52 protein-coding genes, 9 tRNA genes, 3 rRNA genes, 2 pseudogenes and 3 riboswitches (2 of these 69 cut by a window edge) are annotated in these 57,671 nt (G+C 37.3%); of the genes and pseudogenes, 20 read left to right on the top strand and 46 right to left on the bottom strand.

Going from position 1 to position 57,671, the window contains the following annotated elements:
- The 3 genes from MKX37_RS01185 to MKX37_RS01175 all read right to left on the bottom strand — a co-directional run.
- Positions 1-522, bottom strand: partial view of a YitT family protein gene (locus tag MKX37_RS01185; RefSeq protein ID WP_002009911.1) — the 5' portion only. Its footprint begins 315 nt before the window's first position; the window shows 522 of its 837 coding nt (coding positions 1-522); it begins with the start codon at positions 520-522; its stop codon lies beyond the left edge, outside the window.
- A 117-nt stretch (positions 523-639) separates the two neighbouring features.
- Complete coding sequence (locus MKX37_RS01180) at positions 640-969, bottom strand: PH domain-containing protein (protein ID WP_002091410.1); 330 nt, start codon at positions 967-969, stop codon at positions 640-642.
- A 160-nt stretch (positions 970-1,129) separates the two neighbouring features.
- Entirely contained in the window at positions 1,130-2,107 is a 978-nt protein-coding gene (locus MKX37_RS01175) for a LacI family DNA-binding transcriptional regulator (RefSeq protein WP_002124775.1), read from the bottom strand.
- A gap of 305 nt (positions 2,108-2,412) precedes the next feature.
- Between MKX37_RS01175 and MKX37_RS01170 the strand changes: the two genes are divergently transcribed.
- Positions 2,413-2,505: a DUF3948 family protein gene (locus tag MKX37_RS01170; protein ID WP_012260201.1), complete on the top strand. Its 93-nt coding sequence runs from the start codon at positions 2,413-2,415 to the stop codon at positions 2,503-2,505.
- 71 nt (positions 2,506-2,576) lie between these two features.
- Here MKX37_RS01170 and MKX37_RS01165 read toward each other — a convergent pair whose 3' ends face one another.
- The gene (locus MKX37_RS01165; protein ID WP_002124771.1) at positions 2,577-3,182 is read right to left on the bottom strand and encodes a lysophospholipid acyltransferase family protein; all 606 of its coding nucleotides are present in this window, start codon (positions 3,180-3,182) and stop codon (positions 2,577-2,579) included.
- A 336-nt stretch (positions 3,183-3,518) separates the two neighbouring features.
- On the opposite strand from MKX37_RS01165, the gene MKX37_RS01160 reads away from it, so the two are divergent.
- Entirely contained in the window at positions 3,519-3,614 is a 96-nt protein-coding gene (locus MKX37_RS01160) for a DUF3948 family protein (RefSeq protein ID WP_002124767.1), read from the top strand.
- A 68-nt stretch (positions 3,615-3,682) separates the two neighbouring features.
- On the opposite strand, the gene MKX37_RS01155 is transcribed toward MKX37_RS01160, so the two are convergent.
- Both MKX37_RS01155 and MKX37_RS01150 read right to left on the bottom strand, forming a co-directional pair.
- Positions 3,683-3,823, bottom strand: a complete 141-nt coding sequence (locus tag MKX37_RS01155) for a YrzO family protein (protein WP_002063481.1) — start codon at positions 3,821-3,823, stop codon at positions 3,683-3,685.
- A 21-nt stretch (positions 3,824-3,844) separates the two neighbouring features.
- Positions 3,845-4,813, bottom strand: a complete 969-nt coding sequence (locus MKX37_RS01150) for a DMT family transporter (protein ID WP_078422263.1) — start codon at positions 4,811-4,813, stop codon at positions 3,845-3,847.
- Between the two features lie 127 nt (positions 4,814-4,940).
- On the opposite strand from MKX37_RS01150, the gene MKX37_RS01145 reads away from it, so the two are divergent.
- Positions 4,941-5,807 carry a LysR family transcriptional regulator gene (locus MKX37_RS01145; RefSeq protein WP_033730964.1) on the top strand — a complete coding sequence of 289 codons (867 nt, stop codon included), beginning with the start codon at positions 4,941-4,943 and terminating at the stop codon, positions 5,805-5,807.
- A 255-nt stretch (positions 5,808-6,062) separates the two neighbouring features.
- Entirely contained in the window at positions 6,063-6,164 is a 102-nt protein-coding gene (locus MKX37_RS01140; RefSeq protein ID WP_002124760.1) for a DUF3948 family protein, read from the top strand.
- Positions 6,165-6,229: 65 nt separating this feature from the next.
- On the opposite strand, the gene MKX37_RS01135 is transcribed toward MKX37_RS01140, so the two are convergent.
- On the bottom strand, positions 6,230-7,177 hold the full coding sequence (locus tag MKX37_RS01135) for a helix-turn-helix transcriptional regulator (protein WP_033708172.1): 948 nt from the start codon (positions 7,175-7,177) through the stop codon (positions 6,230-6,232).
- Positions 7,178-7,308: 131 nt separating this feature from the next.
- Between MKX37_RS01135 and modA the strand changes: the two genes are divergently transcribed.
- From modA to MKX37_RS01120, 3 genes are all read left to right on the top strand, one after another.
- Positions 7,309-8,106, top strand: coding sequence for a molybdate ABC transporter substrate-binding protein (modA, locus tag MKX37_RS01130; RefSeq protein WP_002169309.1), 798 nt, complete (start codon positions 7,309-7,311; stop codon positions 8,104-8,106).
- 5 nt (positions 8,107-8,111) lie between these two features.
- A complete protein-coding gene (gene modB / locus MKX37_RS01125) occupies positions 8,112-8,786 on the top strand; it encodes a molybdate ABC transporter permease subunit (protein WP_078422262.1) in 675 nt (224 codons plus the stop codon).
- A gap of 299 nt (positions 8,787-9,085) precedes the next feature.
- Entirely contained in the window at positions 9,086-9,937 is an 852-nt protein-coding gene (locus MKX37_RS01120) for a GRP family sugar transporter (RefSeq protein ID WP_078422261.1), read from the top strand.
- 67 nt (positions 9,938-10,004) lie between these two features.
- On the opposite strand, the gene pnuC is transcribed toward MKX37_RS01120, so the two are convergent.
- Entirely contained in the window at positions 10,005-10,655 is a 651-nt protein-coding gene (gene pnuC, locus MKX37_RS01115; protein ID WP_002091429.1) for a nicotinamide riboside transporter PnuC, read from the bottom strand.
- 196 nt (positions 10,656-10,851) lie between these two features.
- On the opposite strand from pnuC, the gene proC reads away from it, so the two are divergent.
- The 4 genes from proC to MKX37_RS01095 all read left to right on the top strand — a co-directional run bounded on the left by proC (position 10,852) and on the right by MKX37_RS01095 (position 16,670).
- Positions 10,852-11,655 (top strand): pyrroline-5-carboxylate reductase, encoded by an 804-nt coding sequence (gene proC, locus MKX37_RS01110; RefSeq protein WP_002124750.1) that lies wholly within the window; start codon positions 10,852-10,854, stop codon positions 11,653-11,655.
- Position 11,656: 1 nt separating this feature from the next.
- A complete protein-coding gene (locus MKX37_RS01105) occupies positions 11,657-12,490 on the top strand; it encodes an aldo/keto reductase (protein WP_002063472.1) in 834 nt (277 codons plus the stop codon).
- A gap of 153 nt (positions 12,491-12,643) precedes the next feature.
- A riboswitch (SAM riboswitch) is annotated at positions 12,644-12,748 on the top strand.
- A gap of 135 nt (positions 12,749-12,883) precedes the next feature.
- Positions 12,884-14,524 carry a peptide ABC transporter substrate-binding protein gene (locus tag MKX37_RS01100; RefSeq protein ID WP_002187524.1) on the top strand — a complete coding sequence of 547 codons (1,641 nt, stop codon included), beginning with the start codon at positions 12,884-12,886 and terminating at the stop codon, positions 14,522-14,524.
- A gap of 505 nt (positions 14,525-15,029) precedes the next feature.
- The gene (locus MKX37_RS01095) at positions 15,030-16,670 is read left to right on the top strand and encodes a peptide ABC transporter substrate-binding protein (RefSeq protein WP_002124743.1); all 1,641 of its coding nucleotides are present in this window, start codon (positions 15,030-15,032) and stop codon (positions 16,668-16,670) included.
- A 46-nt stretch (positions 16,671-16,716) separates the two neighbouring features.
- Here MKX37_RS01095 and MKX37_RS01090 read toward each other — a convergent pair.
- The 3 genes and pseudogenes from MKX37_RS01090 to MKX37_RS01080 form a co-directional block, all read right to left on the bottom strand.
- Positions 16,717-16,988, bottom strand: a pseudogene (locus tag MKX37_RS01090) (hypothetical protein).
- Positions 16,975-17,166, bottom strand: a complete 192-nt coding sequence (locus MKX37_RS01085) for a hypothetical protein (RefSeq protein ID WP_002124741.1) — start codon at positions 17,164-17,166, stop codon at positions 16,975-16,977. Before MKX37_RS01085 ends, MKX37_RS01090 begins: the two are co-directional and overlap by 14 nt.
- A gap of 18 nt (positions 17,167-17,184) precedes the next feature.
- Positions 17,185-18,084 carry a helix-turn-helix domain-containing protein gene (locus MKX37_RS01080; protein WP_050001241.1) on the bottom strand — a complete coding sequence of 300 codons (900 nt, stop codon included), beginning with the start codon at positions 18,082-18,084 and terminating at the stop codon, positions 17,185-17,187.
- A gap of 172 nt (positions 18,085-18,256) precedes the next feature.
- Between MKX37_RS01080 and MKX37_RS01075 the strand changes: the two genes are divergently transcribed.
- Entirely contained in the window at positions 18,257-18,724 is a 468-nt protein-coding gene (locus MKX37_RS01075; protein WP_002187526.1) for a YusW family protein, read from the top strand.
- A 24-nt stretch (positions 18,725-18,748) separates the two neighbouring features.
- Here MKX37_RS01075 and MKX37_RS01070 read toward each other — a convergent pair whose 3' ends face one another.
- Genes MKX37_RS01070 through MKX37_RS01050 form a run of 5 tightly spaced genes read right to left on the bottom strand, consistent with a single transcriptional unit; the run spans position 18,749 to position 24,048 of the window.
- A complete protein-coding gene (locus MKX37_RS01070) occupies positions 18,749-20,359 on the bottom strand; it encodes a peptide ABC transporter substrate-binding protein (protein ID WP_078422260.1) in 1,611 nt (536 codons plus the stop codon).
- 13 nt (positions 20,360-20,372) lie between these two features.
- Entirely contained in the window at positions 20,373-21,146 is a 774-nt protein-coding gene (locus MKX37_RS01065) for an ABC transporter ATP-binding protein (protein WP_078422259.1), read from the bottom strand.
- Positions 21,143-22,153, bottom strand: coding sequence for an ABC transporter ATP-binding protein (locus MKX37_RS01060; protein ID WP_002124734.1), 1,011 nt, complete (start codon positions 22,151-22,153; stop codon positions 21,143-21,145). Before MKX37_RS01060 ends, MKX37_RS01065 begins: the two co-directional genes overlap by 4 nt.
- Positions 22,110-23,114, bottom strand: coding sequence for an ABC transporter permease (locus tag MKX37_RS01055; RefSeq protein WP_002124733.1), 1,005 nt, complete (start codon positions 23,112-23,114; stop codon positions 22,110-22,112). The genes MKX37_RS01060 and MKX37_RS01055 overlap by 44 nt, the downstream gene beginning before the upstream one ends.
- Before the next feature lie 16 nt (positions 23,115-23,130).
- The gene (locus MKX37_RS01050) at positions 23,131-24,048 is read right to left on the bottom strand and encodes an ABC transporter permease (protein WP_002124730.1); all 918 of its coding nucleotides are present in this window, start codon (positions 24,046-24,048) and stop codon (positions 23,131-23,133) included.
- Positions 24,049-24,185: 137 nt separating this feature from the next.
- Positions 24,186-24,291: riboswitch (SAM riboswitch) on the bottom strand.
- 173 nt (positions 24,292-24,464) lie between these two features.
- Here MKX37_RS01050 and MKX37_RS01045 point away from each other — a divergent pair.
- Positions 24,465-24,680, top strand: a complete 216-nt coding sequence (locus MKX37_RS01045) for a DUF3951 domain-containing protein (protein ID WP_000371388.1) — start codon at positions 24,465-24,467, stop codon at positions 24,678-24,680.
- A gap of 18 nt (positions 24,681-24,698) precedes the next feature.
- Here MKX37_RS01045 and MKX37_RS01040 read toward each other — a convergent pair whose 3' ends face one another.
- The 6 genes from MKX37_RS01040 to MKX37_RS01015 form a co-directional block, all read right to left on the bottom strand.
- A complete protein-coding gene (locus tag MKX37_RS01040; RefSeq protein WP_002124728.1) occupies positions 24,699-25,202 on the bottom strand; it encodes a hypothetical protein in 504 nt (167 codons plus the stop codon).
- A 250-nt stretch (positions 25,203-25,452) separates the two neighbouring features.
- Positions 25,453-26,712 (bottom strand): multidrug effflux MFS transporter, encoded by a 1,260-nt coding sequence (locus MKX37_RS01035; RefSeq protein ID WP_003186924.1) that lies wholly within the window; start codon positions 26,710-26,712, stop codon positions 25,453-25,455.
- Positions 26,713-26,829: 117 nt separating this feature from the next.
- On the bottom strand, positions 26,830-28,548 hold the full coding sequence (locus tag MKX37_RS01030) for a DUF3981 domain-containing protein (RefSeq protein WP_002124726.1): 1,719 nt from the start codon (positions 28,546-28,548) through the stop codon (positions 26,830-26,832).
- Between the two features lie 90 nt (positions 28,549-28,638).
- A complete protein-coding gene (locus tag MKX37_RS01025; RefSeq protein ID WP_002091456.1) occupies positions 28,639-29,172 on the bottom strand; it encodes an MFS transporter in 534 nt (177 codons plus the stop codon).
- Positions 29,169-30,605, bottom strand: a complete 1,437-nt coding sequence (locus tag MKX37_RS01020; protein WP_078422258.1) for an FAD-binding oxidoreductase — start codon at positions 30,603-30,605, stop codon at positions 29,169-29,171. Before MKX37_RS01020 ends, MKX37_RS01025 begins: the two co-directional genes overlap by 4 nt.
- A gap of 112 nt (positions 30,606-30,717) precedes the next feature.
- Positions 30,718-31,482, bottom strand: coding sequence for a DUF6612 family protein (locus tag MKX37_RS01015; protein ID WP_002009840.1), 765 nt, complete (start codon positions 31,480-31,482; stop codon positions 30,718-30,720).
- 145 nt (positions 31,483-31,627) lie between these two features.
- Here MKX37_RS01015 and MKX37_RS01010 point away from each other — a divergent pair, with 145 nt between their 5' ends.
- The 4 genes from MKX37_RS01010 to MKX37_RS00995 all read left to right on the top strand — a co-directional run bounded on the left by MKX37_RS01010 (position 31,628) and on the right by MKX37_RS00995 (position 35,324).
- Positions 31,628-32,536, top strand: a complete 909-nt coding sequence (locus MKX37_RS01010) for an NAD(P)-dependent alcohol dehydrogenase (RefSeq protein ID WP_033733702.1) — start codon at positions 31,628-31,630, stop codon at positions 32,534-32,536.
- A gap of 80 nt (positions 32,537-32,616) precedes the next feature.
- Positions 32,617-32,730: riboswitch (SAM riboswitch) on the top strand.
- Between the two features lie 85 nt (positions 32,731-32,815).
- A complete protein-coding gene (locus tag MKX37_RS01005) occupies positions 32,816-33,628 on the top strand; it encodes a MetQ/NlpA family ABC transporter substrate-binding protein (protein ID WP_078422257.1) in 813 nt (270 codons plus the stop codon).
- A gap of 12 nt (positions 33,629-33,640) precedes the next feature.
- Entirely contained in the window at positions 33,641-34,681 is a 1,041-nt protein-coding gene (locus MKX37_RS01000) for a methionine ABC transporter ATP-binding protein (protein WP_003186912.1), read from the top strand.
- Positions 34,656-35,324, top strand: coding sequence for a methionine ABC transporter permease (locus tag MKX37_RS00995; protein WP_002124718.1), 669 nt, complete (start codon positions 34,656-34,658; stop codon positions 35,322-35,324). The genes MKX37_RS01000 and MKX37_RS00995 overlap by 26 nt, the downstream gene beginning before the upstream one ends.
- A 48-nt stretch (positions 35,325-35,372) precedes the next feature.
- Here the strand turns inward: MKX37_RS00995 and MKX37_RS00990 are convergent, their stop codons facing one another.
- A complete protein-coding gene (locus MKX37_RS00990) occupies positions 35,373-36,149 on the bottom strand; it encodes an SDR family oxidoreductase (RefSeq protein ID WP_002124715.1) in 777 nt (258 codons plus the stop codon).
- Between the two features lie 374 nt (positions 36,150-36,523).
- Here MKX37_RS00990 and MKX37_RS00985 point away from each other — a divergent pair, with 374 nt between their 5' ends.
- Positions 36,524-37,030, top strand: coding sequence for a DoxX family membrane protein (locus MKX37_RS00985; RefSeq protein ID WP_002124713.1), 507 nt, complete (start codon positions 36,524-36,526; stop codon positions 37,028-37,030).
- A 181-nt stretch (positions 37,031-37,211) separates the two neighbouring features.
- On the opposite strand, the gene MKX37_RS00980 is transcribed toward MKX37_RS00985, so the two are convergent.
- From MKX37_RS00980 to MKX37_RS00875, 21 genes and pseudogenes are all read right to left on the bottom strand, one after another.
- On the bottom strand, positions 37,212-39,179 hold the full coding sequence (locus MKX37_RS00980) for a S9 family peptidase (RefSeq protein ID WP_078203954.1): 1,968 nt from the start codon (positions 39,177-39,179) through the stop codon (positions 37,212-37,214).
- A gap of 417 nt (positions 39,180-39,596) precedes the next feature.
- Entirely contained in the window at positions 39,597-41,399 is a 1,803-nt protein-coding gene (gene glmS / locus MKX37_RS00970; RefSeq protein WP_002091471.1) for a glutamine--fructose-6-phosphate transaminase (isomerizing), read from the bottom strand.
- Positions 41,400-41,411: 12 nt separating this feature from the next.
- Positions 41,412-41,597: pseudogene (locus MKX37_RS00965) on the bottom strand (hypothetical protein).
- Positions 41,598-41,883: 286 nt separating this feature from the next.
- Positions 41,884-43,230 (bottom strand): phosphoglucosamine mutase, encoded by a 1,347-nt coding sequence (glmM, locus tag MKX37_RS00960; RefSeq protein ID WP_002029377.1) that lies wholly within the window; start codon positions 43,228-43,230, stop codon positions 41,884-41,886.
- Complete coding sequence (locus MKX37_RS00955; RefSeq protein WP_002187537.1) at positions 43,223-44,716, bottom strand: CdaR family protein; 1,494 nt, start codon at positions 44,714-44,716, stop codon at positions 43,223-43,225. The genes glmM and MKX37_RS00955 overlap by 8 nt, the downstream gene beginning before the upstream one ends.
- A complete protein-coding gene (gene cdaA / locus MKX37_RS00950) occupies positions 44,709-45,530 on the bottom strand; it encodes a diadenylate cyclase CdaA (protein ID WP_002124707.1) in 822 nt (273 codons plus the stop codon). The genes MKX37_RS00955 and cdaA overlap by 8 nt, the downstream gene beginning before the upstream one ends.
- Positions 45,531-45,778: 248 nt before the next feature.
- A complete protein-coding gene (rocF, locus tag MKX37_RS00945; protein WP_002029355.1) occupies positions 45,779-46,672 on the bottom strand; it encodes an arginase in 894 nt (297 codons plus the stop codon).
- A gap of 270 nt (positions 46,673-46,942) precedes the next feature.
- Positions 46,943-48,088, bottom strand: coding sequence for a glycerate kinase (locus MKX37_RS00940; RefSeq protein ID WP_002124706.1), 1,146 nt, complete (start codon positions 48,086-48,088; stop codon positions 46,943-46,945).
- Between the two features lie 125 nt (positions 48,089-48,213).
- Positions 48,214-48,286: transfer RNA gene (locus tag MKX37_RS00935), tRNA-Ala, on the bottom strand.
- A 10-nt stretch (positions 48,287-48,296) separates the two neighbouring features.
- Positions 48,297-48,368: transfer RNA gene (locus MKX37_RS00930), tRNA-Gly, on the bottom strand.
- Between the two features lie 5 nt (positions 48,369-48,373).
- A tRNA-Lys gene (locus MKX37_RS00925) sits at positions 48,374-48,449 on the bottom strand.
- Positions 48,450-48,454: 5 nt separating this feature from the next.
- A tRNA-Gln gene (locus MKX37_RS00920) sits at positions 48,455-48,529 on the bottom strand.
- Positions 48,530-48,594: 65 nt separating this feature from the next.
- Positions 48,595-48,678: transfer RNA gene (locus MKX37_RS00915), tRNA-Tyr, on the bottom strand.
- A 16-nt stretch (positions 48,679-48,694) separates the two neighbouring features.
- Positions 48,695-48,770: transfer RNA gene (locus MKX37_RS00910), tRNA-Val, on the bottom strand.
- A 5-nt stretch (positions 48,771-48,775) separates the two neighbouring features.
- Positions 48,776-48,850 (bottom strand) — tRNA-Glu (locus tag MKX37_RS00905).
- 23 nt (positions 48,851-48,873) lie between these two features.
- A tRNA-Thr gene (locus MKX37_RS00900) sits at positions 48,874-48,946 on the bottom strand.
- Between the two features lie 4 nt (positions 48,947-48,950).
- Positions 48,951-49,025, bottom strand: a tRNA-Asn gene (locus MKX37_RS00895).
- Between the two features lie 9 nt (positions 49,026-49,034).
- A 5S ribosomal RNA gene (rrf, locus tag MKX37_RS00890) occupies positions 49,035-49,150 on the bottom strand.
- Positions 49,151-49,241: 91 nt separating this feature from the next.
- A 23S ribosomal RNA gene (locus MKX37_RS00885) occupies positions 49,242-52,163 on the bottom strand.
- 146 nt (positions 52,164-52,309) lie between these two features.
- Positions 52,310-53,861, bottom strand: a 16S ribosomal RNA gene (locus MKX37_RS00880).
- Together the 16S, 23S and 5S rRNA genes with 9 tRNA genes alongside form the textbook arrangement of a ribosomal RNA operon.
- 224 nt (positions 53,862-54,085) lie before the next feature.
- Positions 54,086-54,304 carry a hypothetical protein gene (locus MKX37_RS00875; protein ID WP_033708173.1) on the bottom strand — a complete coding sequence of 73 codons (219 nt, stop codon included), beginning with the start codon at positions 54,302-54,304 and terminating at the stop codon, positions 54,086-54,088.
- A gap of 192 nt (positions 54,305-54,496) precedes the next feature.
- Between MKX37_RS00875 and pdaB the strand changes: the two genes are divergently transcribed.
- Positions 54,497-55,261: a polysaccharide deacetylase family sporulation protein PdaB gene (pdaB, locus tag MKX37_RS00870; RefSeq protein WP_002091556.1), complete on the top strand. Its 765-nt coding sequence runs from the start codon at positions 54,497-54,499 to the stop codon at positions 55,259-55,261.
- 124 nt (positions 55,262-55,385) lie between these two features.
- Here the strand turns inward: pdaB and kbaA are convergent, their stop codons facing one another.
- Positions 55,386-55,997, bottom strand: coding sequence for a KinB signaling pathway activation protein KbaA (gene kbaA / locus MKX37_RS00865; RefSeq protein WP_002124701.1), 612 nt, complete (start codon positions 55,995-55,997; stop codon positions 55,386-55,388).
- Between the two features lie 139 nt (positions 55,998-56,136).
- On the opposite strand from kbaA, the gene gerD reads away from it, so the two are divergent.
- Positions 56,137-56,751: a spore germination lipoprotein GerD gene (gene gerD, locus MKX37_RS00860; RefSeq protein WP_002009716.1), complete on the top strand. Its 615-nt coding sequence runs from the start codon at positions 56,137-56,139 to the stop codon at positions 56,749-56,751.
- 53 nt (positions 56,752-56,804) lie between these two features.
- Here gerD and MKX37_RS00855 read toward each other — a convergent pair whose 3' ends face one another.
- A protein-coding gene (locus MKX37_RS00855; RefSeq protein WP_002009718.1) for an Mrp/NBP35 family ATP-binding protein crosses the window boundary here: on the bottom strand, positions 56,805-57,671 show its 3' portion. Its footprint extends 201 nt past the window's final position; only the last 867 of its 1,068 coding nucleotides appear in the window; the start codon falls outside the window, past its right edge — the gene reads right to left on this strand; the stop codon is at positions 56,805-56,807.

Here is a 57,671-nt window from a genome sequence, read left to right as displayed (position 1 = left end):
TGTATACATTGCCTTTTCTTGTCCTATTATAAATACAGAACCCGCAATTACAACGATATCAATAATAAGTACGCCTTTACCAACGCTCCAACCTAAATATTGATTTGCTAGTCGAGCTAAAATTGCCGATCCTCCTGATGTACCTCCAGCTTTGAACATACAGCCTAATCCGATACCTACAAATACACCAGCAAATAAAGCTGCTAGTAACGTATCACTATTTACTTGATATTCGATATGTTCTGTAACATATAAAAACAAAGAGGTTTCCACAATACCTATAATTGTGTAAACCATCGTTTTCTTATCAAAAAATTTATAACCTACAGCTAATAAAATTGCATTCAAACCAAAATTCACAATTCCTGGTGACCAATCAAATAAATAGTACGTAACAACCGTTAAACCAATAATTCCACCCTCTGATAAACGGTTTGGAATTGCAAAGTAATTAATACCAATTGCGAATAATAATGAACCAATTGTAATTAGTGTTATTTCCTTTATACGTTGATTAACCATAGTTCATACCTCCCCCCATTTGACATTGTATCACTATCTCCTAGAGGTTTAGAAGTTGTTTTTATTCCGCATTTCCCCTCACAAAGACCAAGATATTATGTTTAAACAAAGGGGTGATTAATTATTCATATTAGCTCTAACTGTACGGACAAAGCGCTCCACATTCCCACTCTGAATATACTTAGCTCTAATGGTTTCACGATTACAAGTACATTCGAAATATGGACGGAAATCTATGTCATCTATATGCAAATATGAATACTCTTCAAATATCGCAGGATAGCACGAAAATTTCCCGTAAAATAGAAGACGTCTAGTAGTGGCAACAAAAATCCCATGTTGATAACATAAAGTAAAGTCATCCTTTTCAAATATCCCTACGACAAACGCTAAAATCTTTTCGTCATCCTCTACATATTTTTTCATACTTAATAAAAGTTCATTCATGCATATTCCTCCAAATTCTATTCATTGTTTTAGCACTTGAAAAGAATCCATGGATTATTACAGACCGGTGTAACTCTTTTATAAAGTATGAAACGCGTTTCCTGTCAAAGACATTTCAAAAAATAATCCGTTATGTGATTATACACATAACGGATAAATACTAAACCGTTGAGCGTTCCACAAGTTTATACGGAATTTCCATCTTTTCTTGTTTAGAACCCTCATCACTTACTTGCCTATAAAACATTTCAAAAGCCGTCTTACCTATTCCCTTTAAATTTTGGTCAATGGTTGTCAGTTGTAAAACTTGAGAAATCGGTTGATTATCAAAACCAATAATCGCTAAATCCTCAGGAACTTCAATACCTAATTTTTCAACTTCTGTCATGATCCCAATAGCAACTTCATCTCCTGCCACTATTAATGCTTCAGGAGGATTCTCCATCTCCTTGAATTGATGTGCAACTCTTACACCATCTTCTAACGTAAAGCATTCTGTGAAAATCCGATCTTCCATCACTTCTTCATCTATTAATTGTAGCTGTTGTTTATAAGCATCAAAACGTTTCTTACTACTTGGCCCTAACTTTCTTCCCGTACAATATCCAATCTTCTTATAACCTTTTTCAATAAGGTAACTCATCCCTAATTGAAAGGCATTAAAATGATCTGTATATACACTCGATATGCTTTCAATATCATTATCCTCACAAGCAATAACCGCCCCATACGCTGCATAAGGCTCTATAGTTTCCCACTCATTAGCACGAGAACAAATGATAAGACCGTCTAGTTGCTTTGTTTTCAACATATGTAAACTTTTCATTTCTTCTTTTTTATTGTAGTTCGTTTGACAAAGAAGCACCCTGTAATTATGAGCTAACGCAACTTCCATCATTCCACCCACCATCGCATCAAAAGACGGATGATTAATATAAGGTAAAATCACGCCAACAATATTCGTCTTCCCTTTTGATAAATGAACAGCATTTGCATTTTGCGAGTAATTCAATTTCTCAACTATTTCTAAAACAACTTTCCTTTTTTCTTCACTTACATATGGATGATCATTTAATACCCTCGAAACAGTCGTAACTGAAACCCCAGCCATCTTTGCAATATCTTTAATATTAGCCATACACTCACCTCTACTTTTAACTTAATGAATCACATGAACATATGTCAAATCTTCTCATCATGACACTTTCATTCGTTTTTCTTACAAAAGTGTAATTTTCCTGTAAGCTAATTCGATAGTGACTCTCCGCAACATTTCATATAATTAAGTCAGAAACAGGGCAACAACCATTTGAAAAGGAGCGGATCTATATGATGAACAAAATGAAAACGAACAATTTCTTAAATACAATGAGCTTGGTATTTTCCGCTCTTATCGATGCAAAAGCTGTTGCTTCTACATTAAACAAGTAAGGAGAATGCATTATGAACAACATCACTTTTAATAAATTAGATTTTTTAGGACTAGCTAGCGGCACGGTTCTTCTTACTGCTTTCATTTACGCTGCTACACTATAACTTCGTGTCCCCTTTCCCCTTTATATAAATAATAATAGAAAAGACGACCGTCTATGCACGATCGTCTTTTCTTATTTTTGATTCGGCTGCAAAACTTCCTTTAGTTCTTCAAACTTTGCATTTAATTCATCTGTCATCATTTTCATAGCCGTTTTTCGGTCTATTTGTTCTTCAGCATCGATTTGAATTGGGTCTCCAAAAACTAATCGCGCTTTTTTTCCTTTTATCAATTCTTTTATACTTGATGGACCAACATAAGCTGCCGGTATTAACGGAACGTTAGAACGCATTGCAATCGTAACAGCCCCAGCTTTTAGTGAAACGTCTTCTGATGACCTCGTCCCACTCGGAAAAATCCCTACTACTTTTCCTTCTTTTAATAAACGTGATGGAATTTTTAATGTGCTTGGCCCTGGATTCGCACGGTCTACAGGGAATGCATTTACATTTTTAAAAAACCAATTTTTAAATTTCCCTTCAAACAATTCTTTTTTTGCCATGTAATGAATTTGGGTTGGGTACATTCCTGCCGCTAACATTAAAACATCCATAAAACTTGTATGTGTACACGCAACAACGTAAGGGCCACCTTCCGGTAATTTCTCTCTCCCTTGTACTTCTACCTTCCCAGCCATTTTAAATATATATTTCAACGAAAATGTAATTGGTTTATACATTTGTTTCGTTCCTTTCTGAATATCCGAAGTATAATCATTTTCTTACAACGATTATAACACTAAGTTTTAGGAGTTGGTAATAAAAATAAGTATTTATTGTTAAATTTCAATTCTTACAAAAGTGTAATTTTCTTGTAAGCTAATTCGATAGCGGCTCCCTCCACTATCTTATACAATTAAGTCAGAAAGTAACAACAACCATTTGAAAAGGAGCGGATCTATATGATGAACAAAATGAAAACGAACAATTTCTTAAATACAATATGCATGGTATTCTCCGCTCTTATCGATGCAAAAGCTGTTGCTTCTACATTAAACAAGTAAGGAGAATTTATAATGAATAACATGACTTTTAATAAATTAGATTTTTTAGGACTAGCTAGCGGCTCGATTCTTCTTACTGCTTTCATTTACGCTGCTACGCTTATATAACTTTGTGTCCCCTTTCCCCTTTATATAAATAATAATAGAAAAGACGACCGTCTATGCCCGGTCGTCTTTTAATTTTTTCTTTCCTTCAAGTCTTTTAAAAGCTGTATCAATTCAGCTTGTTGTTTTATATTTTTACGACCGTTTCGATTAATTGCTGCAAGCTCGCAGGCAACTCCAGCAGCAAAGAAAAACAATAAACTTTCTAACATATAAAATCCTCCAGTTGCCTATTAAACAGCTTGACGCAATTGCTTTTCTTGCAAAATTTGTTTATTTATATTTTCTTCTTTTCTCTGACAAACATTATTACGAATAAGCGCTGCAATAACAAATAATGTTCCTACAATATCAAATGTTGTTATTTTATACCCTTGCATCATCATAATAACTAAAGTAGTAATTGGCACAAAGTTAATAAATAAAATACCATTAATGGATGATAAGATTTTCACACCGTAGTTCCAAGCAAGTAGTGCTACGATACCTGGTAATGTCATCATAAATAACAAATCATACTTCACAATAGAAATCGTTTCCATACTTGGAACAGATACATATCCAAGCACTGTAATGACCACAGTTATAATCCCTGTGACAGTTGTACCCAATACACATGTCAAAGTAGAATAGCGTAATGTTGACCAATCGCTACACGTTTGACCACCCATCGTATAAATAACCCATCCTACAACACCAACAAATATAAATGCTAGCGAAAACATGTTATCTTTCAATGTTAAAAAGAAACTCATATCACCTTTCGTAATAACAAATACAGCCCCTACAAACGCAATAATCATGCTCGTTATCATATATTTCTTCGGCTTTATATTTTTATATCCCCATAAAATACAAATTGAAATCATTGGCATAAGCGCCTCCATAATAGAAGCTACCATTACACCTGATTTTCCCATTAACATTTGTCCTAGAAAAATTAATACATTATATACGGTAAAAGCCATTGTTCCAAAAAAGATGAGTAACTTCCCTCTTCCTTCTAAGCGAAATGCCTTCTTTCCTTCTTTCATTAGCAATAATACAATCAATACAATTGCTACCGCACCATAACGAATAAACGAAAAATAAAATGGATCTATGTATTCTAGAGCATGATCAGCAACCGGAAACATCGCTCCCCATGACATACTTGCAATTAAACATGCCAAAGCACCTATTATCATTTGACCTTTTCTCACCACAATCCCCCGCTTCTTTCTATTTGCACAAAGAGAATTGTAAAAGAAAAAATATATCACGTAAAATGATTCAAAATGATGTTAACTATCATTTATAATGATAGTTAACATCAAGGAGGAGCATAAAATGGAATTACGAGACTTACAAATCTTCCAGAGCGTTGCCGACCGCGGTAGTGTAAGCGGCGCAGCAAAGGAATTAAATTACGTACAATCAAATGTAACCGCACGTATTAAACAATTAGAAAACGAGCTGAAAACACCTCTCTTTTACCGTCATAAGCGAGGCATGACTTTAACAGCTGAAGGAAGAAAAATGCTCGTTTACGTTCATAAAATTTTGCAAGATGTTGAAGAGCTAAAACAAGTGTTTTTAGATAGTGAAACACCATCTGGTATATTAAAAATCGGTACAGTCGAAACAGTCAGTACATTGCCTACCATTTTGTCTTCTTACTACAAAAGCTATCCAAATGTCGATTTATCATTACAAGCTGGTCTAACGGAAGAGCTTATTAGAGAAGTACTCGATCACCAATTAGATGGCGCCTTTATATCAGGTCCTATTAAACATCCACTAATTGAACAATACGATGTTAGTACTGAGAAATTAATGCTTGTTACACAAAATAAAGCTTTTCATATAGAAGAATTTACTACGACGCCCCTACTCGTTTTTAATCAAGGATGTGGATACCGTTCCAAGCTTGAACGATGGCTTAAAGATGAAGGTTTGCTACCAAAAAGAATTATGGAGTTTAACATATTAGAAACTATATTAAATAGCGTAGCGCTCGGTCTTGGGATTACACTCGTCCCCCAGTCTGCGGTGCATCACCTTTCTACAGCAGGTAAAGTACACTGTCATCCAATTCCGGAGAAATATGGTAGTATTTCAACTGTTTTCATACGCCGTAAAGATAGTTACATGACCAATTCGATGCGAAGCTTTTTAAAAACAATTGAAGCACATCATCATATCAATATGCTTTAAAAGACATTCTTACACGAATGTCTTTTTTTCTTACAAAAGTGTAAGTCTTACGTAAGCCAATTCGATAGTTGCAGGCTGCTATATTTCATATAATTAAGACAGAAAGCAGGGCAACAACAATTCGAAAAGGAGCGGATACGCATGATGAACAAAATGAAATCAAACAAATTTTTCAATACAATGGGCATGGTGCTATCCGCACTTATCGATGCAAAAGCAGTTGCAACTACATTAAACAAATAAGGAGAGATTATAATGAACAACATTACTTTCAACAAATCAGACTTTATCGGACTTGCAAGTGGAGCTACTCTTCTTACTGCATTCATTTATGCACTTGCTCAAAGTCTTATTTAACACTTTGTTTCCCCCAACCCCTTTATATATAGAAAAGGCTGCTCGTCTTATAGACAAGCAGCCTTTTAGTTTGTTTCATATATAATTTGGCCTGTTTTGCTTATATCATATCCACCAATTGCTTTTAATTCATTGTGAAACTCTTCAGATTGCAAAACCTCTTTTATAACCTCAATAAGTTCCTCATTTTCTTTATTCTTCAGAAGTACTAAATCATACTGTTCTTTCATTATTGGAATAAAGTCTACGTTCACAATTTGGGAAAACTTTTCTGATCCTACCCCAATATCAGCTTTTCCATTCGCGACTTGCGAGGCAACGCCAAGGTGATTCGATTCTTCCCATTCATACCCGTTAATATCTTCTTTACTTAATTTTTGAATTCGCAATTGCTCATCCACTAACACCCTAATACCAGAACCTTTTTCTCGATTTACAAATCGTATAGATGACTGAGCTAAATCAGCCCATGTTTTTATATTTTGTGGATTCCCTTTTTGCACATAAAACCCAACATTTCTTGCTAATAAATTCATCATAATATATGGTTGTCCAACTAAAATACGTTTTACGTAAGGAACATTATATGTACCCGTTTCACCATCAAATAAGTGTAAACTAACGACGCTTCCTTCTCCTTGGTACATCTTCACTAAACTCGTTAAACTACCTTGATACGCTCTCAATATATTAGAATTTGGCAATCGATTTTCTATATGCTTTGCCAACATATCTAACGTTAGTTCTTGACCACTAATGATGCGTGTATTCGAACTACTAATTTCGTCCTTCTTTACAGGAGTAAATTGTACCTTCCCTGTTTTCATTTGCTTTATATATTGTTCTAAATCAGCTGCATCAATGCGCATCTGTCTACCAACTCTATAAGAAGGCAGTTCTCCTTTTTTAATTAAGTCGTATACAGTTAGTTTTGATACTTTTAATCGCTTTGCTACTTCTTCCGTTGTGTAGGAATGATGATCCATAGACGATTCCTCACTTTCTTCCTTCATTGTAACAAAGAAAAGAATATTTCTCCTAGTTTTTAAAAACAACTATATCGTTCAAATTATATTCAATTATAACTAGTTATATTTAGTTATAATTAGTTATAATTAGTTTAGTAAACGAAGGGGGATTTTTTATGAACAAATTTACATTACGATCCATTGGGGTACTTATACTTTCTTTTCTTCTTATATTCAGTGCAGCTTGTTCAAGCGAAGAAAAGTCAGCTGCTAAAGAGGGAAAATCAGTGGAGCTGACTATATCAGCGGCTGCAAGTTTACAAGATTCACTAAAAGAAATTGAAAAACAATATAAAGAGAAAGAACCAAACATTAAACTTTCTTTTAACTTCGGTGCTTCTGGTGCACTTCAACAACAAATCGAACAAGGTGCACCTGCTGATTTATTCTTCTCTGCAGCAGAAGATAAATTCCAAACCCTTGTTAAAAAAGGATTCATTAATGAAAAAGAAGGGAAAAACCTTCTTGGAAATGAACTAGTTCTAGTCGTTCCAAAAGATAGTTCTCTTACAAAATTTCAAGATTTAAAGGATGCGAAAATCAAGAAAATCGCACTTGGTACACCCGAATCTGTACCTGCAGGAAAATATGCAAAAGCTTCTCTCACACATGAAAATCTTTGGAATGACGTTCAAAATAAAATCGTATTTACAAAAGATGTTCGCCAAGTGTTAACATATGTAGAAACAGGTAATGTTGATGCTGGTATTGTATATAAAACAGACGCTCTCGTTTCAGACAAGGTGAAAATTGTAGAGGCGGTAGCGGCTAATTCTCATGAGCCAATCCACTATCCTTTAGGTGTTATAAAGGAATCTAAGCATAAGAAAGAGGCGACTTCATTCTATGAGTATTTGCAATCAAAAGATGCACAATCTATCTTTAAGAAATATGGATTTACAATCCTGCCATAATTGCTATGAGCTTTGATACAATTTTGTCACCTGTCTTTCTATCCTTGCGAGTAGCTACATGCGCCACCATTATCGTTACGATCTTAGGAACGATTATTGGACGAGCATTGGCGCGCTCCTCGTGGCGATATAAAGTACTACTAGAAACTATTTTCTTATTACCAATGGTGCTTCCACCAACTGTTATCGGCTTTTTTCTAATTATCATTTTTGGAAATAACAGTCCCATTGGAAAGTGGATTGAATCATTATTTCAGCAGTCCATTATGTTTACATCTACTGCTGCTATCATTGCTTCTACAGTCGTTGCATTTCCGCTCATGTATCAATCAGCAAAAACAGGATTTTCCATCGCGAATGTGCAAATTGAAGATGGTGCGCGCGACCTTGGTGCGAGTGAATATCAAGTTTTTCTACACGTTACACTCCCACTTGCATTCCCCGCGCTACTTAGCGGTATGATTTTAAGCTTCGTTCGCGCACTCGGGGAATTTGGTGCTACTTTAATGTTTGCAGGAAATATACCTGGCAAAACACAAACGATTCCAACTGCAATTTATATGGCTATTGATGCAAGTAATATGCAACTCGCTTGGACTCTTGTCATCATAACAATTAGCATGTCATTACTATTTTTATTATGTATTCAAATCATTAACAAGCGAATTACCACTTCCTAAAGCAGTTTTCGACAAAAGCTGCTTTTTTTATTTCCCGAAAAATAAAATGACCTAACTAATGACTGAATTTTATTTCTTATTTAAATATACATTTTATTTGAATTCACTTTCTAAAATAGGTAATTTCCTGTTATTATATGAAAGTGTTTCAAAAAGTGAAGAAATGAAAACGCATTTATATCGTAAGTTCTTCATCCTGTTTTAGCGATCGGTAATCTTCTACTCTATTAGTGGGGCATTACCGATCGTTAGAACGATATGTAATTATATTGGTATAGAAAACCGAAGGGAGTCTTGTAATGGACATTTTATTAGCGCTTCTTCCTGCAATCGCATGGGGAAACATCTTATTAGTAAGCGTAAAAATGGGCGGTGGTGCATATAGCCAAACGGTAGGTATGACAATCGGTGCTCTATTCTTCGCAACAGTTATGTATGTATTTACTCAACCAGCTTTAACAATGACAGTCTTGATTGTTGGTTTTATTTCAGGTTTATTCTGGGCTTTAGGACAAGTAAACCAATTAAAAACAGTTGAAAAACTAGGTGTTTCAACTACTGTAACGATTTCTACTGGTATGCAACTTGTTGCAACTTCTATCTTTGGGGTTATCGCTTTCCATGAGTGGACTACTACAACAACGATTGTTCTGGGAACGATTGCAATCCTATTAATCGTAGTTGGTGTTGTATTCACATCACTAGATGATAAAGAAAATGCACAGCCACCAGGACAATTGAAAAAGGGACTTCTTACTTTAATTGTTTCTACTTTCGGTTATCTTGTATATGTAATTATTATTCGTTGGTATAACATTGATGGTTGGTCTGCTATTTTACCACAGGCAGTTGGTATGTTCGTTGGTGCGGTTGTACTGACGTCTAAACATAAACCATTTAACAAATATGCAATGCGTAATGCTTTATCTGGTTTACTATGGGGAACAGGAAACTTATTCTTACTTCTTTCATTACCACGTGTCGGAGTAGCGACAAGCTTCCCGTTATCTCAAACTGGAATCGTTATCTCAACATTCGGTGCGATTGTCTTCTTAGGTGAAAAGAAAACAAAACGTCAATTGATCTTTATTGCACTAGGTAGTGTTTTAATTATCGGCGGCGCTGTATTGCTTGGTATGACAAAAGCATAAATTCACACTATATTTAACCCCCCTGAAACGTATATGCTTCAGGGGGGTTTTTGATTACAATTATTTTCTAAATATAATTATTTACACGTTCTCGCTCTTTATGGTTTTTCTTCCATTCTAGCAAGCCATCGATACATAAAAATAGATTAATAATAGCTAATACTAACATGACGTATAAGCCCGTTGAAATATAAATCACAATGCTAACTATGTTATACAAAATCCATAAATGCCAATTTTCTAAGATTTTTCGGCTCAGCATAAATTGAGCTACTAATCCTAATACAGCGTTTAAAGCATCTAAATATGGACTTGTCGATTCTAAATAACGGACTTGATAATATCCCCAACCAATCCAAGCAACTAAAATAAAAAGTATATAAATAATCCATCCTTTCAAATCTAAGCGAACTGTCGGCTTTACCTTCTCCTCTCCACTACGCGCAATCCAGTAATACCAACCGTACACATTAAATATAAATTGGAAGGCTGCTAATACTGCCATTGCGTATAAGCCTTGTGTAGTGAAAATATACAGAAATACCGCAACTGTAATCATCCCAAATAAAAAGTTTGATACCTTTTCCCTTGCAAGTAACCAAACATTAATAATCCCCATAACCGATGCGAAAATTTCAATATAACTTGATCGGATATAGAATCCAACTAATATGCAAATAATACTAGAAATGAGTAAAAAAAGTGGACTTCTAACCATATTTATCTCTCCCCAGATATGTAACAAACTCCCTATCAACAGTATAAGAAATAACTCTTATACTTACTATAAATTTTCTCCTGTAAAACCCCCCACTCATCTATTCCACTTACGATAAGCCGTTTCTTTTTACAAAATTCTCTTAAAAATGGTATCGTTTTTTATAACATATTCTCATCAGAAAGGAATAAAGGATATGCCTAATAAACATCGAATTTTATTTATTGGTGCCGGTCGTATGGCAGAAGCTATATTTACTGGACTACTTACAACAAGTAAAGAATACATCGAAGAAATTATTGTTTCCAACCGAAGTAACATAGAAAAACTAACGCAATTACAAACTCAATATGATCTATCGATTACAACAGATTGGAAACAGCATATTAAATCTGTAGATACAATCGTTTTAGCAATGCCGCCTGTCGCACATGAACAGCTATTAGCGGATCTATCCCCTCTTCTAACTAATCAATTTGTCGTGACAGTTGCTGCCGGAATCGGACCATCTTATCTAGAAGAAAGACTTCCCCAAGGGACACCTGTTGCTTGGATTATGCCAAATACAGCTGCTGGGATTGGAAAGTCTATCTCCTTATATACGACGGGACATTCTGTAGATGAAACACATCAAGAAACGTTACAACTTCTTTTAAAAGGTATCGGTACCTCACAGTTTTGTACCGAAGAGGAAGTTCACCAACTTACCGCAGTTACTGGTAGTGCACCCGCTTTTCTCTATCACTTTGCTGAAGGTTTAATTGAAGCAACGAAAAGCTATGGGATTGATGAGGAAACAGCAAAACACCTTGTCATTCAAATGATTGCTGGCTCTGCCGCTATGCTCCAGCAAAATCAGGATCCAGCTATGCTCCGCGAACAAGTAACAACACCAGGAGGTTCAACGGCTGAAGGCTTAAAAGTTCTATATGAAAATAATTTTTCAGAAGTCATTCAACAAGCAGTTGAAGCGACCAATAAAAAAGCTAGGGGGAATTAATATGACTTTAACAAGTTTAAACGACTATACAACATTACATAACGGCGTGAAAATGCCTTGGTTCGGCTTGGGTGTTTTTAAAGTTGAAGATGGTACAGAAGTAATTGATTCTGTAAAAGCAGCTATAAAAAATGGATACCGTAGTATCGATACTGCTGCGATATATAAAAACGAAGAAGGCGTTGGACAGGCAATTCAAGAATCTGGTATTCCTCGTGAAGAGTTATTCATCACTTCAAAAGTGTGGAATAGTGATCAAGGTTACGAGTCAACACTACAAGCATTTGAAACTACATTAGAAAAATTAGGTCTGGAATATTTAGATCTATATTTAGTACATTGGCCTGTAAAAGGAAAATACACTGAATCATGGAAAGCTTTAGAGCAGCTTTATAAAGATGGTCGTGTTCGTGCTATCGGTGTGAGTAATTTCCATATTCACCATTTGCAAGACGTATTTGAAATTGCAGAAATTAAACCAATGGTTAACCAAGTGGAATACCACCCACGTTTAGCACAAGAAGAATTACATGCCTTCTGTAAAGAACATAACATCCAGCTTGAAGCTTGGTCACCATTAATGCAGGGGCAGCTACTTAATCACCCAACATTACAAGAAATCGCTACGAAATATAATAAATCGACTGCACAAGTTATTTTACGTTGGGATCTACAAAATGAAGTTGTAACAATCCCTAAGTCTATTAAAGAACACCGCATTATTGAAAATGCAAACATCTTTGACTTTGAATTAAGCTCAGATGATATGAAAGCAATTCAAGCTTTAAATGAAAATCATCGCGTTGGTCCAGATCCAGATAACTTTAACTTCTAGTAGGGAAACCACTGCCATATGCAGTGGTTTTTTTTAAAAAATAAAACTGAAAATTTAAACTATATTCCATTTGATTGACACTTCATTATCTAAGGTGTAAGATTTTGAATTATCAAAGAAACACAAAAATTAATAAAATTTATTTGTTTACTCATTGTATCAAGAGAGGTGGAGGGACTGGCCCTTTGAAACCTCGGCAGCAGGTTCATTTTGAATACTGTGCCACTTCCTGCAAGCTTTGTGCTTGAAAGATAGAATGAGGGACTTCGTTTATATACGGGTGCATAACTTGTACGTAAAAATCCCTCTTTCTCAATACGAAAAGAGGGATTTTTTGTTTTTCATTTCCCTCATCATCATCCAATCTTATTAACTATTTAGGAGGAAAATCAAATGAAAAAGAAGTTTGTACCCGGTATTGCATCAGTTGTAGGAGTAAGTATTTTATTATCTGGTTGCGGTAGTTATAAAAACGAAGCGAGCGGAGCAAATGCAAAAGATGAGGCACCTAGTAAGCAAGTTTTAAACTTATCTTCTCCTACTGAGATTCGAACAATGGATACGGCTCGTGCTACAGATACTGATTCTGGTCAAGTAATGAGAAACGTATTTGAAGGTTTATACAATCTTGGTGAAGGTAATAAACCTGTTCCTGGCGTTGCGAAATCTCATGAAGTAAGTGCTGATAAAACGAAATACACATTCCATTTACGAGATTCAAAATGGTCGAACGGCACACCTGTAACAGCGAAAGATTTTGTCTTCGCTTGGCAAAGAGCTGTCGATCCAGCAACAGCTTCTGAATATGCTTTTTTATTCCTGGATATTAAAAACGCTAAAAAAATTAATAGCAAAGAACTCCCATCCGATCAACTTGGTATAAAAGCAGTTGATGACCATACGTTTGAAGTAGAATTAGAGCGCCCTGTTCCGTATTTTATTAGCTTAACGGCGTTCCCAACATTTCTACCAATCAACGAGGAATTCTTTAAAGCACAAGGTGATAAGTACGCTTTAGAAGATAACAAAATCTTGTACAACGGAGCTTTTACACTAAGCGATTGGAAGCATGAACAAAGCTTTAAATTTAAGAAAAACCCTACCTATTGGGATAAAGATAATGTCAAACTCGAAGAAATCAATTTCAACGTTGTGAAAGAGAAATCAACAGAAGTAAATTTATTCGAATCCAAACAATTAGACCGTATAAAACTAACATCTGACTTCGTTGATAAATATAAAAAGGATGCTAACTTTAAAGAACGTCCGAACGTAGGGGTACAGTTTTTACGTATGAATCAGCAAAACAAAGTACTTCAAAACGTTTCTGCACGCCAAGCAATCGATCAAACAATTGATCGAAAATCTTTTGTAAATACGTTATTAAATGATGGCTCTACACCAACCTTTAGTCTCGTGCCGAAAAACTTTGCAAAAGGGCCTGATGGAAAAGACTTCCGTACTGCAAACGGCGATTTAACAAAAGTTGATACAACATCTGCACAAGAATTATGGAAGAAAGCAAAAAAAGAACTTGGTTCTGAAAAGATAACATTAGAATTATTAACAAGTGATGGTGACCTTGAGAAGAAAACTGGTGAGTTCCTAAAAGGACAACTAGAAAAGAATTTAGATGGCTTAACGGTAAATATAAAACCGCAACCACGTAAACAACAAGTTTCACTCTTATTAAAAGGTGACTACGAGATTGGAATTGACGGTTGGAGCCCTGACTTTGCTGATCCAATTACATTCCTTGAACTATTTACGACGAATAACCCTTACAATTTAGATCATTACTCTAATAAAGAGTTTGATGAGACAATTGAAAAAGTTAAAACTACTTTGGCTGGTGATGAAAAAGCTCGCTGGGAAGCGTTACTAGCATCAGAAAAAATCTTATTTAAGGACTCTGTTATCGCTCCTCTTTACCAAAAAGGAGAATCTTATTTAGAGCGTTCTTATGTGAAAGGCATTGTGCAAGTAGACTTTGCAGGTCAATTAAACTTCAAATGGGCAAAAATTGAAAAATAAAGTGAAACTTTAATCAGCCCTCACCAATCGGGCTTTTACGGGCAGTTGATCCCCCCTAACTTCTTTGCTTTCACTGAATTTTGAGGCGAGGATCTTACTGCCCATTAATGCGGGATAAAATGCAACTTAGATCATCGTGTTCTCACCCACCCCCATTGTTTTTTTAGCAAAATATATTAAAAGCAGATTCCCTAATATGAGGAAATCTGCTTTTTCAATATATTATTCCAAGAAATTAACACTCCACTTTTTATTATTGACATATAGTTCTTTCCAGTGTTAATATTCTAAATAATCAAAGAAACAAAATATTTTATCATCAAAATGTAATGTCTACTAAGTTGAAACATATAACGATAGATTATAGTTCAACATGTATATACATATAGAATACCTGATTACCTATATACACATATTTATAATAGGTTTTCTCTCCTTCTATAGCTACACTTCAAGACATGGACATTATGACGTTACGAACAACACATTTAGGGAGGAAAGAACAATGAAGAAAAAAGTTGTACCTGTTGTTGCATCTGTTTTAGGGGCAAGTCTACTACTAACTGCTTGCGGGGGAAATAAAGATAATGCAGGCGGAGCAAAAGCGAACGATAAAGCACCTGATAAACAAGCGATTAACTTATCATTTGCTTCAGAAATTCCAACAATGGATGTTGCAAAAGCGACGGATGGGGAATCCATGAATGTAATGAGAAATGTTTTTGAAGGTTTATATGCTATAGGAGAAGATAATAAACCGATCCCTGGTGTTGCTGAATCGGTTGACATTAGTCCGGATAAAACAAAGTATACTTTCCATCTTCGTGATTCAAAATGGTCAAACGGTACTCCTGTTACAGCAAAAGATTTTATTTTCGCTTGGCAACGTGCCGTTAACCCTGAAACAGCTGCTGAATATGCATTCTTATTCTTTGATATAAAAAATGCGAAACAAATAAACCAAAAAGAAGTAGCAATCGATCAATTAGGCGTTAAAGCTCTTGACGATAAAACTTTAGAAGTACAACTGGACCGCCCTGTTCCCTACTTCTTAAGCTTAACGACATTTGCAACATTCTTACCAATCAATGAAGAGTATTTAAAATCTCAAGGCGATAAATACGGTTTAGAAACAAATCATTTAATTTACAATGGTGCTTTCACATTAGATAACTGGAAACATGAACAAAGCTTCCAATTGAAGAAGAACCCTAACTATTGGGATGCTAAAACTGTAAAACTAGAAGAAATCAACTTCAATGTCGTTAAAGATAAATCTACAGAAGTTAACTTATATGATTCAGGACAAATTGATCGTGTTGCTTTAACTGCGGAGTTTGTTGATAAGTATAAGAACGATTCCAACTTCAAGGAACGCGCTGAAGTCGGTATCCAATTCTTACGACTAAATCAGAAAAATGCAGTATTAAAAAATCAACATGCACGCCTCGCTATTAACGAAGCAATGAATAAAAAAGCGTACGTAGAAACAATTTTAAATAACGGTGCAATCCCAGCAGAAGGAATGGTTCCTGCGAAATTCGCAAAAAGTCCAGACGGTAATGACTTCCGTAAAGAGAATGGAAATCTAGTCAAAGATGATGTGAAATCTGCAAAAGAAAACTGGAAAAAAGCGAAACAAGAACTTGGTACTGACAAAGTAACAATTGAACTATTAACAAGTGATAATGCTTTAGCTAAGAAAACTGGTGAATATTTAAAAGGTGAATTAGAAAAGAATCTAGATGGATTAACAGTGAATTTAAAACCTCAACCACGTAAACAACAGTTAAAACTACTATTAAGTGGTGATTACGAAATTGGAATCGATGGCTGGGGCCCTGACTTCGCGGATCCTATTACATTCTTAGATCTATTCACAACAGATAGTGCTTATAACTTCGATAAATACTCTAACAAAGAGTACGACGAGCTTATTCGTAAAGTAAAAACTGATTTAGCTGGTGATGAAAAAGGTCGCTGGGAAGCAATGAAGCAAGCTGAAAAAATCTTATTACAAGATGGTGCTGTCGCTCCTTTATACCAACAAGGTCGCTCTTACTTACAACGCTCTTTCATTAAAGGACTTGTAACAACTGACTTCGGCGGTGAATTTAACTACAAGTGGACAGAAGTTGCAAAATAATAAACACTAGTAAAAAAGGTATCCCACGAAGGATACCTTTTTTACTTTATGCTTCTTTAACTACAGAACTTCCCCTCTTTACTATCACTTTTATACCTATAGTGATTCCCGCTACCAATTGTGTAACTAAAATAATAAATAATAACGAAATAATATTTTTTCTAAATTAACTCCGCCGAATATTATTGTATAATAACCATTCGCTGCGTATGTTGCGGGAAATAATCCCGAACGGCAAACCTGTTTTTCCAATGCAGTGATAAATACATATGTATTAATACTAAGAAGACTAAAAGGACGATTATCAACTCTCTTCATAGCTCTCTTTTTGTATTGAACCAAAACTCATCATAAATATAACCATAAATATCAAATATGTTCTCCACGTCAAAGAAGGTATATGCCCTGACCAAAGATAACTAATTAAATAGTTGATTCCCATAATACACGATGATACTACTAAACTAATACTTATCAATTTCACATATTTGAGCATATCTTTTCTCCTTACTTTTTAATTTTCTATTTCTTCAAATTGCAGATTCACCGGCTCTTCTAGGAGTGTTTCATAAAAGTTTTCTGCCAAATCTGTTGAAGGAATTTTTTCATCCACTTCATCAAAACGAATACTATCTAGCCAGACACAGCCTTCTCCTGATAATAAAACACCAAATGCAATACCAAGTGCTTCTTCTTTTATATCTAGTACAACCGAGTATGATTGCCAGTTATTCGTATTTTTAATTGGACGATTTTGCATGTTATCCATAGCAATAGGCTCTGTATCTTTTCCGTCTACTCGCATCCACAATCCTGCCCAGTCTTTTACATTTTCACTCTTAATAAATGCTGTTAAACGCAACTTCTTACCTACATATTTATCCGCTCGGAACATTTGCATTAATGTTGAAAACCCTCCGTGTGTAACGTTCTCTTTTCCTTTTATATATGCAGATACTTTTCCTTGATGAACAACTTCGTAATCTAAACCCATCTCATATTCAGCAGGATGACTTCCACTTAATACCCATCCTTTCGGTATACCTTTTTCCATTGAAACGCCCTCTCTTTCTATATAAAATGACTGGAAATATTTCCGATATTTTTTTGGTGGTAATTGAAACATTCTTTTAAAAGCTCTAGTAAATGCCTCTTGTGAGGAAAAGCCATTTTGCACTGCAATATCAATGACTGCTCTTTCAGTCGATACTAAAGCCTGTGCAGCATGAGTTAATCTTCTCTTACGAACATAATCCGTTACACTCATCCCAATATAACTTTGAAAAATACGATGAAAATGGTACATCGATACTGCCCCGTGAAATGCCACTCTTTCTGTTGTAAGCTCTTCATGTAAATGATTCTCTATATATTCGATTGCTTTTTTTATCATCTCTTTATATTCTTCATGCATTTCAGTACCTCCTTACAACTTCAATTTACCATATACATACAAATCATTTTTGATTTAAATTGCGGATTAATTCTTAAAGCTATAAGTAAATAATTTATTTTCAACACATACATAATTACATGAAATTGGGAAAAACTTGTATAGAACAAATTTACATAAGGAGGAATTTATAATGAGAATTTTACTATCAATTTTATTAGCTCTTATGCTAGTACCTGCATTAACAGGATGTAAAGCTCCTGCAAAAGAAGACACAACTTCTAATAAAAAGACTACAGAAGAGGCAAAAAACGAAGCTCCTGCTGATTTAAAGCTAAATTTCAATGAATTTGATTTAAAAGCGGACTATCAGGATACAAAGAAAGACTACGAAGCTGATTATAAAAATGTAGCAGCCGATAAAAAAATGGAAGCAAAAGTTGAAGACCATAAAGCAGATGTAAAATTAACAGGTGATGAAGCTATTACAAAATTAAGCCCTCTTCTACAAGAATTAAAATTCGATAAAAACACACCAGATCAAGAAGTAATCGATCAAGTAGTAAATGTATTCAAACTTGATAAAGACTATCAAAAATTCGCTTTAGAAGTTGTCTTCTCTGACGGAACGAAAAAAGAATATAAAAGAGAAATAAAATAAAGAAGTAGGCGGTTGCCTACTTCTTTATTTTTTAATTTTTACGTATCTTAGTTCTGGACTAGAACCGATAATGAATTGGACGCCAGATACTGATGATTTTTGTAAATACGAAGAGCTTGGGAAAATAATTGGGATTAATGGTGTATCATCAAACATAATATCTTCTGCTTTATGCAATAGGTCAAAGCGCTTATCTTCGTTTTGTTCAACTTCTGCTTCTTTTACTAAAGCGTCAAATTCTTTATTATGCCATTTTGCATAGTTGTTTGGACCATCACCTGCATATAAATCTAGTTTAGTAATTGGATCTAATAGAGAGCCGCCCCATCCCATATAAGCTAATTGGAAATCACTTTGCTTGTATGTGTCGATGTAACTCTTCCACTCTTTATTCTCTAATTTAATATCTACACCAAGATTTTTCTTAAACATTTCCTGCATTGCTTCTGCTACTTTTTTATGTTGTGTATCTGTAGTGAATTTTAATGTTACTTCAGGTAATGTAGACCAACCTTGCTCTTTCATGCCCTCTTCTAATAATTTTTTCGCTTCTGCTGAATCGAATTTTACGTAATCGCCTTTTTCTTTACGGAAATCACGACCACCTTGTGTTTTTGCTCCTTCTGGAACGAATGCATATGCTTCTTGTGCATTATTTTTATACAGTTTTTCAACGATAAACTTACGATCAACCGCTAATGAAAATGCCTTACGTACTTTCGCATTTGTAAACGGCTCTTTTTCTACGTTAAAGGAATAAATATAAGATGAGAATCCTGCAACACGCTTATATTCTTTGTTTCCTTTTTCTTTTTCAATCATCTCTTGTGGTAAACCACTTAGTAAATCTAATTCTTTTGACTTGTACAATTGGTACGCTGTTTTAGAATCTGGAATAATACGAAACTCAATTTCTTTTAATGTTACCTTTTTATCATAGTATTCTTTATTTTTTTGTACTGTAATAGCTTGGTTATGCTTCCATTCTTTTAATGTGAATGGTCCGTTCGTAATTAACTCTTTTGGATCTGTTTTTAATTTATTATTATCATCAATTGATTTTTTAGATAATGGAATAAATAATGAACTTGCTAATTTTTGTTTAATAGAAGCAACTGGGTGCTCAAGTGTTACCTTTAATGTTTGAGGATCAACGACTTGAATACCAACTTGTCCTTCTTCACCTTTTCCAGTATTATATGCCTCTGCTCCTTTAATAAAATACATTTCTGTCGCATTCATAGAACCCGTTTTCGGATTTAATAATCGCTTCCAGGCAAACTCAAAATCATTTGCTGTAATAGGAGAACCGTCCGACCAGTTAATATCTTTCTTTAAATGAATTGTATATTCAGTTCCATCAGCGTTTACTTCTTCTTTCTCTGCTAATTCATTTTGATATTTCCCGTCACTATCTTGCGTATATAAACTTGAAAACAATTGCCCAATTACATAACCTGACGTGCTATCTGTCGCAATGGCAGAATCAAGCGTATACGGATCGCTACTAATATTCGTTACTACTCGATCGCCTTCACCCTTACCAGCACTCGCCTTTTGCGTCTCTTTCTTACCGCAAGCAACAGAAGTAATTGCTAAAACAGTCATAATGACAAACAGTAAAAACTTCTTCATCCTACATTCTCCTTTAACCTGAAATTTTTGGTGTTGATGCTAATAATGTTTTTGTATAAGAATGTTGTGGATTACGGAATACTTCGTCCGTATATCCAAATTCAACAAGTTCTCCTTTGTATAAGACAGCCACTTTTTCACATAAATAGTGAACCATCGGTAAATCATGCGCGATAAATAAATATGTATAGCCTTGTTCCTTTTGAATCTTTTGCAACAAGTGCACAATTTGGATTTGAAGTGAAACATCTAATGCTGAAATTGGTTCATCAAGGATTAAAACTTCTGGCTCACATAATAACGCTCTTGCAATAGCAATACGTTGACGTTGTCCGCCGCTAAATTCGTGTGGATAGCGATCAATATATCGTCTATCTAATCCAACACGCTCTAGTGCATCACCTGCGACTTTATCTTTCAATCCTTTATCGCCTAAACCGAATGAAATATAGCCTTCTGTTACAATATCGCTTACTTTCCAGCGCGGATTTAATGCCGCTGTGGAATCTTGAAAAATGAACTGTACTTTCTGTAAGAAATCCCGCTTATGAGCTGACTTCAGCTTGTGAACAACTTGACCGTTATAATCAATTTCACCAGACGTTGGACGCTCGATCCCAGCTATGAGCTTACCAAGTGTTGTCTTTCCAGAACCACTTTCCCCAATAATGCCAAGCGTTGTTCCTTTCGGGATAGAAAGTGATATATCTTTTAAAGCTGCGATTTCTTTATTTTTACTTCCATACGTTTTCGTTACTTGCTTTACAGTAATTAAATCTGTCGTCATGAGGCATTCACCTTCTCTTTTGATTTCGCTTTATTATGCTCCAGAATATGTTGCCAGCAATGTGAGCTATGCTCCTCAGAATATGTCGTTCTCTCTGGGAAGCGATGAATACATTCTTTTATCGCTACTGGGCAACGATTTACAAAAGGACAACCAAAGCTATTTAATGTTTCAATGGAAGGTGTCGTTCCTTCTATAGCACGTAATACTTTTTCGGAATCATCCATATTCGGAATTGCTTGTAATAAACTTTTCGTATATGGATGCTTAGGTGAACCTATTACTTCTTGTATCGTCCCTTTTTCAACGACACGTCCTCCGTACATTACCACTACTCGATCAGCTACTTCACGTACAAGTGCCAAATCATGTGTAATTAATAAAATACTCGTATTTTGTTTTTCTTTTCTTGCTTTTAACAACTCCATAATTTGCTTTTGAATCGTTACATCTAATGCTGTTGTAGGTTCATCTGCAATAACAAGCTTTGGGTGACAAGCAAACGCAATTGCTAAACAAATACGCTGCCTCATCCCCCCACTTAATTGATACGGGTATTGTTCAAAGCGTTTCTCTGCTTCATGTATCCCTAAATCATTTAGTAAGTTAATCGCAATTTCTTTCGCTTCTTTTCTCGATTTCTTTTCATGTTGCAAAATTACTTCTGCAATTTGTTTGCCTACCTTCATCGTTGGGTTTAAAGATGAAAGCGGATCTTGAAAGATAAAGGAAATATCTTTCCCGCGAATTTGATTCCATTCTGATTCTTGTAAACCAGTTAATTCCTTTGATTTGAAAGATACATTTCCATCATCAATATGAATTGATTCTTGATTTAAGCCGATAATAGATTGTGCTGTAACACTTTTCCCTGAACCACTTTCTCCGACAAGTGCAACTATTTCACCTTCGTTAATAGAAAAGGAAACATGCTTCACAATCGCTTGCTTACTATTCTCTTTTTCAACGGCCAACGTTACGTTTTCTAAAGATAAGATTTGTGCCATGTTTTTTCTCCTTTCGATTACGTTTTACGATTTTCGGATCAATTGCATCTTGCAAACCATCACCAATCGCATTAAATGCGAACATGATGAATGCAATCATGATTGCCGGGAAGAATAGTTGCCACCATTCTCCGCTTAGTAACGTCCCAAGTGCATCGTTCGTCATCGTGCCCCAGCTTGCCGCCGGTGATTGTACTCCAAGTCCGATAAAGCTTAAAAATGATTCTGAGAAAATAGCTGCTGGAATGGTAAATGATAAATTTACGATAATAATCCCTGTTAAGTTTGGAATTAAATGCCCATATATAATTTTCATATGAGGTGTACCTAATCGCTCTGCTGCGATAACAAATTCTCTTTGTTTTAAAGACAAGACTTGCGCTCTAATGAGGCGTGCCATGCCAATCCATCCCGTCAATGCAAGGGCGATAATAATTGTAAAAAGGCCTGGTTTCATAACAATTAATAGTAAAATAACAATTAACAAATATGGAATACCGTATAACACTTCAATCCCTCTTATAATCCACTCGTCAATTAACGTTCCAAGACGATTACGTCCTCTCACATATCCACTAAAGCCACCAATTAGTACACCTAGCCCAATATCAAGAGCTGCTGCCACTAATCCAACTGTTAGTGAAATTTTCCCTCCAGCCCAAGTACGCGCCCATATGTCTCTTCCTAAATCATCTGTTCCGAACCAATGCTCACTACTAGGTGGTAAGTTTGTTGCTTCTTTTACTTGTTCACTCGCAGTAAATGACGTTAAACTTTCGCCAATAAGCGAGAAAACAATAATTAGTAATAACGTCACTGCCCCTAAAACTGCTATAGGGTTTGATATAAACTTGCGAAACACTTCCTTTTTCCGGCTAATCGTTTGCTGATCTTTATTTATCGTTAATTCTTTTTTCTCTTCATTCGTTAATAACTGGTCATTAATTTCATAAGCCCCCATTTAAACATCACCCTCCTTACGTAATAGAACGAATGCGCGGATCAACAATACGATGAATGATATCTGTAATAAAAATACATACAATTAATAGCGCACTATAGAAAATGGTTGTTCCCATAATCACCGGATAATCTCGGTTGAAAATACTGTCTACAAAATATTTTCCTAAACCAGGAATTGAAAAGATTTTTTCAATAACGAAAGTCCCTGTTAAAAGTCCAGCCATTAATGGGCCAACAAATGTAAGTACCGGAACAATCGCATTTCGAAGAGCATGTCTTATAATGATTTTCTTAATTGGTATACCTTTCGCTCTCGCTAGCTTAATATAATCACTCTGCAACACTTCAATCATATTAGAGCGAACAAATCTTGTAATAACTGCGATTGGTCCTAACGCTAATGCGAAGGAGGGTAATACAGTATGCTCAAATGTTCCCCAAGACGCCACTGGTAGTAATTCAAATTGTATGGCGAATACTTGTATAAATAGTGGTGCTAAAATAAAACTAGGAATAGAAATACCGAGAATCGCAAGCAAGCTCACACTATAATCAATCACTTTCCCATGATATAGCGCGGCAAATGTACCTGCGGCAATTCCGACTAACAATGAAATAACAAGTGCTTGTAAACCAATAATTGCCGATGGTCCAAAACCAGTTGTTATAATTTCCGATACACCTTGACCTGTCGATTGAACAGATTCGCCAAAATCAAAATGAACTACCCCATCCAAATAAGCAACATACTGATTCCATAACGGTTCATCAAGGTGATACTTCGCTCTCATGTTTTGTATTACTTCTTCAGGAAAGATTTTCGCATCTGATGAAAACGGATCACCTGGAATAATATGCATAATTAAAAATGTTATTGTCGTAATGACCCATAGCGTGAATACCATAACCGATAGTTTTTTAATAACATACACTTCAATAACCCCCTAAACAAATGGATTTACTTTGTTTTATTGACATATTTGTTGCCATTACTCCTTCTCTACTTCTTAAAACACAAAAAGCCTTGATCTTAAAAAATAAGATCAAGGCTTAATAAACGAAGGCCCATCACTTATCTTTCAAGACTTGCTTGCTGGAATTAGCACGGTGTTCCTGTTACAGAACCCGCTGCTGAGGTGTCATAGGGCCAGTCCCTCTACCTCTCTGGATAAGTAAATTGCTATATTATTATTTGGTTCAAATTGTATATTTTGAATTATAATTCTGAAAAAATGAAAAGTCAATCAAATTGGATATATTTAGAAAAATCAGTTTTCTATTATATTAGTTATTGAAATTACAATCTTTCACTTATAATAAAAAGAAATTGTATTAAAGGAGTTATAAGATGGATCCACTACTTCTGGCTACTATAGGATTGCCATTAACAATCGTCATACTCGTCATCATCGGCTTCTATAAACTCTTCATTAAAAAGAAAAGCATCACTTCTTTTTACACTCCATTCGATAATATTACTGGACAAACAATTTCAGAATTTCACGAAGAACAGAAGATATTAGTATCCGAGGATGAAGACGGAGATGGTAAAAAGAAAAAATAACCTTGCGCATGCGCAAGGTTATTTTTTCGCCTCTGTTTGAAAGCGTTTATAGTATGTCGATGCTGTTGAAAAATTAATTTCTATATCACGAATCAACGATGAATCTTCTTCTTTAGCTAACTTCTGTAATTTTTTCATCGCTTGTTCTGCTTCATTTAAGAAACCAACATATAGTTCATGTTCGTCCTCTTTCGACTTCGGCACACGAATTTCTTTACGCATATGATCAATATCTTCTAACATGCCCGTCGTTACCTTCTGCACGTCTTCTTTATATTTAGCATCCGTTATTTCCTTACCGCCCTTTTCTTTTGCCACTTCCCATAACTGTAATGCTTTATTAATCTCTTTGTTCATCTTCATATCATATTTTTCATGTATTTCGCGATACACTTTCATCTCTTCTGTTTGTTCAGTAGATTGCTCTACCTTTTCTTTCGGTTCTTTCGTATCTTTATTTCCATTACACCCTGCTAGAAGGAGCATACTTCCCATTACAGCAATACCCAAAACCTTCTTCATCTCTTCTTCTCCTTTTATCTACAGCTATTACTCATTATAGTTTCTTTTATCTCCACTTGTTATTATACCGAGAACACCCTACTTTTTACACTTAAGACGAGCTCTTAATATACACACCAACATTTTTGTCACAGTATCGTCACTTTATGCAAATAACTTTTGCATCACCTTACAACACTGTATAAGTTATTTCAAAGAAATGAAAAAAGAGCTGATTCAACACATGTTTGAATCAGCTCTTTTTTATAAATTAAGCCTCTAAATTTTGTCTTTGTTGCAGTTCAAACTGCTTCTCACTTCTTCTGGCCATAAATAGATAACATAACACAGCACCAATTTCACAAAGCGCTATCACAACCCCCATCGGTAATGCGGTATTGCTTCCGCCAATACCTACTAATGGTGCAACAAGTGCTCCTGAAATGAACTGTAATAAACCTAGTAAAGCTGATGCTGTTCCTGCTGCTTGTTTTTGATTTCTCATCGCTAACGAGAAGCCGGTTGTTGATACAACCCCAACACTTGATACAACAAGAAATAGCGAGCATAAAACACCGATTAGCCCTATTCCTAATACGATTGTAAGTAGTAATGATAGACCGCCAACAGCCGCAATAATAATACCAGCAACAAATAAAGTTTTCTCATTAACTTTCCCTGCTAAACGGCCCGTAACCTGACTAGCAATAATAATACCGATACCGTTAATCGCAAAGAATAAGCTAAATTGCTGTGGTGATGCTCCGTATATGTTCTGCAACACAAACGGTGAACCAGAAATATAAGCAAACATTGCAGCTGTTACTAATCCTTGCGACAATGCATACCCCATAAATAAACGATCTTTCAGAAGCTTTCCGTATGTTGCAAGCGTTCCTGATAATCCACCTGTCTCTCTTTCTTCAGGAGGTAATGTTTCACGTAATACGAAAGTAGCTGATATTAGCATGAATACACTAATTGCTCCAAGAACGATAAAAACGCCGCGCCATGATGTGAACTGTAATAATTGCCCTCCAATAATCGGTGCCAAAATAGGCGCTGCTCCGTTTACTAACATAAGCAGTGAGAAAAACTTCGTCATTTCAGAACCTGAATACATATCACGTACCATTGCACGTGATATAACGATACCAGCAGATCCTGAAGCACCTTGTAAGAAACGTAAAAGCACTAAACTCCAAATCGATGGTGCAACAGCACAAAGTAAAGAAGAAGCAACATAAATAATAAGAGCGATAATAAGAGGTTTGCGTCTTCCGTAAATGTCACTAATTGAACCAATAAATAACTGCCCTACTGAAAGCCCAAGCAGACAAGCAGTTAATGTAAGCTGCGCGAGGGATGCACCCGTTTGTAAATCATCCGTTAACTTTGGTAAAGAAGGCAAATACATATCAATAGATAATGGCCCAATTGCCGTAAGTGTCCCTAATACAAGAATCATCCATAACCTGTTTGTCTTTACAGGTTTATATATTTCGTGATTAACTCCATTCACTTTTTCCATTCACCCTTTCATATAAACACTTAATCGTAACAATTATAGTTACAACATGAATATACGTCAAGTATACCGTATTTTCCTGTTTAATAATGTAAAAAAAGCGATAGAATCTCTATCGCTTTACTTTTTCAAATTACTATTTGTAAATTTAGATACAGATGCCATCATTTCTCCTGTGTCTAAATATGTGATTTGAATTGGATCTCCTACTTCTGTAAACATTGCATATGGGAATTTCTTCGCCGGTACCATGAATACTTTTTGCTCGTTTTCTAATAGTACGTACACAATCGTATTTTCACCTGATTTTTCTTTATACACACGTTGTACAGTACCTTCTTTTTGCGCTTCTTTCCCATTTGAAGTCGGTCTAAATGAATCACCACTTCCGCTCAGCGCATTTTTATAATTCTCAAGTGCTTCTTTTTGCGTTGAACCTGTTGCAAACACTTTTGCATTAGAAGCATATATGACAGTATGAGCACGTACTAATCCGCCGTCATCAATAACCGGTACAATCCAAGAAGGTTTACCATATACGTTATAAATAACCGGCATCGTTCCATGCCATTTCTCTCTCTTAAAGGAATTATCCACTACTTCTGTAGCAGCCGAACCGTCCATAATTCCCTTCACTTCTTTTCCGTTGTAGTAATACAACTTTCCTGTACGTGCATCAACTAATGAGTAGCCGAGGGCAGAATCTACGCCTTCTTTCGGAGAGGTGAAATCTGTAAAGTAATACAGTTTACCATCCTTTCCGAAGATTGGCGTAACGCCTTCCTTCGTCCCCCACTCAGTCGGCATCTTCATGTCAGTTTGTGAAAATTTCGTATTCCAAAATCCGTGAATGTATTTTCCGAAGTACGTATTTAACGTAGATGCTGTTTCATGATTTAATACACCATCAACGAATTTAGGTGCATTCCCTTTATCGTATCGTTTCACATCACCTGTTTGTGCATCAACAACGACAACGCCTTCTACTTCAAACCCTGATCTTCCTGAAATAAACTCGCCGTATGTCATTGTATAATACGGTTTTCCTTTATCATCAACTTCAAATTTTGGTTTCCCTTTAAAAACTAAATCTGGCTCTGCTTTTCGAACGACACGTTCTAATTTATTACCGAAAAACATGCTTGGTACATACTTCATTTTATATCCAAGATGTAATTTCGCTTCCGCATCAGGATTTGTACCTGACATCGTTACGTAACCTGGAATTGTTTCCGCTTTACGTGCTTTAAAAAATCCTGAAACTTCTATCGGTGCTACATATAAAGCCTCACCATTTACCATTTGTGGCGTTAATTCCCCTAGCTCAAAATAAGCTACTTTCGGAATATCACCAAATACCTTTTTCATTTTATTTTCCGCTGTTTTAGGCGGAACTGTAAACGGTTGGTCATTTTCAGTAAATGGCTCTGAGATATCTTTCTCTACCTTCACGACCGAATCATATTTCTTTTGCGAGATTACTATATCGTGCAAATAACCAAAATAGCCGTAACTTGCGAGTAAAAGGAACATTAGAAGTCCTTTTAACGTACCTTCTAATTTCCCTACCTGCTCTTGTGAGAATAAAACAAGCCCAATTAAAATCGCTACTGCAACAGAATAATGAGTAAGAATAGAATCTGCTCGATCATCAATTAGCCAGAAATATTCATAGATTGCAATACCTATCCAAAATAAAACAGGAATAACTAAAATAGATGATTTCTTACCCTTTACAACTTTCTCATTTCCTCCTTTATCCACCGCGCGAATTTTATTACCGCTTCTAGTCCATGGAATCAAAAACAAAGTGAGAATAGCTAAAACTATAAATTTCATCAAAGGCAATGTCCCCTTTTCTTTTGTCTTCTCCATAAGTATAACAAATAAAGGGTAATCAGGTAAAAATGGGAATGGAAATACTTTTAATTACTTATCACCGCGGCTTAATACAAATCCACTAACTACATATAAAACTGAAGCAATGTAAAAAATAGTCCCTATCGTAAAGAAATCCACTAGGTAACCAGTTGCAATTATAGCTACTCCGCCCCCAATTGATGTCCATACATGGTATTTTCCAATTTCGTAACCAGCTTCCTTATGCGCTACCTTTCGTGCTAACGATGTCTTCTCCGTATTACGCTGCACAGCACCTAAAATACCCATTAAAATTTGGAGAATGTATACATGCCAAACTTCTGTTGCAATAGGGAAAAAAAGCATTAATATAGCCATGGACCATGCGTATATAATTAATAACTTTCTATCACCTACCCTATCAGAGATTCTTCCAACTAACGGATATACTAGAGCTGAAGTTAAGGCAAATAAGCCGTACGCCCAGCCAAATTGCGAGAAACTATTTCCTACATTTCGAAGCAATAGTATATAAAAAGGAAATACCATACTACCCGCCATCATAATAATGCTTTGTGAGGCTACAAATCTTCTATATGTCATTTGCTATACTCCTTATAAAATAAATTCACAAACCTTTCCTCTGGGTCTACTTCCTTCTTCTTCTGAAGGAATTCTTCTATGCGAGGATACGCTTTCTTTAGTTGCTCCTTTTCCGGATAAGAATAATACGGTAAATAATAACTTCCATTATGCTTTAACGTAACATCAATCATCTTTTGAATGACCACTTTTGTTTTCTTTATTTCATCTTCAGAACGCCCTTGATTAATTAGAAGCACAAGCGCAAACATATCATCTTTCGCATAAGATAGCACCGCATTCTCATTCTTTTCTACATAGCGGATTGTAATGTTAAGAAGGTTTAATTCCTCTTCATTTAAAACGCTTCGCAAATCATCTATATACGCTGCAAAACCATCTATCGGTACAAAGTACTCTTGTAAAACTTCGGTCAAGTTTGGATTATCGTATTCCATAAAAGTACTATCAGATCTCATTACGTTATTTCGCGTTTCGTACTTACCATCTGTACGTTCAAAATAACTTCTTTGTATGTCCCAAAATGCGCCCTTTCCCCAGTCACTATAACGTGATAACCCGAGCAAAAATTTCGGCGTAGCTATAATATTTTCTTCTTTTAATTTGCTGTACTCTTTCAACTTCTGTTGATCTTCTGCCAGTACATAATCTGTCACATACATCTCTTTTAAAAATGAATTTGGGGCAACAGAAATACGTGCTAAATGCATACGTATATTCTCATCCCTTCGCACTTTATTCTTAAAGTATGAAGAGTATTCTTTATAATCTAGTACTTTCGTATGCGTTTCATACAATTCATCGTTTGTTAACTGTAGCGTCACATCTAAAATCACACCAAATAATCCATATCCCCCAATTACATACGGAAACAAGTCAGCATTTTCTTCTCTATTTACATTACGCACCGTACCATCTGCCATTAACAATCTGAACGACTCTACTGTACCAATCAATGCTTCATGACGAATATCACGCCCATGTACATTTACACTTAATGAACCACCAACAGTAAAAATATTTTGAGATTGCATCACTTGAACTGCAAGACCATATGGATTGATTTTCTTTTGAATGTCATTCCATGTGACACCGCTTTGCACCCTAATCCTCTTCTTCTCCGGATCGAATTCTAATATTTCATTATATCCTTTCATATCAAGCATCGTACCGTTCGGATAATACGTCTGTCCGCCTTGGCTATGTTGCATACCTGCAATAGAAATCTTCTCTCCAGAAACATTTGCATCTTGCACTAACTGTTTTAATGAACGTTCATCCTCAGCATTTTCAACACGTTTAATTTTCGTTGGAAGCAACTTTCCTACATCGCTCATAATAGGATGTTCTAGTTGCTCTTTATATGTATTTATAGATGTCGCAAGCAACACTGTATAAGCTACAATGACCACCGCTATCTTTCTTTTTTTCAAATGACACTCTCCTCTTCCACAGTTTTCCCTCTTCATATTGTACCTATTTTCCTAAGAAGAAAGTATAAAAAAGAGAGGGCACCTTATTTTAGGTCCCCCCTGATCAAAACTGTTACTTTGCTGCCGGCAATTGTATTGGGTCAAACTTTTCGTACGACGTATATTTTGCATTCGTAATAATGTGTGCCTTATCCTTACCATTACTACTCATAATCATATCTATCTTCGCTGATTCATATTTAAAATCTTTTGTAATGATATATTCTGCATCCACTTCTTCTATCTTCGCATTTTGTGCTTGTAACATTTTCTTCTGCGTTTCATCCATGCTAGTTAACATACTTTCTGTTTCTTGCCCTTTTAATGTAAATTTCAGTTTATATTTATCTCCGCTTTTCTCCATCTTCATTTTATCTAAAACTACTGCTGGTACTTCTAAATTATCTATAATATCTTGAGTCGCTTTCATTCCACCAGCGTTTAATTGCTCCTCTGGTACGGTTATAACTTCTCCTGTATTAGGGTTTTTCACCTCACCAGCAACTTTACCATCCACAGTATACACTACAACATCTGTACCAGAAATATTCATTTCAGAACGAGAATTCTTTGTCTTTGGCTCTAATTGCATCTTAGCCTTTAATATATCCATCTCTGTTCCCTCAGCTTTTAACCCTACATCATATGTCATCGTTACATTTTCTTCATTTTTAAAAGCTTCGTTCGTTTTCTTGAAAACATCCTTCGCTTCTAATTCCTTTTCTTTTTGCATGGCTTCTTTTTTCGGTTCATCAGTCTTTGTTGTTTTCTCATTGCTACACCCTACCCCTAGACTGATTGCAAGCACTAAACTTGAAATAATAATAGTTTTTTTCATAATGTCGCCCCCTTTCCCAAAATAATATCACCTCTTTTCCTACGAAATCTATATAATTTTTAATCTTTATTCGCTATATAGCGACATGTTTAATGAAGGTTTTAAATATGATGTAAATAACAACAACTCATTTCAGGAGGTCATTATGAAGGCGATCATTTGCACACAGTATGGACCACCTAACGTTCTTCAGCTTCAAAATATAGAGAAACCTACACCTAAAAAGAACGAAGTATTAATTAAAATTCACGCAACAAGTGTAACGACTGGAGATTGTAGAATACGCGGCTTTAATAGCCCCCTCTTATTTTGGATTCCTATGAGGATCATATTAGGTTTCAGAAAACCGAGAAAACCTGTACTCGGCGTAGAGTTATCCGGTGAAATCGAAGAAGTAGGAACAGATGTAACTCAATTTAAAAAAGGTGATCCAATTTTTGCATTAACAGAACTAAACCTCGGTGGTTATGCCGAGTACACATGCGTACATGAAAGTGGATTAATAACATTAAAACCTACCAATGTGACGTATGAAGAAGCGGCAGTTATTCCTTTTGGCGGAACTTCAGCATTACATTTCCTGAGAAAGGGCCGTATAAAAAAAGGGCAACAAGTGCTCATATATGGTGCCTCCGGATCAGTAGGAACAGCTGCTGTACAACTTGCTAAATATTTCGGCGCGACCGTTACGGCTGTTTGTAGTAATTCAAATTTTGAACTCGTGCAATCTTTAGGAGCTGATAAAGTAATTGATTATACGAAAGAAGATTTTACTAAGCAAGGCAAATGCTACGATATTATATTTGATGCAGTTGGGAAGTATAAACAATCCCTTTGTACAAATACATTAACACCCAATGGAAAATATGTATCTGTTAATGGAATGATGGCCAAGGTAAGTAAAGAGGATATGATTCTATTAAAAAAACTAGTCGAAACGGAAAAACTAAAGCCCGTTATTGATAGAACTTACCGATTAGAAGAAATTGCTGAAGCTCATATGTATGTGGAAAAGGGACATAAAAAAGGGAACGTTTCGATTACCTTAAAATAAAATATATTCAGAAAATAATATTGACAATTCTTTTTGTAAGATTTACTATTAGTACCATATTAAAAAACTACATACACATACTCTTATCAAGAGTGGCGGAGGGACTGGCCCGATGATGCCCGGCAACCGAGCTTATAACGTATAAGCTAAGGTGCTAATTCCTGCAGAACGATTTTCGTTTTGGAAGATAAGAGAGGAACCTATTTCGTCTATTCGGCACCTCTCTTATTTTTGAGAGGTGCTTTTTATTTTGGAACGTATATTAAGGGGGAATTATAGATGAAAAAGGTGTTATTAAGTATTGTAAGTGGAGCGGTATTATTGTTAGGTGCATGTGGTGCTAATTCTGATAAAGAGGTAAAAGCATTAGATGAGAAAAAGATTACTGTCGGCGTAACGGGTGGACCGCATGAACAAATTTTTGAAAAGGTAAAAGAAGTGGCAGCAAAAGATGGTCTCGAAATTGATGTAAAGGTATTTAATGATTATGTAGCGCCAAACGTATCTTTAGATGAAAAAAGCCTCGATGTAAATAGCTATCAAACTAAATCTTATTTAGACGTATTTAAAGCTGAACGCAACATGAAATTAACTGAAGTATTTTCCACAGTAACATTCCCTATGGGTGTATATTCTAAAAACTTAAAAGATGTAAAAGAATTAAAAGAGGGCGATGCAATCGCTGTCCCAAATGATCCAACAAATGAGCTTCGTGCTTTAAAGCTATTTGAAAAAGCAGGTGTTTTAAAGGTTGATCCAAAAGCTACAGAAAAAGCGACTGCAAAAGATGTAATTGAAAACCCGAAAAATTTAAAGATTGTTGAATTAGAGGCATCTCAATTACCAACACAGCTAAGTGAAGTAAAGGCAGCTGCAATTAATACAAACTTTGCATTAGGTGCAAAATTAAGCCCAGCGAAAGATTCTATTTTCCGCGAAGGAAAAGATTCACCATATGTGAATTGGGTCGTTGTTCGTACTGAAAATAAAGATGATGCTGTTGTTAATAAATTAAAGAAAGCTTATCAATCTAAAGAAGTAAAAGATTTCATTGAGAAAAAATTCGATGGTTCTGTTTTACCGTCTTGGTAGGAGCTGACTATAATGATTGAATTAAAAAACGTCTCCAAAGTATTTACAACAAAAAAAGGGAATGTTGAGGCTCTTAAATCAACTTCCCTTAAAGTAAAAAAGGGCGAAGTATTTGGAATCATCGGATATAGTGGCGCTGGTAAAAGTACATTAATCCGTTGTGTAAATTTATTAGAAAAACCAACGACAGGAGATATCATTATAAATGAACAAGAGTTAACAACCTTATCGACAAAAGAACTCGCAAAGGCGAGAAAAAAGATCGGCATGATTTTTCAAGGATTCAATTTACTTAAAACCGTTACCGTTTATGAAAATATCGCACTACCCTTACGTCTATCTGGTCTTCCCAAAAATGAAATTGAAAAAAGGGTAGAAAAGTATTTACGCATTGTTGATCTCTTTAATAAAAAAGATGCCTATCCAAGTGAATTATCTGGTGGTCAAAAACAACGTGTAGCGATCGCTCGCGCACTATCTCATGAGCCTGAAGTTTTATTAAGTGATGAAGCAACGAGCGCATTAGATCCGGAAACGACTGATTCTATTCTTGATTTATTATTAAAGATCAACGAAGAAATCGGAATTACGATTTTGCTAATTACACACGAAATGAATGTCATCCAGCGTATTTGTGACCAAGTTGCTGTAATGGAACATGGATCTGTCGTTGAAAGTGGAACAGTGAAGGACATTTTTACAAATCCACAACATGTAACAACGAAGAAATTTGTAAATAGCGCGTTTGCAGCTAAAATTCCAGAAGAGGTACAGAAAGAACTACAAAGCACCGGGGTAATCGTAACACTTTCATTTATAGGAACCGCTTCAGGAGAACCAGCGTTAGCTGTCGCTACAAAACGTTTCCACGTATATCCTAATATTTTATCAGGCAATATTACACAGTTAAAACATGAGGCATATGGAAAACTGATCGTTCATATGCAAGGTGAAAAAAGTGAAGTACACCGTGCCTTATCATTTTTACAAGAACAAGGGATCATCGTAGAAGGAGGTAGAACAGATTATGGGAAACAAGTCCTTTTTGGATGAGTGGGGTAACGTAATATGGGAAGCAACAATTCAAACATTTCAAATGACATCTATTTCACTACTTATCTCTATTCTTATTGCATTACCACTCGGTGTCACACTTGTTTTAACGAGACCTGGTGGACAGCGAGAAAATAAAATTATCTATCCTATTCTTAATACAGTTATTAATATCATTCGTTCTCTTCCGTTTATCATTCTATTATTCTTCATTTTACCTTTTACAAAGTTTCTAATGGGAACGTCCATTGGCGTGCAAGGTGTTATCGTACCACTTGTTGTCTTCACAGCCCCTTACATTGCCCGTTTAATGGAAACTGCTTTATTAGAAGTGGATCGCGGTGTCATTGAAGCATATCAAGCAATGGGAGTCTCTACTTTAAAAATCATTTGGCACGTTATGGTTAAAGAAGCTCGCCCGTCTCTCGTACTTGGATTAACAATCGCAACGATCGGCTTAATCGGTGCAACAGCAATGGCTGGACTTGTCGGTGCTGGCGGCCTTGGTGATTTAGCATATCGATTCGGACATTTACGCTACGAACCTGAAGTAATGTATGCAACCGTCTTTATTTTGATTATCCTCGTTCAAGGATTACAGTCTTTAGGGAATGGTGTTGCACGAAGATTGAAGAAAGATTAAAAAGAAGGTATCTCATTGAAATGAGATACCTTCTTTTTAATTATAAAATTATCTCTTAAATCCACCTTCTGAATGAATAACTTGCCCTGTAATCCATTCGGCTTCTTCGCTCACTAAAAACTTAATAAGCCTTGCTGCATCCTTTGGCTCACCAATTCTGCCGAAAGGAAACATCGGTCTTAATCCTTGCTTTATCTCCTCAGTCATCCATCCTGTACTAGTTGGACCTGGATTAATTGCATTCACTGTTATCCCTAAATGGGCCACTTCCGCTGACAACGTACTAGTAAGAGCGTCAATTGCTCCCTTCGTTGTTGCATACGCTAATTCTCCTGCCATAGGTCCTTTAAATTGTCCCGACGTCATATTCACAATTCTACCACCAGATTTCTTATCAAAACCTTGGGCAAATTGACTACTTAACAATGTAGTCGCACGAACATTTACCATGTAGTGCTTATCTAGTTCTTCAGCAGTCAAATTAGAGAAATCATTATTTGTAGAATATGCTGCATTATTAATTAATATATGAGGGTACCCTAATTGTTCAGTAACTTTATTTATAAGCTGATTTGATGCATCATTCTGAGTTAGATCTAACTCCATGCTCGATACTTTGACACCATTTTGTATCAACTTTTCTTTTAATTGTATTTGTTCATTTTTATCAACGCCCCAAGGCATCTCTTTATCGTATTCTGTCCAATACGTAAAAAATATATCGTATCCAGCCTCTGCTAACTCCGTGCAAATAGCTGCTCCTATACCGTCTAGACGACTTACACCTGTAACAACTGCTACTTTATTTTTTAATTGATTCATCATATACTCCTCCAAAGTTAAAGGACGCATATTTTATATAAGAGATATAAATTTCCCCACATAGGCATCTATCCTTACAAAAGGGATGTACAAAACAAATATGCATTCCTTGAATGATTTATAGGTAGCTAAATAAACCCTCACTTACGAGAGAAAAATTCATCTATCTAATTTCTAATCATTACAAGTTCATCCACATATCTATTCTTTGCCTCCTTTTGATATATCTCCATTATTAGTCTACCAAAATAGATGAAATGTTACAAACAATAAAACAATTACTCCTAACCTATTTTTGTTCACATTTCCTCCATTGTGAATTTATTCACAATGGATATATAATAAACATGTAAATACAATACATTGGAGGGATTTCAATGGTTATCAATTTTTTAAGAACTGATAAACGCGCTACTTTCATATTATTATTTTTACGACTTTACATAGGATATGCATGGCTTGCTGCTGGAATAGGAAAAGTTTTTGGACAATCTTTTGACGCAAGTGGTTTTCTAAAAGGAGCTATCGCTCAAGCATCAGGTGCCCATCCTGCAGTACAAGGTTGGTGGGCAGATTTTCTTCAACATTTTGTTCTTCCAAACGCAGACCTATTTAGCTTTTTAGTTCAATGGGGAGAAATTTTAGTAGGGCTAGGTTTGATTTTAGGTGGATTAACAAAAACAGCTGCATTTTTCGGCATCATAATGAACCTTTCATTTTTATTAAGCGGAACTGTTAGTGTAAACCCAAACCTGCTTATTTTAACTATGTTCATTTTAGTTGCAGGACAGAATGCTGGACGTATTGGATTAGATGGTTATGTTTTCCCAAAACTTTTCAAAAAAAATAACCGTGAAGCATATAAATTAAGTAAAACTGCATAAGAATAGTTCATCTTTTAAATATAAATAAGGAAAGAGCCTACATTCAGGCTCTTTTCTCATTTACACCAAAACATTTCACAGTTTGCCTTATCCGCAATGTTAAACTCAATCATATATAACCGAATAAATGTGTACGACTTTATTTCAAGCACCTAAAAAGCTTAAAGACTAAAACAAGCCATTATAAAACCCTAAATTCTTTCATACTTTCTCCAAGAATATAGTGTGAAAACCACATCAAATTCTGCTTCATAATAGCCACATTAATTCCTGGCTGGTCAGAACTATATGCCATTCCTTTAAAAATAATTAATTCTGTATTAACTTCCATATCCCTTAACCCTTGATATAGCTCATATGCATTGGAAGTTGGAATCCTTGCATCCTTTTCGCCATGTTGGATTAAGGTAGGCGTACAGGCTGATTTAATATATGTCATTGGCGATGTTTTTGTATATATATCTGGATCATTCCATGGAGTATTTCCTAAATGCATTCTAATAAAGTAAGGGATATCTGTATTTACATAATGGGTACTCCAGTTAGTAATTCCGCCCCCAACTGAAATAGCTTTAAATCTATTACTAAACGTAGAACAGAAGGCTGATATATATCCTCCGTTACTCCATCCCATAACTCCTACTCTATCTTTATCTACAATCCCTTGCTCAACTAGTTCATCCACTCCAGATATAACATCCTCGTAGTCAGCAATTCCCTGTTTTCTATAGTGGGCTTTTAAGAACTCATTACCATAGCCAGAACTTCCTCTATAGTTTGGCTCTAAAACTATAAAGCCTTTTTCGATAAACTGCTCAATCGGATATTTCTCATTAAAACAGTCTGAGAATATCGGAAAAGATGCCCAAGCTGGTCCACCATGGATTACTACTAATAAAGGATATTTTTTGTTGGCATCAAAATCTACTGGGGTTGATAAAACACCCTCTATTTCAAGACCATCACTACTTTGCCATGAGATTATTTCCCTGTTACTTTTCAGCTTCCCTTTAAAAAGGCTATTTTCATCCGTTATTTTTTTATCGTCTAAATAGATTTCAAAGGTTTCATTTGTTATAGCCTTACTATAGGATATATGATTTCCATCCCTTGTTATAGAAGCATCCATTATAAAGCCATCTACTTTGTCACCTAACATTTCCACAGTGCCATCCTCACATAGCAATCCAATACGATAGTTAGTTTTATCCTGCCATCTAATTAAAATCCCCTTATCTGTCCACTGTAATGGCATAACCGTACTATCAAAATTTGTTAGAGGCTGAATTACCTCTCCAGTATTCATATCATATATCTCTAATGTACTTTCTTGTATATGGTTTCTATAGTAATCCTTCTCTCTTATGCTTGCTGAGTAACATATTTTGCTGCCCTCAGGAGAAAAGCAAACGCTCCCGCCCAACAACTTATCTACATTCATCTTTTGTAGTTCCTCAGCTTCAACATCTAATATGTATAGATCACCATTCATATGATCGTTTAGGCTTGGTGTAGCCATAAATACAACCTTTGTCCCATCATTTGAAATATCAAAGTTATGTATATAAAAATCCTTACCATCCGTTAGTTGATAAACACCGCTAATCTCACGTTCCTCTTTATCATTTTGTATCCCTTTTTCTATTTCAATGTAATATAAACAATTATTCCGATGTTCCTTACCTGCATGTTGGAAGTCCCCATATAGCTCTTTACGTTTCTTTATTTCCTCACATTCTTTTGACTGTGCAACATAATAAAAACCTTTACCAGTAGGCTCCCATTTGAATGTACTGACCCCTTCTTTCTCATCAGTAATTTGTAACTCACTATAACCATCTATTGACTTAACAAAGATTTGATTTTTCTTATTATCTCCGTCACCAACTGGGCTAAGGTATGCGATATCCCTAGAATCTGGGGACCATAATGGGTGTATACTATCTATATCCCCAGTTGTTAATAGGTAACTCTGCTCCTTATCTTTTTCATATATCCATATATGATTCCTATATGTATTGTCTTTCCAGTTAGCTGTCTTCTTAACAAATGCTACGCCTTTGCCGTCATCACTTATATTTGCACCTGATAAGGTTGGTAATGAAATAATCTCTTCTATACTTAAATATGTTTTTTCTTTCACCTTCATTAATAACCCCCCTTGTAATGTCTAGTAATCTAATTTGTTCAATAAAGTGAAACTTTAATCAGTGTTTTTTTCCATCAACGAATATCTGAAATAACAACAGAAAATTCAGTTAAATAAAAGTAGTTCCGTCCCAAATCCGATAAAACCTCATGCTATCTGCCGGTTTTTATACTTTTTAAATCCCACTGACCGATCTAATGAGGGATCATCTTGAATTTCAAGACAAGGCTGATAATCTCTCCCACTGCCAGTTCCTTGCCCCTCTTTAATCCACTTATCGATTTTAGATATTCTTTTTTTCGACACAAAAATGCCCCTTTAGATAATCATATCCAAAGGGGCAAAGCTTCACAACTTTTTTATAAACGTCGTGACTTTATTTTAAATTTACAATAATCTAGTTACTCTACCAATCTCCTACTCAACAGTAACAGACTTAGCTAAGTTACGTGGCTTATCAACGTCACATTCGCGGTGAAGCGCTGCGTAGTATGAGATAAGTTGGAATGGAATAACTGCTACTAGCGGTGCTAGTGCTTCGTGTACAGCTGGTAATACGAAGCTGTCACCTTCCATTTCTAAGCCTTTCATTGAGATGATACATGGGTTAGCTCCGCGTGCTACTACTTCTTTCACGTTACCACGAATTCCAAGGTTTACGTGCTCTTGTGTAGCAAGTGCGATAACTGGTGTACCGTTTTCGATTAAGGCAATTGTACCGTGTTTTAATTCTCCTCCAGCAAATCCTTCTGCTTGGATGTAAGAGATTTCTTTTAGTTTTAACGCACCTTCTAAACCTACGAAGAAGTCTACGCTACGTCCGATGAAGAAGCAGTTACGCGTTGTTGCTAAAAATTGTTTTGCTAATGCGTCCATTTCTTCTTTTTGATCACAAAGTACTACCATTGCATTTGCTACAAGTCCTAATTCATGTGTTAAATCGAAATCAAGAACCTCACCTTTTGCTTTTGCAATGTCAGCCGCTAAGATTGAAAGTACTGCAAGCTGTGCTGTGTATGCTTTCGTCGATGCAACTGCGATTTCTGGTCCTGCATATAAAGGAAGTGTATAATCAGCTTCACGAGAAAGCGTAGAACCAGGTACGTTTGTAATTGTTAATGCTTTATGACCCATTTCATTTGTTTGCACAAGTACTGCACGGCTATCAGCTGTTTCACCACTTTGTGAAATATAAATGAAGAATGGTCTTTCTGTTAATAATGGCATGTTGTAAGAGAATTCACTTGCTACATGTACTTCAACTGGTACTTTCGCAAATTTCTCAATGAATTGCTTTCCAACAAGACCTGCATGATAACTTGTTCCACATGCAATGATGTAAATGCGATCGCTATCTAAAATTGCGTTACGGATATCTTGATCTAATTCAATTTCGCCATTTTCATCTTGGTACTTTTGAATAATATTACGGATTACAAGTGGTTGCTCGTCGATTTCTTTTAGCATGAAATGAGGATACGTTCCTTTTTCAATATCACTTGCGTCTAATTCCGCTGTAAACGGTGCACGTTCAATCGTTTCACCTTGTAAGTTTTTAATTGTAATGCTTTCTTTTGTTACGATTACCATTTCTTTATCCATTAACTCGATAAATTGATCTGTAACTTGCAACATCGCCATAGCGTCGCTTGCAATAACATTAAAGTTATCACCAGCACCTACTAATAGCGGGCTTTTGTTTTTAGCAACATAAATCATGTTTGGATTTTCAGCATCAAGTAGTCCGATTGCGTAAGAACCATGTAAAAGAGATAATGTTTGACGGAACGCGTCTTCTACACTTAGTCCTGTACTTACTTGTTGTTCCATAAGTTGCACGATAATTTCTGTATCTGTTTCACTTACGAACGTTACATCTTGTAAATATTCCTTTTTCACTAACTCATAGTTTTCAATTACACCGTTATGAACTAGTGTAAAGCGTTTTGATGTACTTTGATGCGGATGCGCGTTTAGTTTGCTTGGAACACCGTGTGTAGCCCAGCGTGTATGACCGATTCCCACGCTTGCTGCTACGTTCTCTTCTACGACTTCGCGAAGTTTTGCAATACGGCCTTTTTCTTTGTATACAACAACACCGTTCTCTGCTTGTACTGCAATACCTGCTGAATCATATCCGCGATATTCTAGCTTTTCTAAACCTTTTAATAAAATTTCCTTTGCATCTTGCTCTCCAATAAATCCTACGATTCCACACATGTTTAGTCGCCGTTACAAATGCTTACACTGCTCTGCGAACATGTAACGACATAGTCCGATACCATTTTTATTTATACTAAAAAACGGATTACATATTGCTAGCCCTGTAAGCTTGTAACGGCTTTCACCTTCCTCTCGATTGGGTTAAAGTCCGTATATACTTATACAGCTAGTATTCATCCGTTCCTCTTCTCTCATCACACTTTCACCTTTGTCCACTAAGTCACCTTAATGTTTTAAGTAAAAGATTGCGGTTGTGATGAACAACCGGGAGTCATCCGCCGAAATCTCGATAAACTCCACCTCGTCAACTACACTACTTGTAGTTCTGGCGCTTTTATAATTTACAATATTTCCTTTGAGAAAAAGAACAAGACCATCGTATAACAAACAATATAAATCGTCAATGAAATTTTTTTCATTATCTATAAAACATATGAAAAAGGAGCACTTCTTGTGCTCCTTTTAAAACAAATTTGGTAAATTATTCAGCTCCAACTTCCGCTTTCACAACTTCTACAATACGATGTACATACCCATCACAAATTTCTTGTGTCGGTGCTTCTGCCATTACACGAATAAGTGGTTCTGTTCCAGATGGACGAACAAGAATACGACCGTCTCCGTTCATTTCTTCCTCTACAACACGAATAATTTCTTTAATTTTCTCGTTTTCTAATGCTAGTTTTTTATCTGTTACACGAACGTTTACTAGTAATTGTGGGAATTTTGTCATCTCGCCTGCAAGCTCAGATAATGGCTTTTTCGTCATTTTCATGATGTTTACAAGTTGAAGTGCACTTAACATTCCATCACCAGTTGTAATGTAATCAAGTAAGATAATATGACCTGATTGTTCTCCGCCCAGGTTATATCCACCACGTTTCATCTCTTCCATTACGTAGCGATCACCAACTGCTGTTTTATCACTTGTAATATTGTTTGCTTCAAGCGCTTTGTAGAAACCTAAGTTACTCATAACTGTTGAAACAACTGTATTATGTTTCAATTGACCAGTTTCTTTCATATACTTCGCGCAAATAAACATAATTTGATCGCCATCAACGATGTTTCCTTTTTCGTCTACTGCGATTAAACGGTCTCCGTCACCATCAAAAGCAAGACCAATGTCAGCACCTTTTTCTTTTACTAATTCAGCTAACACTTCTGGATGCGTAGAACCTACTCCAGCGTTAATATTCATACCGTTCGGTGAAGTTCCCATTGTTGAAATATCAGCTTCTAAATCTGCAAATAAATATGGAGCTAAAGAAGATGTAGCACCATGTGCACAATCTAAAGCAATATGTAAACCAGAGAAATCTTCCTCTACAGTTTGTTTAATGTATTGTAAATATTTTTGTCCACCTTCAAAGTAATCACTCACTTGTCCAAGGTTAGTACCTGTTGGACGTGGTAGCTCATCAACTTCTTTGTCTAATAACGCTTCAATTTCTGCTTCTTGCTCATCTGTTAATTTAAATCCATCTGAACCGAAGAACTTAATTCCATTATCTTGTACTGGGTTATGAGATGCAGAGATCATAACACCTGCTTGCGCCCCTAAAGCTTTTGTTAAATAAGCCACACCTGGTGTAGAAATAACACCAAGGCGCATTACTTCCGCTCCAGTTGATAATAGGCCTGCTACTAAAGCTCCTTCTAGCATATGTCCAGATACACGTGTATCACGGCCAATAATTACTTTTGGACGATCTGTATCTTTTGTTAATACATAGCCGCCAAAACGTCCTATTTTAAAAGCTAATTCAGGTGTTAATTCCTTATTTGCAACCCCGCGTACTCCGTCTGTACCAAAATATTTACCCATTATTATTCGCTCCTTTTTCGTGCTCTTTTTGATTATCTACTGTTGGTTCTTGGCTCGTTTCTTGGCCATTTTCTTTGTCTTTTTCTTTTTCTTTGTCTTTTTCTTTTTCTTTTTCCTGATCCTTTTCTGGATTAGGTTCAGGATTTTTTGGTTTTTCAGTTTGATTTTCTTGATTGTTTTTTGAATCTGGTTGTTCAATATTACCCTGTACTTCTTTATCCGGCTTTTCTTTCTTCACAATTGTGACTTTAGCACTTTTTTGTTTTGCTTCTATCGAAATATTACCAGGACCACTCACTTGAATAGAAACATCTGTCGTCCCCGGAGATACATTTTGCAGATTAATCGCCGCTGTTATTTGAGCAGCTGTTATTTTATCTACTATACTTGCTTCTCCTGAAATATCAACGCTTATCTTTCCATCTTGTGGCGAAAGTAGCTGCGCAGTAACATCATTCGGAATTCCACTTTTTTGAATCGGGATACCATCAATAGTTTTACTTTTCGTTTGTTTTACCTTTTGTACCCCTACGGAAACCTTCACTTGATTTGGTTTTGCACTTGTTACACCTTTTGGCAATAAAACAGAGGCATCGAATGTTGTAGAATCCGTCAATTGACTAAAATCTACCTCGACCCCCTCTATAGATTGTATATTATCCAAAATGTCTTTTGGACCTGCTATCGTTACTTCTCTCGGCTCAACGCTAATATTTGTAACAGTCAATCCTTCTGGCAAACTCCCCTTTTTCGTATACGTCACAGGAACAGTTTTTTCAGTATTATTGGCCGTAGCTTGCGTCGCCACATTCAATGTTACACTAATTTTAGATGGACTCGTTCTTACATTTAAACGTTTTCCTTCTTTATTGTATAATGTAACTTCGGGTGTTTTTGTAACAGTTTTATTAACACCTTTTAAATCAATATACGCCTTAGCAGATGAAATACTTTCGATTTCTTCTTTCGTCCCAACTACCTCAACAGTATCAGGTTTAATGTTTGATTTTTCGAGAGTAGCACCCGCTGGCATCTGATCCTCATTTGATAATTTTAAGTCTACATGAACATATTTTCTCGCTTTTTCATGAAGAGTAACTTTGATTGTTGCTGGTTGGACTGTTCCTTTCACATCATCTGGAAGCCCATTCGCTTTTAAAGAAACTTCATAAGTTCCTTTTTGACTATCTCGCAAATCAACTGATATATCAAATTGTTTTTTTGCTTTTGCTGTAGCAACTGCTGATTTTGGACCTTCCAACTTCACCTTAACTCCACCTGATGGAATACCACTTACAATATATTTCTCTTCATCATACTTCAGGGTAATAGGATAATCAGTTAATGTTTCTTTCGTTTCATTTACGAAAGGTAATATACTCGATGTCGTATTTTTTTCAGTTAAAGTTGCTGACATGAAAAGCATACACGCCAATAGTAATGAGATTCCTTTTAAAAACCAATGATTCTCCATTAACTTATCCATGACGCTTTCTCCTCCAATTCCATAAAGACGAAGAAGTCGTTTTTTCGTTCCCACTAAATTCTGCTAACAACATGTCCTTCAGCTGTTCTGTCTTCAAATCACGATGTAACTTACCGTTTTTCGTTAAAGAAATTTGGCCTGTTTCTTCCGACACAACTACTGTAATACTATCAGTGACTTCACTAACTCCCATTGCAGCGCGATGCCTAGTTCCTAACTCCTTAGAAATAAATGGGCTTTCTGATAACGGAAGGTAACATGCTGCTGCTTTAATTGTACTTCCCTGCATAATTACTGCTCCATCATGAAGAGGGGTATTAGGGATAAAAATATTAATGAGTAATTCCGATGATACATTTGCATTTAGCGGAATACCCGTTTCTACATAATCATCCATCCCAGTCTCTTTTGACAAAGTAATTAGTGCACCAATTCTACGTTTTCCCATATATTCCGTTGCTTTAGCTATCGCTGTTGCAACAATTTCAGGTTCATCTTCCCCCTGATTTCCCACACGCGAAAATAAGCTACCCCGTCCTAGCTGCTCAAGTGCTCTTCTCAATTCTGGCTGGAAGATAATAATAACGGCTAAAAATCCCCACGTTAATACTTGTTCCGTTAGCCAATATAGCGTATGCAATTCAAGTAAAATACTAATCATCCGGACGACAATAATAACTGTAATACCTTTTAAAAGTTGCACAGCCTTCGTGCCCCGAATTATAAGAATTAGCTTATATATAATAAACCATACAACAGCAATATCTAATGCCGTACTAAGATATTTCAAAATGGTCGTATCTTCAAAAGGCATGCTAACCCTTCCTCCTACTTACGAGCAATTCTATCCATATATTGAAATATTATTTTATGCTCTATCTGTATGTATTTCCAACAACTAGTTAATTATACCATACATGAACCAAACGACAATTACAAACGCCCCCCTTTAGCTTAAATTGGTAAGATGTCAAACTTTCTTATCCTACAGTATAATATAAGTCATTATTATACGCCTATTTTCAAATAAAAAAAGCAACTTCTCAGTTGCTTTTCTTACATTTATTTTAGTTTTTCACCGAACAAAGAACCCATTAAAGCAACCGCTGTTGTTGCTGTTCTGTTTCTCTCATCTAAAATCGTATTTACTTCAACAAATTCAGCAGATGTAACAATATCAGCTTCTGCTAACATCTCCATCGCTAAGTGGCTTTCACGATAAGATAGACCACCAATTACAGGTGTTCCAACTCCTGGTGCGTCATGAGGATCAAGCCCATCTAAATCTAATGATAAATGAACACCGTCAGTATGAGATAAATACGCAATTGTTTCTTCCATAACAGCCGTCATACCCATACGATCAATTTCATGCATTGAGAATACTTTAATGCCTTCTTCACGAATAAAGTCCTTTTCTCCTTCATCTAATGCACGTGCACCTATAATTACAACGTTCTCTTTTTTTACTTTCGGGTATGCCCCGTATAAATCTACAAGTGAAGAATGTCCATAACCTAAACTTGCAGCAAGTGACATACCGTGAATATTTCCAGATGGTGATGTTTCTTCTGTATTTAAATCACCGTGTGCATCATACCAAATAACACCTAAATTTTTATAATGTTTCGCCACACCAGCTAGCGTACCGATAGCAATACTATGATCACCGCCTAATACAAGTGGAAAACGACCTTCTTCTATAATATGATCAACCTTAGTCGCTAGTTCATTACATACAGTTGCAACTTGAGTAAGGTTTCGTAACTTTGTATTTTCATCTACTTCTTTTTCTCTCTCTATACATATATCTCCCATATCTTTTACGTCATATCCAATTTGTTCAATTCTTTCAACTACCCCTGCATAACGGATCGCGCTTGGTCCCATATCAACCCCGCGACGCATCTGTCCTAAATCCATTGGAACTCCAATAACTGAGATTTCTTTTTTCATAGATAGTATCCCCCTTTTATGCCTTCACTAAATATTTTAAATCTTTTATATAGTCTGACTCAACTCGACATTTTTCTGCATGGATATACATTTTATTCACTTATATTTACGTTGGACTCCCGATTTTTAAACTATTCTATGTATAAAGTTAACTTAATGAACCAACTAACTTTTCTATCAGCTAATATTTTTATCCGTGCCTTTCTCCATCAATACCTAGAATTACACAAAACATCCTCAAATAACTGAATTTAAAAAACACTTCTACACTTAGAAGCGTTTTTCTGATGCTAGTTTCCACACTGCTGCAATATTTCTCGCTGTCATTTCTATATTCTCTTCTGCCCTTTTATATGCCTCTTCTAATGTCATTGGACTTGCTGTAATACTAAATACTGCATCAATTCCCTTTTCATAAACAATTGTATAGTTCGGAGATACAGATCCACCAATAGCAATTACAGGAATATGACGGCATTTCGCCCGCTTCGCGACACCAACAGGAGCTTTTCCATAAGCTGTTTGTTCATCTATCCTTCCCTCACCAGTTACAATAAGATCGGCACCCTCTATACACTTATCAAAATTTGTATAATCTAATACAATTTCAATCCCTTTTCTTAGCTGTCCCTTTAGTACTGCAACGACAGCGGCTCCCATTCCTCCAGCTGCCCCTGCACCAGGTATTAGGGACACATCAAAAGATACGTACTGTTTAAGTATATTAGCATAATGTTTTAAATTCCCGTCTAGCTCTTTCATCATCTCTACATTCGCACCCTTTTGTCTCCCAAATACAAAAGACGCTCCCTTTGGTCCAACTAATGGATTGTCGACATCACATGCTGCTTCTAGCTTTATATCCTTCAAACGTGTATCCATACGAGAAAGGTTAAGAGCAGTAATCAAATGTAATGTTCCTCCAGAGGGCTCAATTACTTCACCTTTCCTATTAATAAACTCTACGCCTAAAGCAGACAACATACCTGCCCCACCATCATTTGTAGCACTTCCTCCAAGCCCTAAAATAATGTGTTTAGCTCCTTGATCTAATGCATGTAATATCAGTTCACCTGTCCCTTTTGTCGTTGTAATAAGTGGGTTTCTCTTTTCAATTGGAACGTGTTGTAATCCTGATGCTGCCGCCATTTCAATAAATGCTGTCTCCTTATCCTTAGACATTCCATAATAGGCTTGCACACTCTCCCCAAGCGGCCCTGTCACATTAAGTGATATAATTCCCCCCATTGTAGCACCAACAAGAGATTCGACCGTTCCTTCACCTCCATCTCCAATTGGTACTTTAACGTACTCTGCTTTAGGAAAAACTGCTGCAAAACCCCTTTCAATAGCTTCACATACCTCTATAGCTTTCAGGCTTTCTTTATATGAATCCGATGCAATGACAACTTTCATAATTATCCCCCCTTATTCAATCCCTTTTTTTCATTTTAAACGATATACGGAAAAGTTTCCTTTTTGAGTGGAATTTAAACACAAAAAAAGCTTACATCATTTGATGTAAGCTTTTCCTATTTATATGGAGCCTAGCGGGATCGAACCGCTGACCTCCTGCGTGCAAGGCAGGCGCTCTCCCAGCTGAGCTAAGGCCCCTTAGTAATTAAGCGGAAGACGGGATTCGAACCCGCGACCCCAACCTTGGCAAGGTTGTATTCTACCACTGAACTACTTCCGCGAAAATGGTGAGCCATGAAGGATTCGAACCTTCGACCCTCTGATTAAAAGTCAGATGCTCTACCAACTGAGCTAATGGCTCGTAAATGGCTGGGCTAGCTGGATTCGAACCAGCGCATGACGGAGTCAAAGTCCGTTGCCTTACCGCTTGGCTATAGCCCATTAATATTTACTAGTATGGTTATCTTTTCAAAAAAATAAACCCTCTCAGGTTATTTTAAAGAAAATGGTGGAGGGGGGCAGATTCGAACTGCCGAACCCAAAGGAGCGGATTTACAGTCCGCCGCGTTTAGCCACTTCGCTACCCCTCCGACATTTAAAAATATATGGTGGAGGATGACGGGATCGAACCGCCGACCCCCTGCTTGTAAGGCAGGTGCTCTCCCAGCTGAGCTAATCCTCCAAAAGTGGTGACCCGTACGGGATTCGAACCCGTGTTACCGCCGTGAAAGGGCGGTGTCTTAACCACTTGACCAACGGGCCAAAAAAAAACAAAACTTTTCCCAAGCTTCCAACCGGGCTTGAACCGGTGACCTCTTCCTTACCATGGAAGTACTCTACCAGCTGAGCTATGGAAGCATAATGGCTCCGCAGGTAGGAATCGAACCTACGACCGATCGGTTAACAGCCGATAGCTCTACCGCTGAGCTACTGCGGAATAATATAAGCCTGGCAACGTCCTACTCTCACAGGGACAAGGTCCCAACTACCATCGGCGCTAGAGAGCTTAACTTCCGTGTTCGGTATGGGAACGGGTGTGACCTCTCTGCCATCATTACCAGACTTTTAACATTATACACATTCTTTTGAGAATGTCAAAAGGAATTTTAAATATATATTCCTTCAAAACTAGATAACATTAGCTTCATATTATATGGTTAAGTCCTCGATCTATTAGTATTCGTCAGCTCCACATGTCACCATGCTTCCACCTCGAACCTATCAACCTGATCATCTTTCAGGGATCTTACTAGCTTACGCTATGGGAAATCTCATCTTGAGGGGGGCTTCATGCTTAGATGCTTTCAGCACTTATCCCTTCCGCACATAGCTACCCAGCTATGCCCTTGGCAGAACAACTGGTACACCAGCGGTGCGTCCATCCCGGTCCTCTCGTACTAAGGACAGCTCCTCTCAAATTTCCTGCGCCCACGACGGATAGGGACCGAACTGTCTCACGACGTTCTGAACCCAGCTCGCGTACCGCTTTAATGGGCGAACAGCCCAACCCTTGGGACCGACTACAGCCCCAGGATGCGATGAGCCGACATCGAGGTGCCAAACCTCCCCGTCGATGTGGACTCTTGGGGGAGATAAGCCTGTTATCCCCGGGGTAGCTTTTATCCGTTGAGCGATGGCCCTTCCATGCGGAACCACCGGATCACTAAGCCCGACTTTCGTCCCTGCTCGACTTGTAGGTCTCGCAGTCAAGCTCCCTTATGCCTTTGCACTCTACGAATGATTTCCAACCATTCTGAGGGAACCTTTGGGCGCCTCCGTTACACTTTAGGAGGCGACCGCCCCAGTCAAACTGCCCACCTGACACTGTCTCCCGGGTCGATAAGACCCGTAGGTTAGAATTTCAATACAGTCAGGGCGGTATCCCACCAGCGCCTCCACCGAAGCTAGCGCTCCGGTTTCAATGGCTCCCGCCTATCCTGTACAAACTGTACCAAAATTCAATATCAGGCTACAGTAAAGCTCCACGGGGTCTTTCCGTCCTGTCGCGGGTAACCTGCATCTTCACAGGTACTATAATTTCACCGAGTCTCTGGTTGAGACAGTGCCCAAATCGTTACACCTTTCGTGCGGGTCGGAACTTACCCGACAAGGAATTTCGCTACCTTAGGACCGTTATAGTTACGGCCGCCGTTTACTGGGGCTTCAGTTCAGAGCTTCGCTTACGCTAACCCCTCTCCTTAACCTTCCAGCACCGGGCAGGTGTCAGCCCCTATACTTCGCCTTACGGCTTCGCAGAGACCTGTGTTTTTGCTAAACAGTCGCTTGGGCCTATTCACTGCGGCTTTCCGTTAAGAAAGCACCCCTTCTCCCGAAGTTACGGGGTCATTTTGCCGAGTTCCTTAACCAGAGTTCTCTCGCACACCTTAGGATTCTCTCCTCGCCTACCTGTGTCGGTTTGCGGTACAGGCACCTTTTATCTCGCTAGAAGCTTTTCTTGGCAGCGGGGAATCAAAGACTTCGCTCCATAAGGAGCTTCCCCATCACAGCTCAGCCTTCACGATAAGCGGATTTGCCTACTTATCAGCCTAACTGCTTGGACGTGCACAACCAATCGCACGCTTCTTCTATCCTTCTGCGTCCCTCCATTGCTCAAACGATAAAGAGGTGGTACAGGAATATCAACCTGTTGTCCATCGCCTACGCCTGTCGGCCTCGGCTTAGGTCCTGACTAACCCTGAGCGGACGAGCCTTCCTCAGGAAACCTTAGGCATTCGGTGGACGGGATTCTCACCCGTCTTTCGCTACTCATACCGGCATTCTCACTTCTAAGCGCTCCACCAGTCCTTCCGGTCTGACTTCACTGCACTTAGAACGCTCCCCTACCACTGATACCATTGGTATCAATTCGCAGCTTCGGTGGTGTATTTAGCCCCGGTACATTTTCGGCGCAGAGTCACTCGACTAGTGAGCTATTACGCACTCTTTAAATGGTGGCTGCTTCTGAGCCAACATCCTAGTTGTCTAAGCAACTCCACATCCTTTTCCACTTAATACACACTTTGGGACCTTAGCTGGCGATCTGGGCTGTTTCCCTCTTGACTACGGATCTTATCACTCGCAGTCTGACTCCTAAGGATAAGTCATTGGCATTCGGAGTTTGACTGAATTCGGTAATCCGATGAGGACCCCTAGTTCAATCAGTGCTCTACCTCCAAGACTCTTACACTTAAGGCTAGCCCTAAAGCTATTTCGGGGAGAACCAGCTATCTCCAGGTTCGATTGGAATTTCTCCGCTACCCACACCTCATCCCCGCACTTTTCAACGTGCGTGGGTTCGGGCCTCCATTCAGTGTTACCTGAACTTCACCCTGGACATGGGTAGATCACCTGGTTTCGGGTCTACGACCACGTACTAAACGCCCTATTCAGACTCGCTTTCGCTGCGGCTCCGCCTCTTCAGCTTAACCTTGCACGGGATCGTAACTCGCCGGTTCATTCTACAAAAGGCACGCCATCACCCATTAACGGGCTCTGACTATTTGTAGGCACACGGTTTCAGGATCTCTTTCACTCCCCTTCCGGGGTGCTTTTCACCTTTCCCTCACGGTACTGGTTCACTATCGATCACTAGGGAGTATTTAGCCTTGGGAGATGGTCCTCCCAGATTCCGACGGAATTTCACGTGTTCCGCCGTACTCAGGATACATTCAAGAGAGAACGAAGTTTCGACTACGGGGTTATTACCCTCTGTGACGGACCTTTCCAGGTCGCTTCGTCTACCTCGTTCCTTTGTAACTCCGTATAGAATGTCCTACAACCCCAAGAGGCAAGCCTCTTGGTTTGGGCTAGATTCCGTTTCGCTCGCCGCTACTCAGGAAATCGCATTTGCTTTCTCTTCCTCCAGGTACTTAGATGTTTCAGTTCCCTGGGTCTGTCTTCCATACCCTATGTATTCAGGTAAGGATACCATACCATTACGTATAGTGGGTTTCCCCATTCGGAAATCTTCGGATCAAAGCTTACTTACAGCTCCCCGAAGCATATCGGCGTTAGTCCCGTCCTTCATCGACTCCTAGTGTCAAGGCATCCACCGTGCGCCCTTTCTAACTTAACCAAACTAAAATTAAAAAAATATGAGCTACACTGTTATCTAGTTTTCAAAGAACATACATTTAAACTTGAGAGATAGTTCTCTCAAAACTGAACGAAACAAAACAAGTCAACGTTTATTGATGAACTGCGTTCATCAATTCTCCATAGAAAGGAGGTGATCCAGCCGCACCTTCCGATACGGCTACCTTGTTACGACTTCACCCCAATCATCTGTCCCACCTTAGGCGGCTGGCTCCATAAAGGTTACCCCACCGACTTCGGGTGTTACAAACTCTCGTGGTGTGACGGGCGGTGTGTACAAGGCCCGGGAACGTATTCACCGCGGCATGCTGATCCGCGATTACTAGCGATTCCAGCTTCATGTAGGCGAGTTGCAGCCTACAATCCGAACTGAGAACGGTTTTATGAGATTAGCTCCACCTCGCGGTCTTGCAGCTCTTTGTACCGTCCATTGTAGCACGTGTGTAGCCCAGGTCATAAGGGGCATGATGATTTGACGTCATCCCCACCTTCCTCCGGTTTGTCACCGGCAGTCACCTTAGAGTGCCCAACTTAATGATGGCAACTAAGATCAAGGGTTGCGCTCGTTGCGGGACTTAACCCAACATCTCACGACACGAGCTGACGACAACCATGCACCACCTGTCACTCTGCTCCCGAAGGAGAAGCTCTATCTCTAGAGTTTTCAGAGGATGTCAAGACCTGGTAAGGTTCTTCGCGTTGCTTCGAATTAAACCACATGCTCCACCGCTTGTGCGGGCCCCCGTCAATTCCTTTGAGTTTCAGCCTTGCGGCCGTACTCCCCAGGCGGAGTGCTTAATGCGTTAACTTCAGCACTAAAGGGCGGAAACCCTCTAACACTTAGCACTCATCGTTTACGGCGTGGACTACCAGGGTATCTAATCCTGTTTGCTCCCCACGCTTTCGCGCCTCAGTGTCAGTTACAGACCAGAAAGTCGCCTTCGCCACTGGTGTTCCTCCATATCTCTACGCATTTCACCGCTACACATGGAATTCCACTTTCCTCTTCTGCACTCAAGTCTCCCAGTTTCCAATGACCCTCCACGGTTGAGCCGTGGGCTTTCACATCAGACTTAAGAAACCACCTGCGCGCGCTTTACGCCCAATAATTCCGGATAACGCTTGCCACCTACGTATTACCGCGGCTGCTGGCACGTAGTTAGCCGTGGCTTTCTGGTTAGGTACCGTCAAGGTGCCAGCTTATTCAACTAGCACTTGTTCTTCCCTAACAACAGAGTTTTACGACCCGAAAGCCTTCATCACTCACGCGGCGTTGCTCCGTCAGACTTTCGTCCATTGCGGAAGATTCCCTACTGCTGCCTCCCGTAGGAGTCTGGGCCGTGTCTCAGTCCCAGTGTGGCCGATCACCCTCTCAGGTCGGCTACGCATCGTCGCCTTGGTGAGCCGTTACCTCACCAACTAGCTAATGCGACGCGGGTCCATCCATAAGTGACAGCCGAAGCCGCCTTTCAATTTCGAACTATGCAGTTCAAAATATTATCCGGTATTAGCCCCGGTTTCCCGGAGTTATCCCAGTCTTATGGGTAGGTTACCCACGTGTTACTCACCCGTCCGCCGCTAACTTCATAAGAGCAAGCTCTTAATCCATTCGCTCGACTTGCATGTATTAGGCACGCCGCCAGCGTTCATCCTGAGCCAGGATCAAACTCTCCAATAAAGTTAGTTTGTCTAGCATCTAAAAATAAAAATTGACGTTCACGTTGTTTGTTTCGTTCAGTTTTCAAAGAACTACTTAGTCGCTCATTTGCGACTTCCTTATGTTAACATCTTCATTTTTCGATGTCAACTAAGTTTTTTAATTTCTTTTTTGTCGTTTTCTGCGTTTCTGCATCAGCGACGTTTATTAATTTATCATATCCTTACTCTTAGCGTCAACACTTTTTAATAAAAAATTCTTTTTCTTACATAACGAATACATTCTTCCCTATTAGCAACTCTCCGAAATAAACAAAAAATGATTTTATACCTTTCTTCCATCGCCTTTTTTACAACGCTATGTATACGCTCATCTTCAAAATCAAATAAAAGTTCCTCTAACTCTCTCTTCAGTATGTATTCAATTTCTTTTTTCTCTTCCTTCGTCAACATAATCCCAAGCAAATTATCACCCCAATAACTCCTTACGTGTACCGATAAACGCCCACTCATTTTCAATTATCAATACTGTATCATCAAAAAACAAAATTCTATCACTCATTATATCCACCACTTACGATATTAATCCCTTGTTCTCTTTTTTTAATTTAAAGCATATATGTAACTGAAAAGGATTGGACAAAGGGGCGTAATATTATGTTTTTCTTTTTTATTACGAGTAAAAGAACATTTAAACACATTAGCTTAATAATCGTACTTTCCTTATTTACAGCATGGCTACTCTTTTTAAAAACATATTCACATGAATCTGCTTTTTCAACTGCTACTGGCCCTAAAGTGATTTACAAAGGGGACACTGCAAAAAAACAAGTTGCATTCACGTTTGACATTAGTTGGGGGGACAAAAAAGCTATTCCAATCCTTAATACACTCAAAGAAAGAGAAATTAAGAATGCAACCTTCTTTCTCTCTGCTGCATGGGCTGAAAGACACCCTGATATTGTCGAACGCATCATGAAAGATGGACATGAGATTGGTAGTATGGGCTATAATTACACATCCTACACTTCACTAGAAGCAAATGAAATACGACGAGATCTTTTGCGGGCACAAGATGTTTTTACGAAACTTGGCGTAAAACAAGTCAAGCTATTACGTCCACCTAGTGGCGATTTTAACAAAACAACTCTTAAAATAGCGGAATCACTCGGATACACCATCGTTCATTGGAGTAACAATTCAAATGACTGGAAAAATCCCGGCGTAAATAAAATCATTTCCACAGTCTCTAGCAATTTAAAGGGTGGAGATATCGTCTTATTACATGCTTCTGATTCTGCCCTTCAAACAAATAAGGCTTTACCATTACTCTTACAAAAATTAAAGAGCGACGGATATGAACAAACATCTGTATCACAACTTATTTCCAACACAAGTACAAAAAGTGAAGATATTAAGTAGTTCCTTTCTACACGGTTCTTCACACATAAAAAGCTCTGCTATCTTTTGTTAAGATAGCAGAGCTTTTTTATCCTAGCATTTACAGACGATAAGAATCTGGATAATTAAAAATCCACTCTCCTCATTAAGCTGACTTACTCTTTTGTCCAATTAAACGATGCAATACAAGTAACTGATATGAATTACATAATAAAAGTGGTATCACCATTAAATATAACCAATCAGTATCATTAATCCGGAGCGCTGGTACCCATTCAAGAATTGTTACAACAACCATAAAGAACAGAGCGGGAACGAATGCTTTTTTATTCGTTTCTTTACTCTTTATATAAGCGACAATTGCCCCAAACACAAATAACATCCCAGCAACAAGTATGTTATTCCCTAATGAAACTTCCCCATTCGCAACAAGTACTGACCTTAAATAAACGAAATCAAACAATACGAACGCAATAAAGAACAGTTGCACTGTATTCCATAAAGAAGATGACCGAAACATCCCTAATCCAAAACGATGGATCGTTAAATACGCAAAGAACCCCATTTGACTTATAACACTAAAAATAAATCCTACGCCCATCAACCAAAAGGAAATTGCTAAAATCTCTTTTCCGTCGAAATTTTGAAAAAATTTAGCGTACTTGTCCCACTCTAAAACAAAACCAATAAAGACTGTGCTAATCCCACCAAGAAACAACGTCGTAAAAAATAGTCGTACCCACTTGCGGCTATTCACAACACATCCCCCATTATTCTTATATTTCTAATTAAATTGTAACAATGACAATTTCAAAAAGCTAGCCATGTTAATGTATAAATTCCTTAAAGAGATTTATATTAAAAAAAGAGAACTTTGCTGAAAGGAGCTCCAACTTATGAAACGGATGCTGCTCGTTTTGATTTCTTCTTTTCTATTTATAGCACTAGCGGCATGTGCACAAGAAAAAGAAGCAAAATCCGAACTTGATTATGATCAAACAAAAAAAATGATTGTTGATATTTTAAAAACCGATCAAGGAAAAAAAGCGATCCAAGATGTATTAACTGATGAAAAAATGAAACAAGCACTCATACTAGATGAAACAGTAGTAAAGAAAACGATTGAAGATGCACTGGTATCTGAAAAAGGGCAACAATTCTGGGAAAAGCTCTTTAAAGACCCTGAGTTCTCATCGAAATTTGCTAAAAGTATGGGAAAAGAACAAACAAACTTAATGAAAACTTTACTAAAAGATCCTGAATACCAATCAGGTGTTATAGAGATTATGAAAAATCCTGAAGTAGAGAAAATTATGTTACAAACAATGAAGAGTAAAGAATATCGTCAATATTTACAGCAAGTACTAACTGAAACTGCCGAAAGTCCTCTCTTCCAAGCTAAGATGATTGACATCATTAGTAAAGGTGTACAAAAAGCCGAAAAAGGTGGGTCTGATAAGAAAGGCGCAGGTGGTGAAGGCGGTTCTCAAGATGGGAACAAAGAACAATAATAAAAATTATAGAACTGAGTGGACAATGTATATATTGTCCACTCATTACTACTTTATTTTTGTGTAACAGCTGTTTTATCAATAACTGTCTCAGCTATCGTACGATAAATGAGACCCGTTGTATGTGTATCTTCATATACTGACGGCGCAAAGTCCTCTTTATTCCAATCAGGTTGTTGAAGTGGAATTCGGCCAAGTATATCCGTTTGGAGTTCCGTAGCCAATTTATCTCCTCCACCTCTTCCAAACACATACTCTTTTTCACCAGTTGCTTTACTTTCAAAATATGCCATATTTTCAACAACACCAAGAATACTATGTTCTGTACGTAAAGCCATGGCTCCAGCGCGCGCTGCTACAAATGCCGCTGTTGGATGCGGCGTTGTTACAATAATCTCTTTACAAGCCGGCAACATCGAATGTACATCTAAAGCAACATCACCCGTACCTGGTGGTAGGTCCAATACTAAGTAATCTAAATCACCCCACTCTACTTCTGTGAAAAAGTGATTTAACATTTTCCCAAGCATCGGTCCTCTCCAAATAACAGGTGCGTTATCTTCTACAAAGAATCCCATTGAGATTACTTTCACGCCTAGACGCTCCACTGGTATTATCTTATCACCTCTTACGATTGGACGTTTTTCTATACCCATCATATCCGGTACACTAAAACCGTAAATATCCGCGTCGATGATACCAACCTTTTTGCCTAAACGAGCTAAAGCAATTGCAAGGTTAACAGAAACAGTTGATTTCCCTACTCCACCTTTTCCACTTGCCACTGCTAAAAATGTTGTATTTGAATTCGGTGATAATAAGGATTCACTTTTCTCTTCCTCTTGCGGTGGTGCAAACTGAGCTAATTCCTCTTCTGTAAATTCTGCAAAACGAAGTCCCACTGTTGTTGCTCCAAGTTC

This window comes from Bacillus sp. FSL R5-0709 (assembly GCF_038004785.1).
Lineage (GTDB): Bacteria > Bacillota > Bacilli > Bacillales > Bacillaceae_G > Bacillus_A > Bacillus_A mycoides.
Note: the sequence above shows the minus strand (reverse complement) of the source record. Positions and strands in the feature narration are given on the sequence as shown.

What these genes read in the sequence shown, in the direction of transcription:
- gerD (WP_002009716.1), top strand. Translation starts at nt 56,137, where the DNA reads ATGAAACGGATGCTGCTCGTTTTGATTTCTTCTTTTCTATTTATAGCA.
- MKX37_RS01025 (WP_002091456.1), bottom strand. Translation starts at nt 29,172, where the DNA reads ATGACATATAGAAGATTTGTAGCCTCACAAAGCATTATTATGATGGCG.
- MKX37_RS00980 (WP_078203954.1), bottom strand. Translation starts at nt 39,179, where the DNA reads ATGAAGGTGAAAGAAAAAACATATTTAAGTATAGAAGAGATTATTTCA.
- MKX37_RS01145 (WP_033730964.1), top strand. Translation starts at nt 4,941, where the DNA reads ATGGAATTACGAGACTTACAAATCTTCCAGAGCGTTGCCGACCGCGGT.
- MKX37_RS00995 (WP_002124718.1), top strand. Translation starts at nt 34,656, where the DNA reads ATGGGAAACAAGTCCTTTTTGGATGAGTGGGGTAACGTAATATGGGAA.
- cdaA (WP_002124707.1), bottom strand. Translation starts at nt 45,530, where the DNA reads ATGCCTTTTGAAGATACGACCATTTTGAAATATCTTAGTACGGCATTA.
- MKX37_RS01100 (WP_002187524.1), top strand. Translation starts at nt 12,884, where the DNA reads ATGAAAAAGAAGTTTGTACCCGGTATTGCATCAGTTGTAGGAGTAAGT.
- MKX37_RS01085 (WP_002124741.1), bottom strand. Translation starts at nt 17,166, where the DNA reads ATGCTCAAATATGTGAAATTGATAAGTATTAGTTTAGTAGTATCATCG.
- modA (WP_002169309.1), top strand. Translation starts at nt 7,309, where the DNA reads ATGAACAAATTTACATTACGATCCATTGGGGTACTTATACTTTCTTTT.
- MKX37_RS01175 (WP_002124775.1), bottom strand. Translation starts at nt 2,107, where the DNA reads ATGGCTAATATTAAAGATATTGCAAAGATGGCTGGGGTTTCAGTTACG.
- MKX37_RS01135 (WP_033708172.1), bottom strand. Translation starts at nt 7,177, where the DNA reads ATGAAGGAAGAAAGTGAGGAATCGTCTATGGATCATCATTCCTACACA.
- modB (WP_078422262.1), top strand. Translation starts at nt 8,112, where the DNA reads ATGAGCTTTGATACAATTTTGTCACCTGTCTTTCTATCCTTGCGAGTA.
- MKX37_RS01095 (WP_002124743.1), top strand. Translation starts at nt 15,030, where the DNA reads ATGAAGAAAAAAGTTGTACCTGTTGTTGCATCTGTTTTAGGGGCAAGT.
- MKX37_RS01120 (WP_078422261.1), top strand. Translation starts at nt 9,086, where the DNA reads ATGGACATTTTATTAGCGCTTCTTCCTGCAATCGCATGGGGAAACATC.
- glmS (WP_002091471.1), bottom strand. Translation starts at nt 41,399, where the DNA reads ATGTGTGGAATCGTAGGATTTATTGGAGAGCAAGATGCAAAGGAAATT.
- MKX37_RS01055 (WP_002124733.1), bottom strand. Translation starts at nt 23,114, where the DNA reads ATGGGGGCTTATGAAATTAATGACCAGTTATTAACGAATGAAGAGAAA.
- MKX37_RS01160 (WP_002124767.1), top strand. Translation starts at nt 3,519, where the DNA reads ATGAATAACATGACTTTTAATAAATTAGATTTTTTAGGACTAGCTAGC.
- MKX37_RS00940 (WP_002124706.1), bottom strand. Translation starts at nt 48,088, where the DNA reads ATGAAAGTTGTCATTGCATCGGATTCATATAAAGAAAGCCTGAAAGCT.
- MKX37_RS00990 (WP_002124715.1), bottom strand. Translation starts at nt 36,149, where the DNA reads ATGATGAATCAATTAAAAAATAAAGTAGCAGTTGTTACAGGTGTAAGT.
- MKX37_RS01070 (WP_078422260.1), bottom strand. Translation starts at nt 20,359, where the DNA reads ATGAAGAAGTTTTTACTGTTTGTCATTATGACTGTTTTAGCAATTACT.
- MKX37_RS01060 (WP_002124734.1), bottom strand. Translation starts at nt 22,153, where the DNA reads ATGGCACAAATCTTATCTTTAGAAAACGTAACGTTGGCCGTTGAAAAA.
- MKX37_RS01040 (WP_002124728.1), bottom strand. Translation starts at nt 25,202, where the DNA reads ATGAAGAAGGTTTTGGGTATTGCTGTAATGGGAAGTATGCTCCTTCTA.
- pnuC (WP_002091429.1), bottom strand. Translation starts at nt 10,655, where the DNA reads ATGGTTAGAAGTCCACTTTTTTTACTCATTTCTAGTATTATTTGCATA.
- MKX37_RS01080 (WP_050001241.1), bottom strand. Translation starts at nt 18,084, where the DNA reads ATGCATGAAGAATATAAAGAGATGATAAAAAAAGCAATCGAATATATA.
- pdaB (WP_002091556.1), top strand. Translation starts at nt 54,497, where the DNA reads ATGTTTTTCTTTTTTATTACGAGTAAAAGAACATTTAAACACATTAGC.
- MKX37_RS01180 (WP_002091410.1), bottom strand. Translation starts at nt 969, where the DNA reads ATGAATGAACTTTTATTAAGTATGAAAAAATATGTAGAGGATGACGAA.
- MKX37_RS01105 (WP_002063472.1), top strand. Translation starts at nt 11,657, where the DNA reads ATGACTTTAACAAGTTTAAACGACTATACAACATTACATAACGGCGTG.
- MKX37_RS01035 (WP_003186924.1), bottom strand. Translation starts at nt 26,712, where the DNA reads ATGGAAAAAGTGAATGGAGTTAATCACGAAATATATAAACCTGTAAAG.
- MKX37_RS01000 (WP_003186912.1), top strand. Translation starts at nt 33,641, where the DNA reads ATGATTGAATTAAAAAACGTCTCCAAAGTATTTACAACAAAAAAAGGG.
- MKX37_RS01010 (WP_033733702.1), top strand. Translation starts at nt 31,628, where the DNA reads ATGAAGGCGATCATTTGCACACAGTATGGACCACCTAACGTTCTTCAG.
- MKX37_RS01065 (WP_078422259.1), bottom strand. Translation starts at nt 21,146, where the DNA reads ATGACGACAGATTTAATTACTGTAAAGCAAGTAACGAAAACGTATGGA.
- glmM (WP_002029377.1), bottom strand. Translation starts at nt 43,230, where the DNA reads ATGGGTAAATATTTTGGTACAGACGGAGTACGCGGGGTTGCAAATAAG.
- proC (WP_002124750.1), top strand. Translation starts at nt 10,852, where the DNA reads ATGCCTAATAAACATCGAATTTTATTTATTGGTGCCGGTCGTATGGCA.
- MKX37_RS01155 (WP_002063481.1), bottom strand. Translation starts at nt 3,823, where the DNA reads ATGTTAGAAAGTTTATTGTTTTTCTTTGCTGCTGGAGTTGCCTGCGAG.
- MKX37_RS01075 (WP_002187526.1), top strand. Translation starts at nt 18,257, where the DNA reads ATGAGAATTTTACTATCAATTTTATTAGCTCTTATGCTAGTACCTGCA.
- MKX37_RS01140 (WP_002124760.1), top strand. Translation starts at nt 6,063, where the DNA reads ATGAACAACATTACTTTCAACAAATCAGACTTTATCGGACTTGCAAGT.
- rocF (WP_002029355.1), bottom strand. Translation starts at nt 46,672, where the DNA reads ATGAAAAAAGAAATCTCAGTTATTGGAGTTCCAATGGATTTAGGACAG.
- MKX37_RS01045 (WP_000371388.1), top strand. Translation starts at nt 24,465, where the DNA reads ATGGATCCACTACTTCTGGCTACTATAGGATTGCCATTAACAATCGTC.
- MKX37_RS01005 (WP_078422257.1), top strand. Translation starts at nt 32,816, where the DNA reads ATGAAAAAGGTGTTATTAAGTATTGTAAGTGGAGCGGTATTATTGTTA.
- MKX37_RS01030 (WP_002124726.1), bottom strand. Translation starts at nt 28,548, where the DNA reads ATGAAATTTATAGTTTTAGCTATTCTCACTTTGTTTTTGATTCCATGG.
- MKX37_RS01165 (WP_002124771.1), bottom strand. Translation starts at nt 3,182, where the DNA reads ATGTATAAACCAATTACATTTTCGTTGAAATATATATTTAAAATGGCT.
- MKX37_RS00955 (WP_002187537.1), bottom strand. Translation starts at nt 44,716, where the DNA reads ATGGATAAGTTAATGGAGAATCATTGGTTTTTAAAAGGAATCTCATTA.
- MKX37_RS00985 (WP_002124713.1), top strand. Translation starts at nt 36,524, where the DNA reads ATGGTTATCAATTTTTTAAGAACTGATAAACGCGCTACTTTCATATTA.
- MKX37_RS01015 (WP_002009840.1), bottom strand. Translation starts at nt 31,482, where the DNA reads ATGAAAAAAACTATTATTATTTCAAGTTTAGTGCTTGCAATCAGTCTA.
- MKX37_RS01170 (WP_012260201.1), top strand. Translation starts at nt 2,413, where the DNA reads ATGAACAACATCACTTTTAATAAATTAGATTTTTTAGGACTAGCTAGC.